Annotated in this window: 33 protein-coding genes, 5 tRNA genes and 8 pseudogenes; 26 read left to right on the plus strand and 20 right to left on the minus strand. The window is 44.7% G+C overall.

Translation table 11 applies throughout. The features are described 5' to 3' along the window. Nucleotides 1-76 precede the first annotated feature (76 nt). Nucleotides 77-2,520: pseudogene (fadE, locus tag UA76_RS20050) on the minus strand (acyl-CoA dehydrogenase FadE). 334 nt (nt 2,521-2,854) lie between these two features. Between fadE and lpcA the strand changes: the two are divergent. After that, complete coding sequence (gene lpcA, locus UA76_RS20055; RefSeq protein WP_047049670.1) at nt 2,855-3,430, plus strand: D-sedoheptulose 7-phosphate isomerase; 576 nt, start codon at nt 2,855-2,857, stop codon at nt 3,428-3,430. 51 nt (nt 3,431-3,481) lie between these two features. Further along, a complete protein-coding gene (locus UA76_RS20060; protein WP_047049671.1) occupies nt 3,482-4,327 on the plus strand; it encodes a class II glutamine amidotransferase in 846 nt (281 codons plus the stop codon). Nucleotides 4,328-4,400: 73 nt separating this feature from the next. Here the strand turns inward: UA76_RS20060 and purN are convergent, their stop codons facing one another. Beyond that, on the minus strand, nt 4,401-5,039 hold the full coding sequence (gene purN, locus UA76_RS20065) for a phosphoribosylglycinamide formyltransferase (protein WP_047049672.1): 639 nt from the start codon (nt 5,037-5,039) through the stop codon (nt 4,401-4,403). Between the two features lie 2 nt (nt 5,040-5,041). After that, nucleotides 5,042-6,082, minus strand: coding sequence for a phosphoribosylformylglycinamidine cyclo-ligase (purM, locus tag UA76_RS20070; protein ID WP_047049703.1), 1,041 nt, complete (start codon nt 6,080-6,082; stop codon nt 5,042-5,044). A 195-nt stretch (nt 6,083-6,277) separates the two neighbouring features. Between purM and upp the strand changes: the two genes are divergently transcribed. After that, on the plus strand, nt 6,278-6,904 hold the full coding sequence (gene upp / locus UA76_RS20075) for a uracil phosphoribosyltransferase (RefSeq protein ID WP_047049673.1): 627 nt from the start codon (nt 6,278-6,280) through the stop codon (nt 6,902-6,904). A 107-nt stretch (nt 6,905-7,011) separates the two neighbouring features. On the opposite strand, the gene rluF is transcribed toward upp, so the two are convergent. From rluF to UA76_RS23245, 3 genes are all read right to left on the minus strand, one after another. Beyond that, nucleotides 7,012-8,055: a 23S rRNA pseudouridine(2604) synthase RluF gene (gene rluF, locus UA76_RS20080; RefSeq protein ID WP_047049674.1), complete on the minus strand. Its 1,044-nt coding sequence runs from the start codon at nt 8,053-8,055 to the stop codon at nt 7,012-7,014. A 114-nt stretch (nt 8,056-8,169) separates the two neighbouring features. Next, complete coding sequence (gene smrA / locus UA76_RS20085) at nt 8,170-8,751, minus strand: DNA endonuclease SmrA (RefSeq protein WP_047049675.1); 582 nt, start codon at nt 8,749-8,751, stop codon at nt 8,170-8,172. A 161-nt stretch (nt 8,752-8,912) separates the two neighbouring features. Beyond that, nucleotides 8,913-9,053 carry a DUF3149 domain-containing protein gene (locus UA76_RS23245; protein ID WP_047049676.1) on the minus strand — a complete coding sequence of 47 codons (141 nt, stop codon included), beginning with the start codon at nt 9,051-9,053 and terminating at the stop codon, nt 8,913-8,915. A gap of 255 nt (nt 9,054-9,308) precedes the next feature. On the opposite strand from UA76_RS23245, the gene UA76_RS20095 reads away from it, so the two are divergent. After that, nucleotides 9,309-9,385 (plus strand) — tRNA-Pro (locus tag UA76_RS20095). Nucleotides 9,386-9,620: 235 nt separating this feature from the next. Here the strand turns inward: UA76_RS20095 and UA76_RS20100 are convergent. Beyond that, nucleotides 9,621-10,487, minus strand: coding sequence for a TraB/GumN family protein (locus UA76_RS20100; RefSeq protein ID WP_047049677.1), 867 nt, complete (start codon nt 10,485-10,487; stop codon nt 9,621-9,623). A 474-nt stretch (nt 10,488-10,961) separates the two neighbouring features. Between UA76_RS20100 and UA76_RS20105 the strand changes: the two are divergent. Both UA76_RS20105 and UA76_RS20110 read left to right on the plus strand, forming a co-directional pair. Continuing rightward, nucleotides 10,962-13,547 (plus strand): annotated as a pseudogene (locus UA76_RS20105) (beta-N-acetylhexosaminidase); the annotation flags it as partial. A 470-nt stretch (nt 13,548-14,017) separates the two neighbouring features. Next, nucleotides 14,018-14,731 carry an oligogalacturonate-specific porin KdgM family protein gene (locus tag UA76_RS20110; protein WP_047049679.1) on the plus strand — a complete coding sequence of 238 codons (714 nt, stop codon included), beginning with the start codon at nt 14,018-14,020 and terminating at the stop codon, nt 14,729-14,731. Nucleotides 14,732-14,811: 80 nt separating this feature from the next. Here UA76_RS20110 and UA76_RS20115 read toward each other — a convergent pair. Continuing rightward, nucleotides 14,812-15,251: pseudogene (locus UA76_RS20115) on the minus strand (DUF411 domain-containing protein). A 12-nt stretch (nt 15,252-15,263) separates the two neighbouring features. After that, a complete protein-coding gene (locus UA76_RS20120; RefSeq protein WP_047049680.1) occupies nt 15,264-17,948 on the minus strand; it encodes a heavy metal translocating P-type ATPase in 2,685 nt (894 codons plus the stop codon). 489 nt (nt 17,949-18,437) lie between these two features. On the opposite strand from UA76_RS20120, the gene UA76_RS20125 reads away from it, so the two are divergent. The 3 genes from UA76_RS20125 to gltX all read left to right on the plus strand — a co-directional run bounded on the left by UA76_RS20125 (nt 18,438) and on the right by gltX (nt 21,923). Continuing rightward, complete coding sequence (locus UA76_RS20125) at nt 18,438-19,550, plus strand: porin (protein ID WP_047049681.1); 1,113 nt, start codon at nt 18,438-18,440, stop codon at nt 19,548-19,550. A 134-nt stretch (nt 19,551-19,684) separates the two neighbouring features. Then, on the plus strand, nt 19,685-20,338 hold the full coding sequence (locus UA76_RS20130) for a DUF2057 family protein (RefSeq protein WP_047049682.1): 654 nt from the start codon (nt 19,685-19,687) through the stop codon (nt 20,336-20,338). Between the two features lie 157 nt (nt 20,339-20,495). Beyond that, nucleotides 20,496-21,923, plus strand: a complete 1,428-nt coding sequence (gene gltX, locus UA76_RS20135) for a glutamate--tRNA ligase (protein WP_047049683.1) — start codon at nt 20,496-20,498, stop codon at nt 21,921-21,923. 64 nt (nt 21,924-21,987) lie between these two features. Here gltX and UA76_RS20140 read toward each other — a convergent pair. From UA76_RS20140 to UA76_RS20155, 4 genes and pseudogenes are all read right to left on the minus strand, one after another. After that, a pseudogene (locus UA76_RS20140) lies at nt 21,988-22,493 on the minus strand (Fe3+-citrate ABC transporter substrate-binding protein). Nucleotides 22,494-22,613: 120 nt separating this feature from the next. Further along, a complete protein-coding gene (locus UA76_RS20145; protein ID WP_047049684.1) occupies nt 22,614-23,339 on the minus strand; it encodes a ParA family protein in 726 nt (241 codons plus the stop codon). A gap of 227 nt (nt 23,340-23,566) precedes the next feature. Continuing rightward, nucleotides 23,567-23,643: transfer RNA gene (locus UA76_RS20150), tRNA-Arg, on the minus strand. Nucleotides 23,644-23,710: 67 nt separating this feature from the next. Next, a complete protein-coding gene (locus UA76_RS20155) occupies nt 23,711-24,844 on the minus strand; it encodes a flagellar assembly protein FlgT (protein WP_047049685.1) in 1,134 nt (377 codons plus the stop codon). 165 nt (nt 24,845-25,009) lie between these two features. Between UA76_RS20155 and UA76_RS20160 the strand changes: the two genes are divergently transcribed. Continuing rightward, a complete protein-coding gene (locus tag UA76_RS20160; RefSeq protein ID WP_047049686.1) occupies nt 25,010-25,645 on the plus strand; it encodes a FlgO family outer membrane protein in 636 nt (211 codons plus the stop codon). 10 nt (nt 25,646-25,655) lie between these two features. Further along, nucleotides 25,656-26,084: a flagellar assembly lipoprotein FlgP gene (gene flgP / locus UA76_RS20165; protein WP_047049687.1), complete on the plus strand. Its 429-nt coding sequence runs from the start codon at nt 25,656-25,658 to the stop codon at nt 26,082-26,084. A 151-nt stretch (nt 26,085-26,235) separates the two neighbouring features. Here the strand turns inward: flgP and UA76_RS20170 are convergent. The 3 genes and pseudogenes from UA76_RS20170 to flgA all read right to left on the minus strand — a co-directional run bounded on the left by UA76_RS20170 (nt 26,236) and on the right by flgA (nt 27,886). After that, nucleotides 26,236-26,660 (minus strand): annotated as a pseudogene (locus UA76_RS20170) (flagella synthesis protein FlgN). A 46-nt stretch (nt 26,661-26,706) separates the two neighbouring features. Next, the gene (gene flgM, locus UA76_RS20175; RefSeq protein WP_047049688.1) at nt 26,707-27,021 is read right to left on the minus strand and encodes a flagellar biosynthesis anti-sigma factor FlgM; all 315 of its coding nucleotides are present in this window, start codon (nt 27,019-27,021) and stop codon (nt 26,707-26,709) included. A 118-nt stretch (nt 27,022-27,139) separates the two neighbouring features. Further along, nucleotides 27,140-27,886 carry a flagellar basal body P-ring formation chaperone FlgA gene (gene flgA / locus UA76_RS20180; protein ID WP_047049689.1) on the minus strand — a complete coding sequence of 249 codons (747 nt, stop codon included), beginning with the start codon at nt 27,884-27,886 and terminating at the stop codon, nt 27,140-27,142. 78 nt (nt 27,887-27,964) lie between these two features. Between flgA and UA76_RS20185 the strand changes: the two genes are divergently transcribed. The 15 genes and pseudogenes from UA76_RS20185 to UA76_RS20255 all read left to right on the plus strand — a co-directional run bounded on the left by UA76_RS20185 (nt 27,965) and on the right by UA76_RS20255 (nt 44,283). Then, entirely contained in the window at nt 27,965-28,894 is a 930-nt protein-coding gene (locus UA76_RS20185; RefSeq protein ID WP_047049690.1) for a chemotaxis protein, read from the plus strand. Between the two features lie 10 nt (nt 28,895-28,904). Then, entirely contained in the window at nt 28,905-29,732 is an 828-nt protein-coding gene (locus UA76_RS20190) for a protein-glutamate O-methyltransferase (protein ID WP_047049691.1), read from the plus strand. 295 nt (nt 29,733-30,027) lie between these two features. Beyond that, nucleotides 30,028-30,426: a flagellar basal body rod protein FlgB gene (flgB, locus tag UA76_RS20195; protein WP_047049692.1), complete on the plus strand. Its 399-nt coding sequence runs from the start codon at nt 30,028-30,030 to the stop codon at nt 30,424-30,426. Further along, complete coding sequence (flgC, locus tag UA76_RS20200) at nt 30,427-30,843, plus strand: flagellar basal body rod protein FlgC (protein WP_047049693.1); 417 nt, start codon at nt 30,427-30,429, stop codon at nt 30,841-30,843. Between the two features lie 17 nt (nt 30,844-30,860). Then, entirely contained in the window at nt 30,861-31,568 is a 708-nt protein-coding gene (flgD, locus tag UA76_RS20205) for a flagellar hook assembly protein FlgD (RefSeq protein ID WP_047049694.1), read from the plus strand. 43 nt (nt 31,569-31,611) lie between these two features. Further along, complete coding sequence (gene flgE, locus UA76_RS20210; RefSeq protein WP_047049695.1) at nt 31,612-32,916, plus strand: flagellar hook protein FlgE; 1,305 nt, start codon at nt 31,612-31,614, stop codon at nt 32,914-32,916. Between the two features lie 198 nt (nt 32,917-33,114). Next, nucleotides 33,115-33,863, plus strand: a pseudogene (locus UA76_RS20215) (flagellar basal body rod protein FlgF). Between the two features lie 21 nt (nt 33,864-33,884). Beyond that, nucleotides 33,885-34,673, plus strand: coding sequence for a flagellar basal-body rod protein FlgG (gene flgG, locus UA76_RS20220; protein ID WP_047049696.1), 789 nt, complete (start codon nt 33,885-33,887; stop codon nt 34,671-34,673). Between the two features lie 21 nt (nt 34,674-34,694). After that, nucleotides 34,695-35,474 (plus strand): flagellar basal body L-ring protein FlgH, encoded by a 780-nt coding sequence (gene flgH / locus UA76_RS20225; RefSeq protein ID WP_047049697.1) that lies wholly within the window; start codon nt 34,695-34,697, stop codon nt 35,472-35,474. A gap of 75 nt (nt 35,475-35,549) precedes the next feature. Further along, on the plus strand, nt 35,550-36,641 hold the full coding sequence (locus UA76_RS20230; protein ID WP_047049698.1) for a flagellar basal body P-ring protein FlgI: 1,092 nt from the start codon (nt 35,550-35,552) through the stop codon (nt 36,639-36,641). A gap of 48 nt (nt 36,642-36,689) precedes the next feature. Beyond that, nucleotides 36,690-37,576 (plus strand): annotated as a pseudogene (flgJ, locus tag UA76_RS20235) (flagellar assembly peptidoglycan hydrolase FlgJ). A 168-nt stretch (nt 37,577-37,744) separates the two neighbouring features. After that, nucleotides 37,745-39,618, plus strand: a pseudogene (flgK, locus tag UA76_RS20240) (flagellar hook-associated protein FlgK). Between the two features lie 10 nt (nt 39,619-39,628). Beyond that, entirely contained in the window at nt 39,629-40,822 is a 1,194-nt protein-coding gene (gene flgL, locus UA76_RS20245; protein WP_047049699.1) for a flagellar hook-associated protein FlgL, read from the plus strand. Between the two features lie 435 nt (nt 40,823-41,257). Beyond that, on the plus strand, nt 41,258-42,397 hold the full coding sequence (locus tag UA76_RS20250) for a flagellin (RefSeq protein WP_047049700.1): 1,140 nt from the start codon (nt 41,258-41,260) through the stop codon (nt 42,395-42,397). A gap of 749 nt (nt 42,398-43,146) precedes the next feature. Next, nucleotides 43,147-44,283, plus strand: coding sequence for a flagellin (locus UA76_RS20255; RefSeq protein ID WP_047049701.1), 1,137 nt, complete (start codon nt 43,147-43,149; stop codon nt 44,281-44,283). A 78-nt stretch (nt 44,284-44,361) separates the two neighbouring features. Here the strand turns inward: UA76_RS20255 and UA76_RS20260 are convergent, their stop codons facing one another. From UA76_RS20260 to UA76_RS20275, 4 genes are all read right to left on the minus strand, one after another. Continuing rightward, the gene (locus UA76_RS20260; protein ID WP_047049702.1) at nt 44,362-45,384 is read right to left on the minus strand and encodes a lactonase family protein; all 1,023 of its coding nucleotides are present in this window, start codon (nt 45,382-45,384) and stop codon (nt 44,362-44,364) included. Nucleotides 45,385-45,525: 141 nt separating this feature from the next. Next, nucleotides 45,526-45,610, minus strand: a tRNA-Leu gene (locus tag UA76_RS20265). Nucleotides 45,611-45,743: 133 nt separating this feature from the next. Then, a tRNA-Gln gene (locus UA76_RS20270) sits at nt 45,744-45,818 on the minus strand. Nucleotides 45,819-45,860: 42 nt separating this feature from the next. Beyond that, a tRNA-Leu gene (locus UA76_RS20275) sits at nt 45,861-45,945 on the minus strand. Between the last annotated feature and the right edge of the window lie 48 nt (nt 45,946-45,993).

Consider the following 45,993-nt stretch of genomic DNA (forward strand, 5'->3'; position numbering starts at 1 on the left):
GGCGTTATGCAGCCTTTTGAGTTTTTGTCATGTTATCTGAATTACTACATCTGATTAACTGCCTAGGATGACTCCGTTAAGCGACTTCTTCCATGCTAGGCATCACTGACTTTGCTGCCAACACCTCAGGTTCGAAATCATCGACGTTAATGGTGTAGAGTCTGTGTTCTTCTGCTTCTTTTAGCAACTGAGCCTCTTGATGGTCAATTAAGCCGTGCTCTAAACCTTGTTCAGCTACCAAATCGAGACGCAAGAACGGTTTGCGTTGGTTTAGGCCTTTGCAGACTTTATCGAAGATAGGCTCTGCACTCAGAATGACCTCCAGTGCTTTCTCGATTTTGCCTGCTGGGTTATGGCTGGTGGCCTCTAGATACTGGTTACGACCTAATCGAGAACGTGTCGCGCTCGGGGTCTGAAGAATCTGAGCTACTTTGCTGTCCAGTTTGTCACTTGGGCCTCGACGGATACGGCCAAATGGCATAATCAATAGCTTGAGAAGCTTACCCACCGCTTTGTTGGGAAAGTTAGCCAAGAACTCATCAATCGCGATTTCGGTTTGTTTCAGGCTGTCTTGTAGGCCCCAGTGAACCAAAGGTAAGTCTTCTTTTTGACGCCCTTCGCTCTCAAACCGTTGCAAAGTAGCTGAGCTCAAATACAGTTGGCTTAGAATATCCCCAAGACGAGCAGACAGGCGCTCTTTACGTTTGAGCGAGCCGCCAAGTACCGCCATTGAAATATCCGACAGCAAGGCTAAGTTGGCGCTGTATCGGTTCATTTGTTGGTAGTATCGCTGCGTCGCATCTTTGGTAGGCGTTGCGGAACCATAACCATCGGTCAAACCTAACCATAAGCTGCGAACCATGTTACTCATTGCAAAGCCCACGTGACCGAGTAGGGCACTATCGAATTTGCTGAGAGCATCGCTATTGCTGGAATGAGCGGCATTCATTTCTTCCAAAACGAATGGATGACAACGAATCGCCCCTTGACCATAAATAATCATTGAACGTGTAAGAATGTTTGCGCCTTCCACCGTAATAGCAATCGGAGCACCTTGATAACCGCGAGCGAGGAAGTTTGATGGGCCAAGGCAGATTCCCTTACCGCCAACGATATCCATCGCATCAATGATGCTCTTTTGGCCTCGGTGGGTACAGTGATACTTAACTATGGCCGAAATCACTGAAGCTTCTCGCCTAAATCGATACCTGCAACAGTTAGGTTGCTGGCTGCATCCATCACGTAAGCGTTACCTGCTAAACGCGCAAGCGGCTCTTCCACTCCTTCCATTTGGCCGATTGGTTGTTTGAACTGGCGACGAATACGAGCGTAAGCGCCTGTTGCGAGTGCGGCAGTTTTAATTCCACCAGTCGAGTTAGAAGGTAAGGTAATACCTCGGCCTACCGACAAGCATTCAACGAGCATACGCCATCCTTGGCCTGCCATTTTCTTGCCACCAATAATGAAATCAAGAGGCACGAAGAGATCATTCGCTCGAGTCGGACCGTTTTGGAACGGGACATTGAGTGGGAAGTGACGATTACCAATCTCCACACCTTGCAATGAAGTAGGGATCAGCGCGCAGGTGATACCAAGTTCTTTTTCACCACCCAATAAACCTTCAGGGTCACGCAGTTTGAATGCTAAGCCCAATACCGTCGCAACTGGAGCAAGCGTGATGTAGCGTTTGTTCCATGTTAGGCGCATTCCAAGTACTTGTTCGCCTTCCCATTCGCCTTTGCAAACAACACCAAAATCAGGAATCGAACCTGCGTCTGAACCCGCTTCAGGGCTGGTTAAAGCAAAACAAGGGATCTCTTTACCTTCAGCAAGGCGAGGTAAGTAATAGTCTTTTTGATCTTTGGTACCGTAATGTTGCAGTAACTCTCCAGGGCCTAGTGAGTTTGGCACACCCACCGTTGAAGAGAGCACACTGGAGACACCAGTTAGCTTCTGCAGAACCAGAGATTGAGCGTAAGCTGAAAATTCCAAACCACCGTATTTCTTTTTGATGATCATGGCGAAGAACTTGTTGTCTTTTAAGTATTGCCAGATCTCTGGAGGAAGGTCGGCCAACTCGTGGGTGGTTTGAAAGTCATCCATCATGGCGCAGACTTCATTGACTGGGCCATCCATAAAGGCTTGTTCTTCTTCGGACAGCTTAGGATCTTTGATGGCATGAAGTTTTTGCCAATCAGGCTTACCTTTGAAAAGATCCGCTTCCCACCAAACGGTACCTGCATCCAATGCTTCTTTCTCGGTTTGAGACATGGCTGGCAGAACTTTCTTGAAAGCAGCAAGCGCACGACGTGTGACCAATGACTGACGTAATGGCGGGAAGGCAACGATGGCACTTAAAGTGACAAAAACAAGCCAACTGATTGCCCCGATGCTGCCAATGAAGGAGAGCGCAATCATAGCTACAGTCAGTGCTGTGAGCGATAGGAGGAGTGAAGTTCGATGATAGAGACAGACGGCGACAACACCGGCTAATCCTAATGTAGAGAGCAAGATGTCCATATAGTATTCCTTTTGTAGGCTGCTCTTTGTCAGCCTTTCTTGTAAGAGGTCTAACCAGTTATAATTGTAATAACTTTATTAACGAAATGTAAAACCCCTTAGTGGTCAAAAAGTGATCTAAGTAGAGCTAAAGTTCTAAAGTTATGACTTCACTGGGTGCTCTTTACGCTAAACGGGTAATAAAAATGGATTTCTTGAAGCAAGACTATCGACAGGAAACTTTGTTTGAGTAAACTCAAATGTAATTCCATTGCTCATGGGTATAAGGACGGAAGTTATCTTTCTTTTTACTCATCACCGAGCGTAATAAATAGAAAAAGAAGGGATACTTCCTATGTATCAGGATCTAATCAAAAGTGAATTAACTGAAGCTGCTGACGTACTCAACAAATTTTTATCTGATGAGCACAACATTGCTCAAATCGAAGCAGCAGCGAAAACGATCGCTGATTCATTCAAGCAGGGCGGTAAAGTTTTGTCTTGTGGTAACGGTGGTTCACATTGTGATGCCATGCACTTTGCTGAAGAGCTGACTGGCCGTTACCGCGAAAATCGCCCTGGTTATCCAGGTATTGCGATTTCAGATCCAAGTCATCTTTCTTGTGTCAGTAACGACTTTGGTTATGACTACGTATTTTCTCGTTATGTTGAGGCGGTAGGTGCAAAAGGGGATGTGCTGTTTGGCCTGTCGACGTCAGGTAACTCCGGTAATATCTTGAAAGCTATTGAAGCTGCAAAAGCAAAAGGTATGAAAACCATTGCCTTAACGGGTAAAGATGGTGGCAAAATGGCCGGACTTGCTGATGTTGAAATTCGCGTTCCACATTTCGGTTACGCTGACCGCATTCAAGAAATCCACATTAAGATTATCCATATCGTTATTCAACTTATTGAGAAAGAGATGGAGTAAACCCTTAGCGAAAGCTTGAGGTATTGGTTTATAAAAGGAGTCGATTAAACCATGTGTGAATTGCTCGGAATGAGCGCAAATGTCCCAACAGATATCTGCTTTAGTTTTACCGGCCTGATACAGCGCGGAGGCAACACCGGCCCTCACAGAGATGGCTGGGGGATTACGTTTTATGAAGGCAAGGGCTTTCGTACGTTTAAAGATCCTAATCCAAGCTGTAAGTCTAAGATTGCTGAGTTAGTTCAAAACTACCCAATTAAAAGTAAAGCGGTGGTTAGTCATATTCGACAAGCAAATCGCGGAGGGGTGAACTTAGAAAATACTCACCCATTTACTCGGGAGCTGTGGGGACGTTATTGGACTTTTGCTCATAACGGTCAATTAAGTGATTACCAAGATTTAGTCACAGGTCGTTACCGCCCTGTCGGACAAACCGACAGTGAGCTCTCGTTTTGCTGGTTGCTGAACAAACTAGAACAGCGCTACCCTGAACCCCCTCAGGATATGGTAGGGGCATTTCGATACATCGCTGAGTGTTGTGATGAGCTGAGAGAGAAGGGCGTATTTAACATGCTTTTCTCAGACGGCGAGTACGTCATGACTTACTGTACCAATCATCTGTACTGGATCACTCGTCGAGCTCCATTCGGTAAGGCAAGTTTGATCGATGAAGATGTGACGATCAATTTCCAAGAAGAAACGACGCCAAATGATGTGGTGTCGGTCGTTGCTACACAGCCACTGACTGACAATGAAGTCTGGCATCGAATGAAGCCCGGTGAATTTGGCATCTTTCATTTTGGTGAGTTGATTGATGGTAATGCCGAGCAATTGGCAGATGTTGAATTTGCCGAAGCGAAGCCAAAAGATCAGTCTCCAACCGAGCCTTTAGAATAGCTAGAGTGTTTCACCGACAATAAAAAAAGGGTTGATACTATCAACCCTTTTTCAATTCTACCAAAACCTAAAATCAGTCTTGTGCGTAACCTGTTAGCCCAAGTTGTTCGCCGTCTAAGAAGGCCTTCCCTGCTTTCATTTCAAGACGACCATCGACAAACCATTTAGCTACAAGTGGATAGATTTTGTGCTCTTGCGTTTGAACACGCTTAGTGAGAATGTCGACATTATCTTCTTCAAAGATAGGCACCTTTGCTTGAAGAATAACTGGGCCACCATCAAGCTGCTCTGTCACAAAGTGAACGCTAGTTCCGTGCTCTTCATCTCCAGCGTGAATTGCACGTTGATACGTGTTCAACCCTGGGTACTTAGGAAGCAGTGATGGGTGAATATTGATCATGCGACCCATAAAGTGACGAACAAAAGCGCCACTTAGAATACGCATGTAACCCGCAAGAATAACTAAGTCAGGTTCATATTCGTCCATTTGACGCATCAGTTCATTGTCAAATGCGTCACGAGTATCAAACGCATCAGGGTCGACAAACTTAGCGGCCGCCCCTGCTGTTTTTGCTCGTTCTAAGGCATAAGCAGTTGCTTTGTTTGAAAAAACAGCGGTTACTTTGCCATTGTCGATGCTCGTTTCACAAGCATCGATAATCGCTTGTAAGTTAGAACCATTCCCTGAAACTAAAACAACAATACTTTTCATGCTTAGTTGATCTCTACTTGCTCTTCGCCAGCTTCAGCAATAGCAATCTCACCGATTACCCATGCGTTCTCGCCTTCTGCGTTTAATAGCTCAACCGCGTCTTGCGCTTGATCTTTAGGAAGAGCAACAACCAAGCCAACACCACAGTTAAATGTACGGTACATTTCGTGAGTTGTTACGTTGCCTTTCTCTTGTAGCCATTTGAAGATGACTGGCCATTCCCAGCTGTTGCCGTCTACAACTGCTTTCGTACCTTCTGGAAGTACGCGAGGGATGTTTTCCCAGAAACCACCGCCAGTGATGTGAGAAATTGCATGGATGTCATGCTTCTCGATCATCTTAAGTGCTGATTTAATGTAAATTTTCGTTGGTTCTAGAAGGTGCTCACCAATAGTGCGACCGTCTAGCTCTTCGTTCTTGTCTGCGCCAGATACTTCTAGAATCTTACGAATTAGAGAGTAACCGTTAGAGTGTGGGCCGCTAGAACCGACAGCAATCAGAGCATCACCAGCAGCGACTTTCGTGCCATCGATAACGTCTTCTTTCTCAACCACACCAACACAGAAGCCTGCTACGTCGTAGTCTTCACCTTCGTACATACCTGGCATTTCAGCCGTTTCACCACCAATAAGTGAACAGCCTGCTTGGATACAGCCGTCAGCAATACCTGTTACTACGTCTGCTGCAGTATCAACGTCTAGCTTACCTGTCGCGTAGTAATCAAGGAAGAATAGTGGCTCTGCACCTTGAACGATTAGGTCGTTCACACACATAGCAACAAGATCGATACCAATGGTGTCGTGCTTGTTCATATCCAATGCAAGACGAAGTTTCGTACCTACACCGTCAGTACCTGAAACAAGAACAGGTTGTTTGTATTTAGTCGGTAGTTCACATAGTGCGCCAAAACCGCCAATGCCACCCATTACTTCAGGGCGACGAGTACGTTTTACAGCACCTTTAATTCGGTCAACAAGCGCATTGCCTGCATCGATGTCTACACCAGCGTCTTTATAGCTTAGAGAAGAGTTGTTACCGCTCACAGGGAAGTCCTCGGTCATAAGTTGGATATGAAAACGGCGCTATTCTACCAGTGCTTAATTGGCAATAGCAAACGTTTGCGCAGGTTTTTTTCTTTCCCCCTTTTTTTGTTAGGGATAGGAGCAAGATATTTGCCACTAGATCGTTTATAATCGGAAAGTTTGATTAAATATTCCTAATTATTGCCGGAGCTGGAAATGAAAGTTGTTGAAGTAAAACACCCTCTTGTTAAACACAAAGTTGGCTTGCTAAGAGAAGGTGAGATCAGCACAAAGCGCTTCCGTGAGTTAGCAACGGAAGTTGGTAGCCTACTGACTTATGAAGCAACAGCAGACTTTGAAACGGAAAAAGTAACCATTGAAGGTTGGAACGGTCCTGTAGAAGTAGACCAAATTAAAGGTAAGAAAGTGACGGTTGTGCCTATCCTGCGTGCAGGTCTAGGTATGATGGATGGTGTTCTTGAGCATATCCCAAGCGCTCGTATCAGTGTGGTTGGTGTATACCGTGACGAAGAGACACTAGAGCCAGTTCCATACTTCAACAAGCTTGCGTCTAACATCGATGAGCGTATTGCGCTTGTTGTAGACCCAATGCTTGCAACAGGTGGCTCAATGATCGCAACGATCGATCTATTGAAAGAGCAAGGTTGTACGCAGTTTAAAGTATTGGTTCTTGTTGCGGCACCTGAAGGTATCGAAGCGCTGAAAAAAGCGCACCCAGATGTAGAGCTTTACACAGCCGCTATCGATGAGAAGCTAAATGACAAAGGCTACATCGTACCTGGCTTGGGCGATGCAGGTGATAAGATCTTCGGTACTAAATAAAAAGGTACTAAGTAATATTTATTGCTGAATAGAAAAGGGAGCGTGATGCTCCCTTTTTTGTGCTTTCAATCTAGTAGTCACAGCAACGCTTGACGTAATTTCGGAGCCTATTTCTTGAGGCTCAAAGTGCCTGACTTACGAGGGCGAGGTGTTTGGTTACTCTCATTAGACTGAGCTTTAGGCGCAGAGCGATAAGGTTTTGCTGGGGCTTTAGGTTTCCCACCGCTAGATTGGTTGTTCGATTTGCCATTGCGACCTTTCTTAGAGTTCGGCGCATGTCTAAACTCGTCCGCGTTTCGGCCTTGGAACGTACGTTGTTTTTGGTTACGTCTTGCTTTCGAACCTTGATTTTCGTCACGGCTATCAAACAATTTTGCGTCTGTCGCTTTGCGAATGCGTCGACCTTTTGCATCAAGCTTTGATGCGTCTTCGGTTCCGCTAGAACCTTCACACATCGCCAGTAGAGTTGTGATTTCATCGTCTGATAGGTAGCGCCATTTGCCATTTGGAATACCATCAAGAGAGATGTTCATGATGCGTACACGACGTAGCTTAAATACTTCATATCCTAATGCTTCGCACATACGACGAATTTGACGATTTAGGCCCTGAGTCAGCACGATACGGAATGAGAACTTAGTCTCTTTGGTCACTTTACATGGCAAAGTCACAGTATCAAGAATCGGTACGCCAGAAGACATTTTCTTAATGAAATCGTCAGTGATAGGTTTGTCGACACGAACCACGTACTCCTTTTCGTGATTGTTACCTGCACGCAGGATTTTATTCACGATATCACCGTCGTTGGTTAAGAAGATCAAACCATCGGAAGGTTTATCCAAACGCCCGATTGGGAAGATGCGTTTATTGTGGCCAATAAAATCGACAATGTTGCCCGGAACATCACGTTCAGTTGTACAAGTAATACCGGTCGGTTTGTTCAAAGCAATGTAAACGGGACGCTCTTTTGACTTGACGGGCTTGCCATCAATACAGACGTCATCGCCCACTTGGACTTTCGTTCCCATTTCAGGAACGGAACCATTGATGGTTACACGACCTTGTTCGATTAATTTGTCGGCTTCGCGACGTGAGCAGTAGCCAGTTTCACTGATGTATTTATTCAGTCTTTTTGCGGTATCTTGTGACATGATGTTCTCTCAACGTTTCACAACGGTCTAGGGTTGTTTTACTCGCCTAATTTTATAGGCAAACAAAAAGCAGCATTGCGCTGCTTTTGATCTATTTTAACACCAGTAGACAATTTATCCCATGCGTTTTTGATGACGCTCGCGGGTTTCAATTTTCTTGTCATTACTTTTACGCAGTAAGACGTAAACCGCGCCAGTGCCACCATGAAATCTTTGCGCTGAATGAGCACATTGCACTTCTCGAATTTGGGTCAACCAGTTTGCTACGTAGCTTTTCATCAGAGCTGGTGGATTTGAACGCTCACCGCGGCCATGAACAATCACCACAGTGCGAATGTCCATACCCATACACTGTTTGAGAAACTTCACCACTTCATCGCGCGCTTCTTTTAGCGTCTTTCTATGTAAGTCTAATCGAGCTTGAATAGGGTATTTGCCTAATCGAAGCTTCTTATAGACGCCGTCTTGAACACCGTCGCGTTTAAATTCAATGATGTCTTCCGGCTTAATCATTGGCGCATGGTCGACAGAAAGGTGTTCTGGATTGTCATCGGCAAGCCACATCGCGGCTTCGCGTTTTGCTAATTGCGATTCGGTGACTTCATGCTTTTTATTGAGTTCAACGAGGTCATTGTGGATAGGCTTAACATCACCCATCATCTGTTGGAACAGTTCTAAGTCATCGTCATGGGACATAGCTAGATACCTAAAACGATAGAAAGGATTTGGAAAGTATACCAATAGAAGGTGGGATGGGAAGCGTGGACAAAGTAAAAAGTAACTAAAAAACCGAAGTAGACAAACAATCTACTTCGGTGCGTAGGTTCACTTTACCAAATGGCAAAATGCTATGCGATTTAGTGAGGAGATTCGTCGTTGATCACTTTGTAGATGAAGAAACCGCCGAAAAATAGCATCAGACAGAAAGCGCCAAATATTACTATCATTGATGATAGTCCCACCGCATTACCAAATAGGAGATCGAGCCAAAAGTCCATATTTCCTCCGTCAAAGAATCGAAGACAAGAGTTACGTTATAGTTTGGTGACACGTTAAGGGATGATCTGGATCAAGTGTGCTTGAAGTGTTAATTGTTTGTAGTGATTGGTGTGTTTTTCATCACATTTTGGAATGGATTGTATGGTAATTGTTCGAACGAACTGGAAAATTGAAAAACCGTCATAAAATGACTTGCGTTGGTAACAGATATCAGTAATATACGCATCCGTTGACGGCAATAAGCCACAACGTCTCGGTGAATAGCGCAGCTTGGTAGCGCATCTGGTTTGGGACCAGAGGGTCGGGGGTTCGAATCCCTCTTCACCGACCATATTAAGAAAAGCCTGCTAGGAATAGCAGGCTTTTTGCGTTCTGATATCCAAACAAAGTCTGGGACCAGAAGGTCGGGGGTTCCCTGTGGTTTAAAGAAAGCCTCTCCACCGACCATATTAAGAAAAGCCTGCTAGAAATAGCAGGCTTTTTGCATCCTAACAGTTAGTAGCTTTGGGCATTTCGAATGCGACTGGGGTTCGCCTAATGTTAGAAAATGGTTTTTTTTCCCAGCACTAGCTTTCTTCAGAGAACGAGCAAGTTGCCTGTTTGGATGTCGATAATTGAGTGGTCGAGTAACCTTCATTTTCGAGTAGAGCTATTAAATTATCTTCACCTACTAGGTGGAGTGTGCCCACCACGACAATGTATTTGCCAGAATCTTCAGGAATAAGTTTGCCACTGGCTAATTTTTTCGCCCAATCTTTGTTTCTGTCTGTCATGAACGCTTGTTGAACGTCGGGGTAATAAGAAAACTCTTCTGCGACTTGTTCAAGTTTGTGTTTGTCACCCACTTTCCAGCTCTCAGAAAGGCACTCAATATAGGGAATGGTTTTGTCATAATCGGAGATGGTATCGATTAGCAGCTCCTCCCCGTATTTACTAAGCAGATCAATTTGGAACTGAACGGATTCGAACGCGAGCACTGGAACATCGTACTTAATCGCTAACGCCTGCATGTTGCTATCGACACCATAAACCGCACTTTGACCTGCAGTTTCATTCAGGGTTTTTTGTAGTGTCATTGCTGCTGCCCACGCCGGACTATTCGCTATTGCATAGGGCTCGATACCTAAATCAACGCTAATCTCTTTTAGTGTCCTTAACTGCTCATCTGACAATACTTCTTTAGCGGTGCGATTGTTTTGTGGTGGAGTGATGGGATCACTACTCTCGAGGTTCGCTTCGAGAATCAAACCATCGCTATTTTGTAGAAATTGAGTAATAGGCTGAGGTAGTGGGTACATATCCTCTGTACCTAAATGCATCGAGCCATAGATGAGCAGCTCTTGGCCGTCTTTCTCTGCACTCCAAAACAGCGGCTGAGCGATTAGCTGTTGGCTTACGAGTAATAATAAGGGGGCGATCCATTTGTATGTCATAACAGTCCTATAAAGTGATTAACGACAAAATTGTTAATTACAAAAATATTGACGGAGTTTTACGGAGTACTAAGTGAGAGAAAAATCACAGTTTGGTTTAAATCGTCAAGAATACCCAGGGTAGTACTCACTACTTTCGAATGAGTTTGCCCCTTTTTAAACTGGTTGCACACTAAAAAATTCGTGATCGTCATCTCATATAAATCGTCAAAAAAAATCTTTCGATTTTGACGTTGATTGTAACTGGCTGTTTTTAAATGATTTATGTTTTTTGATTTCATTGAAGTGTGAATTGAGTCACCGCTCGAATTTAATAATTTTACGCTGGGAAATAAATCTCGATATCTTGAATGCAACTTTTTTGAGTCGCTCGTTGGCAACTCGCTGTTAACTTTTAGGGTAAGTAAGATGTTTAGACAATCATTAATCGCAACTTCAATTATCGCCACACTTGCTGGTTGTAGTTCGCTTTCTACAGAGCAGCAAACAGTGAACGCTTTGGCAGAAAATCTTGATATTAAATACCAAGTACTCACTAACCATGGTGCGAATGAAGGACTGAGCTGCCAAGAGCTTGGTGCTGAGTGGGCATCTTGTAACAAAGTGAACATGACGCTTGTCAACAATGGTGCGGCTGTTGATTCGTCGGATTGGGAAATCTACTTCCACAGCATTCGCTTAATTCTGGATGTCGATAATGACCAATTCAAAGTGACACGCATTACTGGCGATTTGCACAAGCTAGAGCCAACGGAGAAGTTTGATGGTTTTGCTGCGGGTGAAGTGGTAACGATTCCTCTGATTGGTGAATACTGGCAGCTATTTGAAACTGACTTCATGCCAGGTGCGTTTGTTACCTCGAATGGCGCGAACCCTAAATTAATCGAGTCACTGAACACGGAAGATACCTCTTCATTTGTGACGGGTCTTGAAGGAAACAATTTAAAGCGAACGCCTGATGACAATAATGTAATGGCAACGGCAGAAACTCGTTTTGAGAAAAACGCTGATCTATCACAAATTGATGTCTCTGCTACTTTAATTCCAACACCAATGCAGGTTGAAACATCAACGGGTGTGACTTCAATTAAAGGTGGTATTGCACTGCCGAAAGAAGCATTTAGTGATGCTCAATTCGCTGCACTACAATCTCGCTCAGAAGTGGTTGGTGTGGATATCAGCGGTGACGTTAAGGTTGACGTTACTGTAGTTCCAGCTGAGTTCGCCCAAGAGATGGCAAAGTCTGGCGCGTACACATTAACTATTCGCGATGGTGAAATTGCAATTACAGCATACGACCAAGCGGGTGCGTTCTATGCGGTGCAGTCTATTTTTGGCCTAGTAGACATCCAGAATCCAACTTCTCTGCCACTTTTGACAATTAAAGATGCGCCTCGTTTTGATTACCGTGGTGTGATGGTAGACGTTGCACGTAACTTCCACTCTAAAGACGCGATTCTAGCTACCATTGATCAAATGGCAGCATACAAAATGAATAAGCTTCACCTTCACTTAACTGATGATGAAGGTTGGCGTCTAGAGATCCCAGGTTTACCAGAGCTCACTGAAGTTGGTTCAAATCGCTGTTTCGATTTAGATGAGACAAGCTGTCTGCTTCCTCAATTAGGTTCAGGACCAACTACGGATAACTTCGGGTCTGGCTACTTTAGCAAAGCTGATTATGTAGAGATTCTAAAGCACGCTAAAGCTCGCAACATTGAAGTGATTCCTGAAATTGATATGCCAGCGCATGCTCGTGCAGCTGTAGTATCGATGGAGGCTCGCTACAACCGTTTGATGGCTGAAGGCAAAGAGACGCAAGCAAACGAATACCGTTTGATGGATCCATTGGATAGTTCTAACGTGACGACGGTTCAGTTCTACGATAAGAAGAGCTTTATCAACCCATGTATGGATTCTTCTGCTCGCTTTGTAGATAAAGTTATCTCTGAAGTTGCAGCGATGCACAATGAAGCGGGTATGCCTTTGCAGACATGGCATTTTGGTGGCGATGAAGCGAAAAACATCAAGCAAGGTGCAGGTTTCCAAGATATCAATGCCGAAGACAAAGCGAGCTGGAAAGGCAGCATCGATATGTCTAAACAAGATAAGCCATTTGCACAGTCTCCACAGTGTCAGTCACTAGTTGCTGAAGGTAAAGTCAGTGACTTTGGTCAGTTGCCAGGTTACTTCGCTCAAGAAGTGTCTAAGATTGCCGTAGCGAATGGTATTCCGCACTTCCAAGCTTGGCAAGACGGTCTTAAGTACATCGAAGAAGGCGCAGAAACTTTTGCATCTGAAACCACTCGCGTTAACTTCTGGGATGTTCTGTACTGGGGCGGTACATCATCGGTGTATGAATGGTCTAAGAAAGGTTATGACGTAGTGGTATCAAACCCGGACTACGTGTACATGGATATGCCTTATGAGGTTGACCCGAAAGAGCGTGGCTACTACTGGGCAACTCGCGCAACAGATACACGTAAGATGTTTGGTTTTGCACCAGAGAACATGCCTCAAAATGCGGAAACGTCGGTAGACCGTGACGGCAATGGCTTTACTGGCAAAGGTGAAATTGAAGCGAAACCTTTCTACGGCCTATCTGCGCAACTTTGGTCAGAAACGGTTCGTACCGATGAGCAGTATGAATACATGGTATTCCCTCGTGTATTAGCAGCAGCAGAGCGAGCTTGGCACGCCGCGGAATGGGAAAATGACTACAAAGTGGGTGTGGAATACAGCCAAGAAACGAACCTAGTTAACAAAGAGCTTTTGAACCAAGACTACAACCGTTTTGCCAACGTATTGGGTCAACGTGAGTTAGCGAAGTTGGAGAATTCGGGCATTGATTACCGCCTACCAGTACCAGGTGCACGTGTTGAAAATGGTCAATTGGCGATGAATGTTCAATTCCCTGGTGCGCAACTGCAATACTCGTTTGATGGTCAGCAATGGTTGAACTACCAAGATAACCAACGTCCTGCAGTAGAAGGTTTGGTTTACATTCGCTCAATCTCAGCTTCTGGTGATCAAGTGAGCCGAGTAACAACTCTTCAATAAGTCTTTCTAAACGTTACTGATTATTTCAGCCCCCTTACGTAGGGGGCTTTCTTTTTTCTGTGATATTGGCTCAACCCATTAAAAACTCACTTATTCAGCAAGTGAAATTTCTGTGAATTCAGGTGCTCTCGATCACGTTTTTTGATCGTTCAGAGAAATTCGTCATAAAAACTCAAAATCTTTGCGTGATCTATATCTCGAAAATATCTCAATGTTAGACGTTTGCGTGTGATCATGATCACTAAAGGTTCTTTTTAGAACTTTTTAACGTTAACTTATCTTGTTGATTATTAGGCCTTATTTCATTTAGATTCGATCAAGATCACTAAAAATGACGATTTATTTTGCAGTAAAAATTAAATATTGCAGTATGACAGCCAAGCCAAGGGAGGCATCGCCAAGTGTGCAGCGTAGGTAAGTGATTTACCAATAAATGACCCACACATTCATATTTTTAAAGGCAGTAGATTATGAAAAAAGTTATCGCCCTAAGTGCTCTTTCTCTAGCATTCGCTTCTAGCGCATTCGCAGGTTCTTCTTACGTAACAGGTAACCTTCAGCTTCATACAGACGACCTACACGGTTCTGATATGACTTCTACTCTAGAAGCAGGCCACACTTTTGATTTCGATTTCGGCGGTCTAACAGTTTACACTGAGATTGACGGCATCCAGCTAGGTGAACTAGCGGTACCTGGCGAGCGCAACAGCGTTGGTTGGACTATCGGTGGTGAGCAAGCTTACAACATCAACGACAACCTATGGGTTGCAGCGGGTTACCAACACCTACTAGTTGAAGGCGAAGCATTCCAGTACCGTCCTCTTGTTAAGATCGGTTACAACTTCGACAACGGTGTTTCTATCAGCAACCGTACTCGTGCTCACATCTATGATGACAGCGAGCTAAGCACAGACGTACGTCTAGACACTCGTATCGGTTACGCAGTAAACGAAGAGCTAACTCTTAGCTACAACAACGTATACGTAATTGCTGGTAACGAGTCTTTCAACGGTACTACTGAGAAGAAACAAGACAGCATGGACCACGAGCTTCGTGCAACTTGGACTCGTAACGGCGTACAGCCTTACTTCGAGTACCGTAGCCAAGCTAACGGCGTGAAGAACGAAACAGGTTCAAGCATTGATAACCACGCGTTCGTATTCGGTGCATCTTACGGCTTCTAAGCTTAGCTAGTCCGAATTATGTCCTTGTAAAAAAGCCCAGCATCGCTGGGCTTTTTTCGTTTTAATGTCTGCTCGATAACTTAGTTGCCTTCATGGCGGGCAAATTCGAAGACTTGGCCTTTGTCATTAAAGGCGTAAACAGAGTAAGTATCCTTCTTATCCCCGTACTCCATTCCTGGAGAGCCCATTGGCATTCCTGGTACTGCTAAACCTTTCGCGTTTTTAGGTGGATTGGCTAGAAATGCTTGAATATCTTCTGCCGGAATATGGCCTTCAAAGATATAGCCATCGATCTCAGCAGTGTGGCAAGATGCAAGCTGCTGAGTAATGCCAAACTGAGCTTTTACTGCATTCATGTCATCATGTAGCACCTCTTTTACTTCATAGCCTGCGTCTTCCATATGGGTAGACCATTCACCACAACAGCCGCAGTACGGAGATTTGTGGTTAATTACATCGGCAGCGAGAACTTGCGCGAGAATGCTGTCATCAATCCAATTGTTATTGTTTTAAGTTTCATTGTGCTCTCTCATCAGTGTCGAGTTTTAAACAGGCGTAATCGATTAGCATTAGTTACGACTGTGATTGAAGATAGTGCCATTGCTGCCCCTGCCACCACTGGACTAAGTAGAAACCCAAACGCCGGATAGAGTACACCTGCCGCAATAGGAATACCTAGTGTGTTGTAGATGAAGGCACCAAATAAGTTCTGTTTCATATTACGTAGTGTGGCTCTTGAGAGTTCAATTGTTCTCACTACCGTGATGGGGGACGAGCTCAGTAAGGTAATTTGCGCACTCTCAATCGCGACATCACTGCCGCTTCCCATCGCTATTCCAACATCTGCTTGAGCAAGTGCAGGTGCATCGTTAACGCCATCACCGACCATGGCAACGCTGCGACCTTGAGATTGCAGTTGGCTAATGTGCGATGCTTTCTGGTCTGGAAGCACTTGAGCGATCACTTGATCTATTCCTAGCTCTTTTGCCAAGTTCTTGGCAACCGCTTGATGATCGCCAGTTAACATTACCGTCTGGATACCTTGTTGGTGGAGTTGTTCAATGGCTTCTTTACTGTCCGCTTTTACTTGGTCCGCAATGGCAATGACACCTATTGGTTGGTTATCTAATACGAAAACGATAGGTGTCCAAGCATTGCGAATGCTCTCGTTAATGGCTCCTTGAATTTCTTTTGTTTCAAAGTGCTCCTCGGCATAAACAGCAGAACAGGCGAGTAGTTTTTTGCCCTCAAAGTTGGCACTGACGCCGACGCCACGTTGATTGTTGAAATCTGACAACGTAAGAGGCTTGATCTGTTTCTCTGTGGCAAAATGACATACTGCTTTGGCAAGAGGGTGCTCTGAGTATTGCTCGACGCTCGCGGCGAGTTGGACGAGTTCGTTTTCACTGCGATTGATGGCGAAGATTTTTTGGACGCTCGGTTTGCCTTCCGTTAGCGTTCCCGTTTTATCAAATACCACAGTGTCGATTTTACTTGCAGTCTGTAGCGCTTGAGCATCCTTAATTAAAGCGCCCATTTCTGCTGCTTTACCTACACCTACCGTCACAGAAAGTGGAGTCGCTAAACCCAGAGCGCAAGGACAGGCAATAATGAGAACCGTGGTGGTCACGATTAACACATAACTGGCCGCTGGAGGTGGGCCAACTAACCACCAAACCACCCCCGAAACGATGGCTATCGCAACAACAATAGGAACGAAAACAGAGGAAATCTTATCGGCAAGTTTAGCGATGGGTGGTTTACTGCTTTGAGCCTGACGAACCAAAGAAATGATTCTGGAAAGCATGGTATTACGACCAATCCCCGTTGCATTAATCAGGATGGTCCCATCTTGGTTAATGGTGCCAGCCGCTACTTTATCTTGGGCCTGTTTTTCTACCGGAATTGGTTCGCCGGTAAACATGGACTCATCGACAAAGGAGTGGCCTGAGATAATCTTACCATCAACCGGAACTTTTTCTCCTGGTTTAATGCGGATATGCATACCTATGGTAACGTCTGCTATGGCGATCTTTTCCTCTTTACCTTCCATCACAACAGTAGCAAATTGAGGTTGAATGCTGATCAGCGCTTTGAGTGATTGAGTGGTTTTGGCTTTGGCTTTTGCCTCAATTGCATGACCCAGTGAGATCAAGCCAATAATCATGGCGCTGGCTTCAAAATAGACATGCCTTGCTTGGGTTGGGAACCATTCAGGAAAAAGGACGACAAGGCTTGAGTAAAACCAAGCTGCCCCCGTTCCGAGTGCAACCAAAGTGTCCATGGTCGCTCGTTTATGGCGAAGCGCCTTTACCGCATTAATGAAATAACTGCTGCCAGAGGTTGATAAAAGAAGAAGTGTCACGAGGCCAACGATACCCCAACCGATTTGATCGGATGAGCTGTGAATCATCATGGATCCACCCATCATTCCCCAAAGCATTTGAGGGGCTCCGACAATCAATCCCATAAACGCAGCACGTTTGTATCTCTTTTGTACGGCTAACTGCTCTTCTTCATTACTACTGGAAGTTGCGTCATCTTTAAGGATAGTACCGCTATAGCCTGCCTGTTTAATGGCTGAAAGTATGCCGCTTTCGGTCTCTTTTGAGTCGTCTTCTACGGAGACAATTGCTAACTGTTCTGCGAGGTTAATTTGTACCGAGCTAACTTTATCAACGCTTTCAATTGCTACTTCAACAGAGCGGACACAGCTTGCGCAGGTCATTCTCTGTATCGATAACTCGACAGAGTGCGTGGCGATCTTTGATGGTGTTGAAGTTGGTTCTACTACCGCATCGCGGTTGGCAGAGCTCTCTTCCTCATTAGTTGGCTTAGGCTCGTGTGCTTGATAGCCGCATTCACTAACGATGTTTTTTATCTCTTCTATAGATAGAAGCGTGCTTACGGTGAGTTCTGTCTTTGATATGTGCTTTAGAACTATTTGGTTATTGCTCTCTAACTTTGCAGAAAGTTTTAGAACACACTTCTGACAGCTAAGTCCTGTCAGTGAGAGGTGTATAAGATGGCCTGCCTCATAGCCCAATGAATGAATAGATTGATATATCTGGGCAAAACTTGCCGGAGTTTTGAGAGCAATGTGCTTAGGAGTCAACTGCTCAATTTCAACATCATGATTCTCATTAAGTAGAGTCTTAACTTTTCGCGCACAACCCATGCAATTAAGCCCGGTCAGCGGCATATCTATTAGTGGCATCGTGGTCCCATCTCATACTCATAGAAGTCAATATTCATAGAGGATAAACCTTCCTGCAAGGGCAAGGTCAAGCAAAACGCTTGTTGAATTAACGTCAAAACAAGCTCAATTACCAAAACTGATATATCTTACAGGTGAGAGAGTGATCAAACTATTTACTCATTTAAAATAAAGTTCCCTGAATTGATAAAAAATCATAGTGATTGAGATCTCAAAAATAATGAAATACAGGTATGAAAATTAAACTAAAGAACTATATTGACGAGTTTGTAGATACTGGGTTGGAATTTAACTTATTGTTTTTATTGTCTTTATTAAAATTTTGTTTTCTTTATTTTGAATCTCGTCGCAAAAAAAAATCCACCATTTTTTGATGCGAAAAAAGTTTGCCAAGATGCCCCTGTCCATAAATAGTCCACTCGTAAAACAGGGCTTTACAGCCTGAGTGACAAAAGAAAAAGCAAATAATAAATATAGGGGTTAATAACCATGTCTTTCAAGAAAACACTACTAGGTGCAGCAATTGCAACTGCAACTATGGCAGCGGGTACTGCTAACGCTTACATGATCGGTGATGCTAACGACGCAAACGTAGAAGTTTACGGTGTTGTATCTATCTCAGCTGTTGATTATGGTGCGTCTAACGACACTGGTCCAGAGGATGGTTGGGCATTAGAAAACGAAACACGCATCGGTTTCCGTGCAGCTAAAGTAATGACAGACAGCGTGACGGCATTTGCACAAGTTGAATCTGGCTGGGTTCTAGACGACGGTGCGAAATTGGGTAATCGTGACACATTCGTTGGTTTCCGCGGTGACGATTGGGGTCAAGTACGCTTTGGCCGTATGCTAACGCCACTTTACGAACTAGTTGATTGGCCATATTCTGCATCTAACCTAGGCCGCACGTTTGACCGAGCTTGGCGTAGCGGTGAGCGTTACCACTTTGACCGTAAGAGCCAAATGATGCGTTACGATTCACCAATGTTCGGTGATGTTGTGAAGTTCAGCCTAGCGGGTGGTAACGGTAGCGAAAACCACAAAGATTCCAACTTCTTCGGCGGTTCTGTATCGGTAACTCCGTTCGACATGTTAACTCTACACGCTGCTTATGAAGCGGCAAAAGAGACGACATTTGAAGGTGGTGAAGACGGCTACTTCGATACGAACAACCCTGTACCACCAGGTGATACTCCAGCTTGGGTTCCAGGTGTAGCTGCATCAATCGGTGATACAGATTCTGCATTCGTTGGCTTCGAGCTACGCCCAGTAGATAACTTCAATATCTTGGGTGCATACAAAACAGGCTCTTACGACTCGACTAACAACGGTGGTGGCTACGGTTACAAAGAGCGTGAAATCGAAGCTTACTCTATTCAAGCAAACTACTACCACGGTGCAATGAACTTCCGTCTTGGCTATGCAGACCAAAGTGGTAAGACAGATAACGTAACAGACAAAGATCTAGATGTGACTTCTATTTCTGGTGAAGCAGGTTACTCATTTAACTCTGTTTACACGTTTGTTCGCCTAACTCAACAAGATGACGTAGATTTTGACAAAGATCTAATGATCCGCATCGGTACTGAGTGGGTATTCTAATCTAGACTGTTCCTAGTATGAATGAGTTCTAGTATGATTTAGGCGGGCTATTAGTCCGCCTATGTTCGTTTTACTCAATAAGGAAATCTTTGCATTCCAATAACCATTATTTGAATACCACGATGGAGTAGGTAATGAAAAAACTCGCAATCTTATTATGTGCACTAATCAGCGTTCCTGCCTTTTCTAAAGTGACGGTTCAAACTGACAATCGTGTAGAGATTTTAGCGGTAAATCAGGCCATTAACGATGTACCAAATATAGGCCGAGGTGATTTACAGATCGAAAACGGTGAGAATCAGCTACTAATCCGTGTTACTGCGATGATTGATACCAATGGTGGTAAAGAGAAGTTTAGCTCACTACCAATGGTAGTGAAGTTTAATGCCAGTGATGAAACTCTAAAATTTGAAACGCCATATGCTATTCGTGATAACCGAGGTGTAACTCGCTTTAAAAGAGCGCCAGAAGTCAAAGTTACCAGTAGTAAAGGCGCTATTGATGTTGTGACTGATAATATTACTAATCAAACATTTGACTTGATTAAAGATTATAACGCGATGTTGGCAAACTATAATCGAGAAGGTGGTGTGGCTGCCATTACAGCGGCCCCTGTGCAGTTGCCAGAAGTCGCCCCAGTGCCAGTTCATCCAATCGAAACAGCTGTATCAAGCAAGCAAACCAAACCTATGGTCAAACCAAGCCAGTTGCAAAAAGATTTTATGGCGATGACGCCAGAACAGCGCCAAGAGTTCGTTTCTTGGGCAGTTAAGAACATGAGTAATTAATCCTACTGACAGGATTAAATCCAAGAAATTACTGCAAGCTTTTATTGTAGTAGGCAAGAACGGTGCTAAAATAACGCGCAAATTTTAGCGCCGTTTTTGTATTTACCATTCTGGTCGATGAGAAAGCGCGCAGATCAAAATCATTAAGGTACTTTTCATGACGGTTAAAACTCGTTTTGCTCCTAGCCCAACTGGCTATCTTCACGTAGGTGGTGCTCGTACTGCTCTGTATTCTTGGTTGTTCGCAAAGAGCCAAGGTGGTGAGTTTGTGCTACGTATTGAAGACACGGATTTAGAGCGCAACTCGCAAGAAGCGGTAGATGCAATCCTTGAAGGCATGCAGTGGATGGGTATGGAATGGGACGAAGGTCCTTACTTCCAATCTAAGCGTTTTGACCGTTATAACGAGATGGTAGACAAGCTACTAGCGGAAGACAAAGCCTACAAGTGCTACGCATCTAAAGAGCTACTAGACGAAATCCGCGCTGAGCAAGAAGCAGCAAAAGAGATGCCTCGCTACGATGCAAACCATCCGAAAATTGTTGCGGCTAATGCCGAAGCGAAAGAAGGTGATGCTTTTGTTATCCGCTTCCGTAACCCAAAAGAAGGCAGCGTTGTATTTGACGACCAAATTCGTGGTCGCATCGAAATTGCTAATAGCCAGCTAGATGATTTGATCATTCGCCGTACTGACGGCGCGCCAACGTACAATTTCGTGGTTGTCGTGGATGATTGGGATATGGGTATCACACACGTTGTTCGTGGTGAAGACCACATCAACAACACGCCTCGTCAGATCAACATCTATGAAGCGCTAGGTGCACCAGTGCCGACTTTTGCTCACTGTGCAATGATTCTAGGCGATGATGGTGCGAAACTGTCTAAGCGCCACGGCGCGGTGTCGGTAATGCAGTACCGCGACGAAGGTTACTTGCCAAATGCATTAAATAACTACTTAGTGCGTCTTGGTTGGTCTCATGGTGACCAAGAGATCTTCTCAGAAGAGGAGATGATTAAGTTATTCTCATTGAATGCCATCAGCAAATCTGCATCGGCTTTCAATACTGAAAAGCTACTTTGGTTGAACAACCACTACATCAAGACATCTGCACCTGAGTACGTGGCTGAGTACCTTCAATGGCACTTAGACAACCAAAACCTAAACATTGAAAACGGTCCAGCGATCACGGAAGTGATCAAGCTAGTGGGTGAGCGTTGCAATACTTTGGTTGAGTTAGCAGAGCAAATTCGCTACTTCTACGAAGATTTCTCTGAGTTTGAAGCTCGTGCAGCTAAGAAACACTTACGCGGCGTTGCTAAAGGCCCGCTGGCGCTTGCACTAGCAAAAGCAGAAGCACTAGAAGATTGGACAATGGCTAACATCAAAGATGGCATAATCGCGGCTGTTTGCGAAGAACTTGAAATCGGCATGGGTAAAATCGGTATGCCACTTCGCGTAGCTGTAACAGGTGGCGGCCAGTCTCCTTCTGTTGATGCTGTGATGGAGCTAGTGGGTAAAGAGCGCGTGATCGCTCGTATCAAGATGGCTATCGCGTTTATTGAAGAGCGTGAAGCAAACGCTTAATTTTACGGTCTTAAATGACAAAGCCGCAGTGTATCACTGCGGCTTTTTTGATCCTGTTTAAGTGCTATTTTAAGGCGATGCTGTTCAAGCGTCCCATAAACTCTAAGATCTCTAAATTCTCTTTGTTGGCTTCAAGCAGTGCTTTCTTAGTCTTGGTGTACGCACCTAATCGGCCATGTTTTTTAATTGAGCACACTACACTTTTATAGATGAGCTTGCCATCTTCATCGTAATTGCGCCAAGCGGCAATGTAACACTCGTCTTTCCTGTCCGGTTCATTCTTAGTCGGGCGAGGCTTAAATATAATTCTCGGCTCGAGCGAATGAGGCAGTCGCGTCATCAGATAGGGATCTTTGAGTAGTCGACGCCAAAATTTTCCCCACATTTCTTTACCAAGCTCGTTGCGTAGCTTTATCGCTTTTTTCAGAGCCTTTTTGTCCCCAATCCGAACAAACCCTACTGAACGATGAAGCACAGTATCATCAGGGGTGTGGATGTGGACCTTATAGCAGTCTTACCCTTTGAAACAAAGCGGTGGCCAGTGTTCGTGGTTAGATTACTCTTGCTCATTACTCAGTTATCGATAATTTTGTTATTAACATTGTAGGGGATAAATAGAGCTTGTTGCAATAATCACCATCAATAGTCGGTTCTATTACGGGGCCAATGTTTTAAGGTGTTGATCTTTAATTAAGTGTTTGAACTCATATCAACGGATGACAGTTGTTTAGGTGTTTTCAGCTCGCTCAGCCAACTAATGGTGTTCTGCCACAATGCTTTATCAATTGAAGTGTCGATGGGTCTTTTGTAGTAGAAAGCATCTTGATAAAGGTGACTGTCTGACATACTTCCTAAAGTAGGAAACTGCCGAAAGTGATTGAGCAAGTTTGTTACTCGTTCAACATTTTTGTTTTGCTCGGCGCAGCGATTGATGATGAAAGATAAAGCGATGTTCCGCCGAGTCAGCACTCCAGAGTCAATCACATCCTTGATAAACGGCAAGCTGGCATGAAGATCAACAGGAGAAGGTGACATAGGTAGGATAATAGCATCAACAAAGTGTGTGTATCGCGCCATTTCTTCTCGGGAAAAGTTGGAGGGCGAGTCGAGTATGACAAATTCTGCGTCCCGAGAAACCTTTAGCGATAATGCCATTTCCGATAGACTTCGAAACGATGGACTATAGGTTTGGGAGCAGCCACTATTGATACAATCAGCCCAATCGTGGCTAGAACGCTGCTTGTCAAAGTCGATGACATTCACCTTATAGTCGCGCTCAATTAGGTGGCTGACTAATGCCGCAGTTACAGTCGACTTGCCGACGCCGCCTTTTTGATTCATCACTAATATTTTGGTGGCTTTGGCGTGGTGGATACTGACGGTATTTTTGTTTCGGGTGCTAAGTTTATACTGCATTAGCCTGAATCTGCTGAAGAGAGGGGGAACAAACAGAGCGCTAGATTGGCATACTTTGCTTGTCAAATAGAGTAAATCAAGATGAATTATGAAGCTAAATCACAGACTCTTTGGCAGCGCAGATTAATAGGGTTCGGTCATATTGGAAAAGGTTATTCCCCAACTAGTGGTGATAACTTCTGTTAAGCAAAAGAAGGCCTAGTCATTAGACTAGGCCTTCTTCAATATGGCGCTCCCGATAGGATTCGAACCTATGACCTGCCCCTTAGGAGGGGGCTGCGCTATCCAGCTGTGCCACGGGAGCTTTGATGTGACTATGATACTGATTTAAATAAACTTTGTTAAGATGTGATCTGTACTTAGTCGATTTGCTACAGAAGTTTATGCATCACATCGCCGATCTGAATACTGCCTGACAGATCCGACTGATCAACGGTGAGCTCGGCTTCGTGTTCATAAACTCTTGATACAGTCACGGTAATATCCGACTGTGTCACCTTATTGCGCGGCAAACCGTTTTGATCGATGAATGAACCCGTGTGCCAAAGTTGAAGTTTATCGCCTTCTTCCACGCCGTGCATACGGCCAAGATCCATAACAATGGTGTTGCCAAATTTTGCGACGACTTCCGGCAAAGTGACTTTACATGACACTTCCGACTCAAGATCCAGCATGATGTTGCGGCTGACACGAAGCATCATTTCACCATAAGTCGATGCCCAGAAGCGTGCGCTTTTGGTATCAATTTTACTCGTCTTAGGAAATGGCCAACGCGCGACTTCACGATAGTTTCGGGTATAGACTTCGTGGCCTGTTTTGCCGTCGAACACTTGCATCTCCAGCGCGAACTGACGATTGATCTCGTCGTCTCGAAGGATTTTTTGATCGACTGTCGCCGTGAGGTCTGTGATGACTCCACCAATGATGTATTGAGCGCCAGTATCTTGAGCGATCATTTTTAGTCTTTCTGGGTAACGTTTACTGATCTCGTAATCGGTGGTTCCAACAGAAACGAAGCTTGCTGATTCCTGTTTAAGCTGACGATTAATGACGTGTGCAAAGTCATCACCTAAGCGGTAAACCTGGCCCATTACCGCTTGTTGTGGGGAGGCAATGTCAATGTTACCCACTAAGAAAGTCTTCTTGTATTGACTAACGTGGCAACCCGTTGCCGATGGATAGATATCAATTCGAATGCGAACGGACATTACGCCTCTGCGAGAGCGTTGCTGCTCTACCATTATGTATCGAACTTCGTGATTCGCAAATTGATACTCTTTACGGTTTTCTTCAAGAAGTGGACGAAGGTTACTGATGCCGCCAATATCCGCGCCGGCAAAGCTTACCGCCTTATAGATAGCGTCTTCTAGCGCATGAACCCTTGCCACCTCTTCAGATGAAACAACGGTTGCCGTACCGGTCACTTGATACCAAGCGGCACTGACACTCGATGAAAAGAGTGCTGAGTAAAAGACTGATATAGCGAGGAAAAAAAACTTTTTCATAATTATTTGCCAGTTGGGTATAAATTTTGCTTTTTAAATCTTAGCTGATTTAGGCATTGCCTTTCTAAACAGTAGCAAATTTAGAAAAGCAAAGAGTGTTCCACAATTGGCAGTGACGTCAACTTATTGGAATACAGTGCCTTAGTATATCTGGAGATGAAGAGAATGAAAAAATGGCTGAGTCTTGCACCTGTTCTTTTTTTGACAGCTTGTGCATACGCCCCAATTTATAACGGCAAGGAGCCGTACTCTGGGTCGCAATTTATGTTAATGGAGAGTCCTCGCCATACACTAGACTTTTTTGTAGAGAGTATGACAGAAGACCTAATGGTTTCGAATACGAGTGTGTCTGCACGTACGCCGATTGCGGTAACATCTTTCGTCGATTTACAGAATATGGACGTGACGAACTGGCTAGGTAATTCGGTATCAGAAGGTTTTATCCATCAGTTCCAACGTCGTGGCTTCAAGGTCGTTGACTTCAAGACTACTGGCTCAATTCAAGTTACCCAACAAGGTGACTTCGCCTTTAGCCGAGATTGGAAAGATCTGGCGCAAGAGCAAGAGATTCAGTATATCCTAACCGGCACCATGCTTCGTCAAGAAGGCGGTGTGTTAGTGAATGCCCGTGTTGTGGGAATGCAGTCACGTGTTGTGGTTGCGACCGCACAAGGTTTCTTACCAGCCGATCGTATTGGACGTGATTTAGATACGTTGAACTCAATGCGTACTGAAGATGGTGTTCTGATCCGTTCAGACCCAACTATGACGCAACCTTATACCGTTATTTTGCGTCCATAGGAGTATTAAGATGAAAAAGTATCTATTAATCCTAGTTGCCTTTGTTATGGTGGGTTGCCAACCACTGCACATGAATATGAATGATTGGTTAACGGCAGTAGGCTATGCAAGTATTAGCGAGCAGCAGGGCCGCAATGAAGAAGAGAAGCAAGTGCGAGCAATGCGCGCTTCAAAGATCGACGCCTATCGAGAGTTAGCAGAGCAAGTGTACGGTATGCGCGTAAGTGGTCGTGCAGATCTGAAAGATCAGCGTTTAGGCACTGAACGTACCTCAGGCGCAGTTGATGGTGTGATCCGTGGTGCTGAAGTAGTAAGAAGCTACAAAGTGGGTGACAGCTATGTCACAGAGCTTCGCCTCGATATAAAGAAAATGGATATGTTGAGAAGCTACGGTGAAGTTCAACAAGTTCCAGAGAAGCGACAACAAACGATCTTCTAGTTCGTCAATTTGATACAGAACAACTTCATTCTCTTCAGCACAAATGAAAAAGCGGCAATTGGAATTGCCGCTTTTTTGTGTCTGAATGTTTTTTAGGTTATCAAAAAGTTCTTAGGCTTATCTAAGCCAAGTTTCGGAGTGAATCCTAATATTACGCTTTAAGGTTTGTGCCTAAGGTTGAAATGTTTTGTGTTTGACCCCAGAGTCATAGGTCATGCCTATCTTGCCTTGGCTTTGCTGCATCAAATTATTGAGCTTGTTAAAGCTAAGCTGAGCACGTGCCAATGCTTCCCCATTGATTAGGTTGGCTTGCTGGCAGTCGTGAACGATAGATCGGATTTGATCAACGAGAGTGCTGAGTTCAGGGTCGTCCGTGAGAGTGGAAACATCTGGGTGAGAGCCAATACGTTGATCAGTCTGTTGTAATTGTGAGATTAAGGTGACTTTTTCTTTGGCAAGTGACTCAATATCTTTTGAAATTCTTGCAGCAATAGCCGTCTTCTCTTTCTCCAATAGTTGGGAAAGATCAGTTGCATTTTTAAGTTGAAAATCAACTAAGCTTTTCAGGGCAGCCATTACAACACACTACTTCTTGATTACTTATTCTGAATTACTCAGAGACTTAAAAACCACCAAGCTCTTTTTCAAACTTGATCATGTTATCTGCTAACTTTTCTGGGTTCACGGTGTAAGAACCGTTAGCGATCGCTTCTTTAATCGCAGCCACTTTCGCGCTGTCAAAGCTTGGTTGCGAGGCCATTTGAGAATGCATTTCACCAATGTCCTTACCTTGTTGGCTTAAAGACACTGCGTCTTGCTTCGCCGAAGAACGTTTCGTTGAGTCAGTGCTGTTGGTTGCACTTGACTCGGTACGGGCAGAACTTCTCGTTGAGGTCGTCAACGATTGTCCTGAACGTATGTTATCTATACCTGCCATATATAAAGCCTTACTCTCACAAAAATAGAACCTGTACAGTCATATCGACACTAATGGTTATTACTTTAGCGTTTTACCTAAAATAAATTGTATGAGCTATATTCCACTCACACACTGCCTAAAACTGCACAGTTACTTCGGCAATTCCACTCACCCTTGCGTCAATTATACGGTTAGATCGGCTATTTTTCACTCTTATCTGTTCACCATGTGAGCCATCCGATAGGGCGACGCCACGCGTGGTGATTTGCATGCCGTCGTTAACGGCGCGGATCATCACGGTTTCATTTCGGCAAACCACACAAATATCTCTGGTTTCAATTACTTCACCTACACGGATATTTTTCTTTAGTTTTGCTCCTAAGACCAGATTTGTTGAGGAAAAACCTTGCCGACGAAAGCGATGCAAGTCTACCATACTCATAGTGACATCATTCTCACTAATGATTTGCCCTCTATCTAAATTGGTGGCTGCAGTAACCTGTGGCGCAGAAACGGATAAGCGGACCGGAACATAAACTCGCCAGTTGTCGCTTTCACAGGCAACCAAAACGGTTATGTTACTGGCGGAAGGATTAGTTGAAGAGGATGAAGTTGCGAGTTCTTCTGGGCAGTCGGTAGCGAACAAGCGACGATCTAAGTTAGCCGCTTTGACTTCTAATTGGCCACCTGCAGGAGCGGGTACCGTGCTGAGTACATGATTTTCCGCAGCATTTTGCATCTGAAGAATTTGCTCTGGTGTAGCGGAATAAGTAAAAACACTAAAGAAAATCAAGAAAAAGCCGATACACGGGTAAAAAATATTATAGAAAGCTCTACACTTAGTTATGGAAAACGAATCTAATTTTAATTTAAAATATGGCATTCTGTTTCTCTGGTTTTAACTATAGCCTGTAGTAGATTATCACTTTTTAGCGCAAAAGTTTGAGATGGAGATGAGCTTATGACGGGTATTCTTGATTCTGTGAATCAGCGTACGCAACTCGTCGGTCAAAACCGATTGGAACTCCTGACGTTTCGCCTTATGGGACGTCAACGTTACGGTATAAATGTATTTAAAGTCAAAGAGGTACTTCAGTGCCCTAAGCTTACTTCAATGCCTAATTTACACCCTTTGGTTAAAGGTGTTGCTCACATCCGCGGCCACACAGTTTCTGTCATTGATTTAAGTCTAGCTATCGGTGGTCGACCAACGACAGACGTCGAAAAATGTTTTGTTGTAATCGCAGAATTTAACCGAACCATTCAAGCTTTTTTGGTTACTTCTGTCGAGCGCATCATCAACATGCATTGGGAAGCGATTCTTCCGCCGCCAGATGGTGCTGGTAAGGCTAACTATTTAACTGCCGTAACCAATATCGACAATGAACTGGTGGAAATTCTCGATGTTGAGAAAATCCTTGCAGAAATTGCGCCAATTGATGAAACGATGGATTCGTCAATCGGTGAAGAAATTGCCCAAGCAGAAACTGAGAAAGAGATTGTACGCCGTATATTGATCGCCGACGACTCAACCGTTGCCCGTAAGCAGGTAGAGCGTGCGATTACATCGATTGGTTTTGAAGTGGTTTCAGTAAAAGACGGCAAAGAAGCCTACGATAAGTTGGTTGAAATGGCGGCAGAAGGCAGTATTTACGAGCAAATCTCCTTGGTTATTTCAGATATCGAGATGCCAGAAATGGATGGTTACACCCTGACGGCAGAGATCCGCCGCCATGCTGATTTAAAAGATCTGTATGTGATTTTGCACTCGTCTCTGAGTGGAGTATTCAACCAAGCAATGGTTGAAAGGGTCGGAGCCAACTCATTCATCGCTAAGTTCAACCCCGATGAGCTTGGTAATGCGGTGAAGACTGCGCTAACACAAGAATAAAGAGACATTAATGACAGCGATAACTATAAGCGATCAAGAGTATCGTGATTTCAGCCGCTTCTTAGAATCTCAATGTGGGATTGTATTGGGTGATAGTAAGCAGTATTTAGTAAGAAGTCGCCTTAGCCCATTAGTGACGAAGTTTAAACTGGGTTCGTTATCGGATTTACTTCGTGATGTGGTTACTGGGCGTAACAGAGAGCTTCGCGTTGCCGCTGTTGATGCCATGACAACAAACGAGACTCTGTGGTTCCGTGATACCTATCCGTTCACCGTACTTTCAGACAAGTTGTTGCCAGAGGTTGCCGCTTCAAAGCGCCCGATAAAAATTTGGTCTGCTGCCAGCTCTTCAGGTCAAGAACCGTATTCGATGGCGATGACTATTTTGGAGACTCAGCAAAAGAAGCCAGGCATGTTGCCGAGTGTGTCCATAACGGCAACCGATATTTCTGCAAGTATGCTCGATATGTGTCGTGCTGGCGTGTATGACAACTTGGCACTTGGTCGTGGTCTCTCCCCTGAGCGTCGTCGCACCTTCTTTGAAGATGCGGGTGATGGTCGAATGAAAGTGAAAGATAACGTTAAGCGCTTAGTGAACTTCCGTCCGCAGAACCTGATGGAGAGTTATGCGCTGTTGGGTAAGTTCGACATTATCTTCTGTCGAAATGTACTCATCTACTTTTCACCAGATATGAAGTCACAAGTACTCAACCAAATGGCGAACAGCTTGAACCCTGGCGGGTATTTGCTGCTCGGCGCTTCAGAATCGTTAACTGGGTTGACGGATCGATTCGAAATGGTGCGTTGTAACCCAGGTATTATTTACAAGCTGAAGTAGATAAAAACTTGCTTTTGAACAGCCCAGTCTAATGACTGGGCTTTTTTGTACCTTTCATCGGCCGCCTAACGTCGAATCAAGCTCTAAAGAAACCCCGTAAGACGAGTTAGATGGTTTATCGCTATACTGTTAGATGAGACATTCCAAAAATCTCTATCGTTGAAGCGCTTTTTTAGGCGTGAGTTTTGCAAGATGTAAAAAAGATAGTCAGTAATTGAGAGCGGCAAACTAAAGTTGGTACGCAAATTGCTTTTTATCTAATTAGTACCAGTCAGTTCTTACAGTTGAGGCAACTATGGCTATTTCTTTTAACAACGCATTAGGTATTCACCAGCATACAGTTGGTGTACGTGAGCGCAATGCTGAGGTGATTTCCACCAATATCGCACAAGCAAACACACCTGGCTTTAAAGCAAAAGGAATGGACTTTCAACGCGCTCTGCAGGCGGCAACGTCTGGGGCAAGTTTTGGTCTTAGTCGTACTGATGCACGGCACATTTCTGCCTCGACCAGAGTGACAGGGGAGACGAAGTACCGTTTACCTACTCAACCTGATACCGGAGACGGCAATACGGTGGATGTGGATTTGGAGCGTAACTTGTTTATGCAAAACCAGATTCGTCACCAAGCGTCTTTGGACTTCTTAGGAAGTAAATTTAAGAACTTAACGAAAGCACTCAAGGGGAGTAACTAGATGAGCTTATTCAATGTATTCAACGTAACTGGTTCTGCCATGAGTGCTGAATCTGTTCGTCTAAATACCACCTCTAGTAACTTGGCGAACGCGGACAGTATCTCTAGCTCTGCAAAAGATACTTACAAAGCTCGCCACGCTGTATTTGGCGCTGAGTTAAGTAAGGCACGTTATAACCGCGACCATAACGTACCGGTAAAAGTATTGGGTATTGTAGAGAGTGATAAACCACTCAATGCGGAGTACAACCCTGATCACCCATTGGCAAATGACGAAGGTTATATCTACAAACCTAACGTTAATGTCATGGAAGAGATGGCTAACATGATTTCTGCTTCTCGCTCGTACCAAACGAACGTGCAATTAGCAGATGCTAGTAAACAGATGCTGCTGCGTACGCTGCAGATGGGTCAATAAGGATAAGGAGGTAGCGTATGGCCGAATTTAATAACGTTGGTCAAAGCGGCTTGTCCTATGTTGATCAGCTTAAGAGCCTTCAAGATAGCAAAAAGCCAGATGAAGTAACGGGTAAACAAGATCTCAAACAAGAGGACTTCTTATCCCTACTCACCAAGCAGCTTGCCCAGCAAGACCCTTTTAAGCCGGTCAGTAACGACCAGATGATTGCGCAAATGGCCTCATTTGCCACCGTTGATGGTATCGGCAAGATGAACACTCAATTTGAGAGTTTGAACTCGTCGATGACATCTAACCAAGCGCTTCAAGCTTCGTCTCTGGTAGGTCGCGATGTACTCGTACCAGGAGCGGCAGGCATGAAGGCGGATGGGCAAGCCATGTCCGCCATGGTTAAGCTTCCTCAATCCGTTGACAATTTGTTTGTCAGAATTGAGAACGAAGCTGGACAGCTCTTACGTACTTTTGATGCTGGTGCGAAATCCACCGGCGATAATAAAGTCACTTGGGACGGTTTAGATGATAACGGTAATCCATTGCCGGAAGGTAGATACAAAGTGAGAGCTTCGGGTCTACTGGATGGAGAGAATCGCGAGTTTGAGGTTTCGACCTATGCAAACGTCAACAGCGTTCTTCTTGGTAAAGGCGATGGTAACGTACTGCTCAATCTGGCTGGTTTTGAATCACCAGTTCGACTTGCTGAAGTACTAGAAGTTGGCAAAGCGTAACTCTGACATGAGTCAATATGCTAGCTAGATAGGAGATTTTGGAATGTCATATGTATCTTTAAGCGGCTTGTCCGCTGCTCAATTGGACTTGAATACGACCAGTAATAACATCGCAAACGCAAATACGTTTGGCTTTAAAGAGTCACGTGCAGAGTTTGGAGATGTTTATTCTACGTCGTTATTTACGAATGCGAAAACCACACCAGGGCAAGGTGTGCAAGCTAACAAGGTTGCGCAGCAGTTCCACGAAGGTTCGAGCATTTATACCAACAACCCGATGGACTTACGTGTATCTGGTACAGGTTTCTTTGCGGTGTCGAAAGACCGAATGGTGCCTCAGCAAAATGAGCTGACCCGTAATGGTGCTTTTCATCTTAACAAAGAAAACTACATGGTAACGTCTAATGAAGAGTATTTACTTGGTTACCAAGTTAATCCGGAGACTGGTGAAGTGCTCTCTTACGAGCCTGCACCACTGAACATTCCTGCAGAGTTTGGTAAGCCAAAACAGACGGCGAACCTAGATGTTGGTGTGAACGTACCAGCCAACGGTGACCTGAAAGATCCTGCGCTGTTTGATATCTCAGATCCTGAGACTTACAACCGCTCTACGTCTTCTACCATTTATGACTCAATGGGTCAGTCTTACAAGTTGACGACTTATTACTTGAAAGATCAGACTCAACCAAATACGTGGCAGAAGTACTATACGATGACGGACTCGGCGGGTGAGAAGCCACTCAACATTGCGGGTGGTGATGCCGCTTCACCAACGGGTCATATTGGCCATACCATGAGATTTAATAATGACGGTACATTAGCTTCTATTAATAGTGGTAATGATGTTGTTACTGATGCTCTAGGTGTTGGTCCGAACGCGATTGATCTTAATGGTGCCGATCCAAATCAAACACTTTCGTTTAACTTGGATTCGACAACCCAATTTGCCGCTCCGTTTGAATTAACGAAGATGGAGCAAGATGGGGCAACCACTGGCTTCTTAACCAAAGTCGATTTTGATGAGAATGGTAGTATCTTAGGTACTTACTCTAACGGTCAAAATGTAACCTTAGGTCGCGTAGCATTAGTTCGCGTGCCGAATGAACAAGGCTTGGATAAGAAAGGTGGTACTCAATGGGATTCGACTCAGTTCTCTGGGGCGAAAATCTGGGGCGAATCCAATAAGGGCTCTTTCGGTACCATTAGTAATGGTGCACTTGAGCAATCGAATATCGATATGACTCAAGAGCTGGTGGATTTGATTTCTGCTCAGCGTAACTTCCAAGCGAACTCTCGTTCACTAGAAGTGCACAACCAACTGCAACAAAATATCCTACAGATCCGTTAATTGCTTTTCTTGGCAATCATCTGTCTATCAACCAGCGGCAAAAGCTGGCTTGATAAATTTGCCTCTCTAGAGGCAATGATCGGCAATACCCCTCTAATAGTCCCTTAATTCGAATCTAAGATTCTGATAAATAAAGATAAAATTTATTGGCACGCCAATTGCTTTTAATGATCTGTATTTCGATTATTGGAGCATATTATGGATCGCGCACTGTTCCTCGCCATGAGTGGCGCTAAGCAGAACATGCAAGCTATGCAGCTTAGAGCAAACAACTTAGCAAACGTTAGTACCACGGGTTTCCGTGCTGATTTGGCGCAAGCTCGTTCAATGCAAGCGTATGGCGACGGGTTACCAACCGCGTGTTCAGCATGACTGAACGACCAGGGCAGAACTTTGCTCAAGGTAGCGTGATCACAACTGGTCGAGACTTAGATGTCACTATCCAAGGACAAGGCTGGATCTCTGTAATGGACAAAACAGGGCAAGAGGGACTCACGCGTAACGGTAACCTTAACATCGATCCAAATGGTTTGCTGACGAACTCAGCGGGTCACTTGGTGTTAGGTGAAACAGGCGCCCCAATCACTCTTCCTATTCCAATCAGTAAAGTTGAAATCGGTAACGACGGTACGATCTCTGTGGTTCCACAAGGCGCACCAGCAGATGCGATCGAAATCGTTGACCGAATTAAACTGACTCGCACCGATAATCAATCTCTATTTAAAGATACCAACGGTCTTTTTCGTTCGAAGACCCCAAATGCGGCATACGAAGCGGATGCCGGCGTTAAATTGCTCACAGGCTCAGTTGAAGGCAGCAACGTGAATGCTGTCGGCGAGATGACTAGCCTAATTGATCTGCAACGTCAGTTTGAAATGCAAGTCAAGATGATGAGCACAGCAGAAGAGATGGATAAAGCATCCGACTCTTTGCTTCGTATGAGCTAATAAGGATTTAAGGAGACGATTATGCATCCTGCATTATGGGTAAGTAAGACTGGCTTAGATGCTCAGCAAACCAATATCTCAACCATTTCGAATAACTTGGCTAACGCCTCGACCGTTGGTTATAAAAAAAGCCGCGCGGTGTTTGAAGATCTTTTCTACCAGAACATCAACCAACCGGGTGGCCAATCGTCTCAGAACACTGAACTGCCAAGTGGCTTAATGTTAGGTGCGGGTTCTAAAGTAGTGGCGACCCAAAAAGTCCATACTCAGGGTAATACGCAAACCACCACTAACAGTCTTGATATGATGATTGAAGGCGATGGCTTTTTCCAAATCCTAATGCCAGACGGCAATATTGGTTACACACGAAATGGTCAGTTCACAGTGAATGATGAAGGTGCGATTGTGACCTCTGGTGCTGGTTACACGCTTGAGCCTGAAATCATCGTTCCTGAAGATGCAATCAGTATTACCGTGGGTACAGATGGTGAAGTCTCGGTTCGTGTTCGGGGTCAACAAGATAACCAAGTATTGGGTCAGATCAATACGGTAGATTTCATTAACCCTGGTGGCTTAGAGCCAATTGGTCAGAACCTTTACCTTCCAACGGGTGCAAGTGGTGATCCTCAAGAAGGTGTTCCTGGCTTAGATGGCTTTGGTGCGGTGAGACAGTCCATGCTTGAAACATCAAACGTGAATGTGACCGAAGAGTTGGTCAATATGATTGAAGCGCAACGTGTTTACGAAATGAACTCAAAAGTTATCTCTGCGGTAGATAAGATGATGAGCTTCGTTAACCAACAGCTGTAATGAGAGTGAGAGGGTAGCCCTATGTTTCGTTTATTACCTGTTTTACTTATCGCTTTTGCTTCTGGCTGTGCGATGTTTGAACCACCGATTGAAACTCCAGATGTGGTTCAAGGTACCACTACGGTTGATGCCGTAGAAGGCGACAGAGCTGAAGAAGAAAGCTCTGGCCTGATCGATACACTACGTGGTCGTAATGACCCAATTGCCGGTGATCCAGCGTGGGCTCCGATCCATCCGAAACATGCACCAGAGCATTATGCAGCAGAGACGGGCTCTCTATTTAATCTGCAAAAGGCAAGTAGCCTTTACGATGACTCTAAGCCGCGCGGTATTGGCGATATCATCACCGTAATGCTTGATGAAAATACTAAAGCGGCAAAAAGCTCCGATGCTGATCTGTCAAAAAATAATGATGCTTCAATGGATCCGCTCGAAGTGGGTGGTGAGCAACTCACTATTGGTAAATACGATTTCTCATACAACTTGAGTAACGATAACAGCTTTAGTGGTAGTGCAGCGGCAAACCAAAGTAATAGTATTTCTGGCTTTATTACTGTGGAAGTGATCGAAGTATTGGCCAACGGTAACTTAGTGATTCGCGGTGAAAAATGGCTGACATTGAACACGGGTGACGAGTACATTCGCCTGAGTGGAACCATCCGTCCGGATGATATCGACTTTGAAAACACGATTGCTTCTAACCGTATTTCTAACGCTCGAATTCAATATTCGGGTACGGGAACCAACCAAGATATGCAAGAACCTGGATTCTTGGCACGATTCTTTAATGTAACTCTGTAGCGAGTCGAATAAGACAAATATTTGGCAAGATCGCTCCGGCACATAGTTACAAGATTGGAAGTTAAGGTAAGTCACATGAAACGATTCACACTGCTATTGATGGGACTGGCGTTATTTGCGCTAGAGGCACACGCTGCCCGAATTAAGGATGTTGCTCAAGTAGCGGGTGTTCGTAGTAACCAATTGGTGGGTTACGGCCTTGTAACGGGCTTACCGGGAACGGGTGAATCCACGCCGTTTACCGATCAGAGCTTCAATGCCATGCTGCAAAATTTCGGCATTCAATTGCCGCCGGGTACGAAGCCAAAAACCAAGAACGTTGCAGCGGTGATTGTGACGGCTGAATTGCCTCCGTTTTCTAAGCAAGGCCAAACGATTGATGTGACGGTTTCGTCTGTCGGTTCGGCAAAGAGTTTACGTGGTGGTACCCTAATGCAAACCTTCCTACAAGGCTTGGATGGGCAAACCTATGCCATAGCTCAGGGTAACTTGGTCGTCAGCGGCTTTAGTGCTTCTGGTGCTGACGGTTCTAAAATTGTCGGCAACAACCCGACTGCGGGTATGATTTCTAACGGTGCGATTGTTGAACGTGAGATCCCATCTCCGTTTGGTCGCGGCGACTTCATTACATTCAACCTACTTGAGTCTGACTTTACAACCGCACAGCGCATGGCGGATGCAGTGAATGATTTCTTAGGTCCACAAATGGCATCAGCAGTCGATGCAACGTCAGTTCGAGTTCGCGCACCACGTGATGTGAGCCAACGTGTTGCCTTCCTATCTGCGATTGAGAACTTAGAGTTCAACCCAGCGGACGGTTCCGCCAAAATCATCGTTAACTCTCGTACCGGTACGATTGTTGTCGGTAAACACGTTCGTTTGAAACCAGCTGCGGTGACCCATGGTGGTATGACGGTTTCTATTAAAGAAAACCTCAATGTGAGCCAGCCTAATGCATTTGGTGGTGGTCAAACTGTGGTTGTGCCAGACACAGATATTGAAGTGGAAGAAGAGCAGGGCAAAATGTTCAAATTTGACCCAGGCTTAACTCTTGATGATTTGGTGCGAGCGGTTAACGAAGTTGGCGCAGCGCCTTCAGACTTGATGGCAATTTTGCAAGCACTTAAGCAAGCAGGTGCCATTGAAGGTCAACTGATCATTATCTAAGGGGCTTAGTATGATTAACAATGGTAACGACATTGCTTCATTCATGATATCGCCAACTTAGATAAACTTCGTCAGCAAGCCAATAGCGATGACGGTACTGGTGAAGGTGAGAAAGCGGCATTGACGGCGGCGGCAAAACAGTTCGAAGCAATTTTTACGACCATGTTGTTTAAGTCGATGCGTGATGCCAACGCCAACTTCGAAACTGACCTGATGAAAAGTCAGAATCAGGACTTCTACCGCACCATGCTTGATGAGCAAATGGCCAGCGAGATGAGTGCTTCGGGTTCATTAGGGCTAGCGGATATGATAGTTGCGCAGCTCAGCACTGGTACGGTCGAGAACCAAAACGCAGCCGCACGTAATGAGAATTTCGAAGAGATCATGGATCGTGTTAATCGTACACGTGAAGCGCGTACTAATGCGCCTGAGGCCGTTGCTGCAGTGAGCCCAACTCGCCAAGCTGAACCCACATCGTTTGAATCACCAGAGCAGTTTGTATCGTCGCTTCAGCCGTATGCTGAGCGAGCTGCCAAAGCGCTAGGTGTCGATTCTTCGTTACTGCTAGCCCAAGCAGCACTTGAAACAGGGTGGGGACAGAAAGTTATTCAAAACTCGAAAGGCAGCAGTAATAACCTGTTTAACATCAAAGCAGACAGAAGTTGGCAAGGCGATAAAATGTCGACTCAAACGCTAGAATATCATAGCGGTGTCCCTGTCCAAGAGCGAGCGGCATTCCGTTCCTATCGTAGCTTTGAAGACAGCTTTAATGATTACGTTCGCTTTCTTAATGAGAACCAAGGTACAACTCGGCATTAAGTACCAGCCGTAACTCAGAAGAGTTCATTCAAGGTATTCACAAAGCGGGCTACGCAACAGATCCACTTTATACTGATAAAGTCCTGCGCGTTAAGCAGCGCATCGACAGTATGTAGTGGTCTACTACCAACTTGATAATTCACATCTTCATCAAAGAGCTTGTTACGACAAGCTCTTTTCCTTTCCTCGCAATACCCCTCTAAATTCTATTTTTTGGCACACATATTGCAAAATAACTTGTAGGTTTCAGTAATTACTGATTTTTATAGGTTTTCGGGGGCATTATGGCGTCGGATCTTCTGAATCTGGGTTCACAAAGTGTACTTACGGCTCAGAGACAACTTAATACTACTGGTCATAACATTTCTAATGTTAATACAGAGGGTTACAGCCGTCAGTCTGTGATCCAAGGTGCCAGTACCCCTCGCCAATATGGGGGCGAAACCTATGGGATGGGCGTTCATGTGGAAAAAGTTCGCCGCTCTTGGGATCAGTTTGCCGTTAATGAACTCAACCTGTCTACCACCAATTATGCGTTCAAACGCGATGTTGAAGAGAACCTAGAGATGCTATCTAGCATGTTGTCTTCTGTCGCTTCAAAGAAAATCCCAGAAAATTTAAACGAATGGTTTGATGCCGTTAAGTCTCTTGCCGATACTCCGAACGATGTTGGTGCGCGTAAGGTAGTGCTTGAAAAAGCGGGTCTAATCACGCAAAACCTTAATGAGTTTCACGAAACCATTCGCCGTCAATCGGATGTGACCAATAAGAAGCTCGATTTGGGTATCGAGCGCATGAACCAACTAGCGTTGGAAATTCGTGACGTTCACCGCTTAATGATGCGCACACCAGGTCCGCATAACGACCTTATGGACCAACATGAGAAGTTAATTGCTGAGCTGTCTGAATACACCAAAGTAACGGTAACACCGCGCAAAAATGCGGAAGGTTTCAACGTACATATTGGTAACGGACACACTCTGGTTTCCGGTGCATCCGCCAGTAAGCTGCAGATGATCGATGGCTACCCAGATGTGCATCAACGTCGATTAGCCATGATTGAAGGTAAAGGCATCAAACCGATCACGACCAAAGATATCGACGGCAAAATTGGCGCTATGTTAGACATGCGCGACGAACAAATTCCGTATCTGATGGACGAACTTGGCCGCATGGCGGCAAGCTTTTCCTTCGAGGTAAATAAGCTGCAATCTCAAGGCCTCGACTTAAGAGGTAATGTGGGTGGTTTGATGTTCACCGATGTGAATGCTGAGCTGGTGGCAAAATCTCGTGTGGTAACACCCTCTGACTCTAATGCTGACGTTGCCGCTTTTATCGAAGATACGTCGCAACTGACCTCTGGTGAGTACTCACTTCAATACAATGGTAGTGACTACATAGTTACTAGACCTAGCGGTGAGCAGGTTGCCATGCAGCTTTCTGGTAATGCATTATTTATTGATGCCTTCGCATTGAAGTGCGTGGCGGCGTTGTTGCCGGAGAGCGTATCTTGATTCGCCCAACTCGCGACTCTGCCGCCCAAATGAAGATGATGACTAACGATCCGGCAACCATTGCTGCTCAAAGTTATGAGGCATCGACGACATTTGCCCAAGGTTCGGCAAAGTTCAAAATCAAAGATGTGGGTGATGTAAAAGAATTTGAAGTGGTGGTTTCACCAACAGGTGACCAATTTGCCGTGACCGATACCAAAGGCAATATCTTACTCAACCCTCAGCCATATCCGCCAACAGGGCCTGTGGATGTGCAAGGTACGATTTTTACATTGACCGATGGCGCCTTGCCGAACGATAAGTTTACGGCAAACCTTGTCCCGTCTGAGGGTGACAACGGCAATCTGCGCAAACTTCTGAATATTCAAACGCAGAAAAAGCTCAACGACAATGAGTCCACCGTACTCGACCTATACCACAACCTAAATACCGATGTGGGTCTTAAAATGTCGACAGCCTCAAGGCTAACAGATGTCTCTCGTTTGGAAAAAGAGGCGGCGCAAGAGCGAGTAGCTTCAATATCGGGAGTGAACCTCGATGAAGAAGCAGCCAACATGATGAAGTTTCAGCAGGCCTACATGGCGTCTTCTCGAATTATGCAGGCGGCGAATGACACCTTTAACACCATATTGGCACTGAGATAGGAGGTAGAAAATTATGAATCGTATTTCTAGCTTCCATAACTATCAGTCGGTGCAAAACGACTTAAGAAGACAAGAGCATAAGGTGCATCACAACCAAGCGCAATTGGCGTCTGGTAAGAAGCTCATGAAAGCCAGTGATGATCCATTGGCAACGCACTATATCCAAAATATAGGTCAGCAGTCGGAACAGCTCAGGCAGTATACCGACGCGATTACTCTGGTGCGAAATCGTTTGGAACATCATGAAGTGATTATCTCCAATGCCGAGAGTTTTACTGATGAAGCAAAGCGTTCGGTGATGGAAATGATTAACGGTGCCTTATCACCGGAAGACCGAGAAGCGAAAGCCCGAGAGCTGCAAGAACTCGCAAATAACTTCTTAAATCTTTCCAATGTGCAAGATGAATCAGGTAACTACATTTTCGCTGGCACTAAGCCGAAGAACCAGCCGTTTTTCCGAGATAATGCCGGTGTGGTGACGTATTCTGGTGACGATTACCAAAGAAAGATGCGCATCTCGAATAGCCTTGAGATGCCGGTAAACGATCCAGGCAGTAAGCTGTTCATGGAGATCGATAACCCATATGGTGATTATGAGCCACAGTATCAACTGCAACCAGCTTCCGAACTGCTTCTTGAGCGTGCTATTAACCTAAACCCAGATGATACTTCGGTTTACAGCTTGACGTTCGTAGATATGCCTGATGGCAAATACGGTTATCAGTTAGAGAAAGATGGCTCGGTTGTGAAAGCTGACGAATTTGATCCTCTAAAAGGCATTGAGCACGAAGGATTAAGAATTCAGGTGAAAGGGCAAATCACCAAAGGTGATGTCATCTCGTTGGAACCAAGACAAACCTACAGCGTGTTTGAAAGTTTGCAAAGTGCCATCGAGCTTTCTGAAGGTTCGGTGTCTGATGCATCGGTGACCGCCAAACTGCATCAAATTACCCAAGAACTTCACTCAGCGTTTATTCATTTGACGAAGGCGCGGACTGATGTGGGTGCTCGCTTGAATACGTTAGATATTCAAGAAGAGCAGCATGCTGATTTCAAAATGACTCTAGCTAAGTCAAAAAGCAATTTTGAAGATCTTGATTACGCAGCAGCAGTAATTGAGTTCAATGAAAACACTCGAGCGCTTCAAGCTTCTCAGCAGGCGTTCGGCAAAGCGAAAGATTTAACCTTGTTTAACTACATCTAATAGAAAGAGCGATAGCCACATTATTAGATAGCGTGACTGGTTTTGATTGCCTTACGTGCCATGCCGTAAGTGCCCAAAGTTAGAAGCGAAGTTTGGCAAGTGCCACACAGTTCATGGCCAGTTCTTCATGGCAAATTACTCGTGGCAATAGGGCGGCAAGTATGCGGCAAGATTATTTTAAGACTTCTTTATATAGATGTACTGATAAGAGAAGTAAAAATGGTTTAATTGTAACTTGCTGTAAATTAAAGAATAAAATTTAAATTGAGTGAACTTAAAAATTGGCACGCTATTTGGATATATAAATTCAGAGATAAACGAAAAGTTTTTCAGCCTGTGTAATCAGGCTTAGCAAGTCATTTACGGTCAGTGCTTCCAAATGAGATTAAGCTGGCCGCTTCGCAAGCACTTGCGAACTCACTAGGAGAGCAAAGTATGACCATTACAGTAAATACTAACGTGTCGGCTATGACTGCCCAGCGTTACCTAAATAAGGCGACTGGTGAACTTAATACCTCAATGGAAAGACTTTCCTCTGGTAATAAGATCAACAGTGCAAAAGATGATGCAGCGGGCCTGCAAATCTCGAATCGATTGACAGCACAGTCTCGCGGTCTGGATGTGGCAATGCGTAACGCAAACGACGGTATCTCGATCGCTCAAACCGCTGAAGGTGCGATGAACGAGTCAACCGCGATTCTGCAACGTATTCGTGATCTATCGCTTCAATCAGCGAACGGTACAAACTCTGCGTCAGAGCGTCAAGCTTTGCATGAAGAAGTTGCGGCACTTCAAGATGAATTGAACCGTATTGCGGAAACCACATCATTCGGTGGACGTAAGCTACTTAACGGCTCATTTGGTGAGGCATCTTTCCAGATCGGTGCGAGTTCTGGTGAAGCGATCATTATGGGCCTAACCAGCGTTCGTGCGGATGATTTCCGTATGGGTGGTCAATCTTTCATTGCTGAACAAGGCAAAAACAAAGATTGGGGCGTAGCGCCAACAGCGGCAGACTTAAAGTTTGAATTTACCACCAAGAGCGGTGAAGCAGTAACGGTTGATATCATTGCGAAAGAAGGCGATGACATCGAGCAGTTGGCTACCTACATCAACGGTCAAACAGACAAGTTCAAAGCGTCGGTAGACCAAGATGGCAAACTACAGGTTTTCGTAGCTGAGCCAAACATTGAAGGTAACTTCAATATTTCTGGTGGCTTAGCATCAGAATTGGGCTTGAATGGTGGCCCAGGTGTGGCAACAACAGTAAAAGATATTGATGTTCGATCTGTTGGTGGTGCACAAAATGCGGTGGGTATTATTGATGCTGCACTTAAGTACGTAGATTCACAACGTGCGGATCTCGGTGCGAAACAAAACCGTCTAAGCCACAGCATTAACAACTTGGCGAATATCCAAGAAAACGTGGAAGCGTCAAACAGCCGAATTAAAGATACCGATTTTGCGAAGGAAACAACGCAAATGACGAAAGCACAGATTCTGCAACAAGCGGGTACATCGATACTTGCTCAAGCAAAACAGTTGCCAAACTCTGCAATGTCACTATTGCAGTAGTCTTGGAGCCCTTCATTAGCTGTATCCAGACGTGGAATAATGAAGTAATCCTTGGCAAAACGTAACGTAAGTTAGGATTTAAGCTCTCTCACTCTCACTGCTTATTTCTGAGCCCCTGTTACGTTAACGGACGGTCAGCGTGTGTTCATTTCTCTTGATCTCCACACGGCACTGACTAACCAACTAGCCCCGGTTCTCTCAAAGGAAAAGGGGCTTTTTCTTTTTCATATGCCCAAGTAACCTCAAGATGCGTGGTTCAGCGAGAATTACCTAGTTCGCAAACGCGACAACGATTCGACAATCTAGTGGTTCTAAATTGAGAATCGTTAACAAAGTGTGCGAGCTAGGCAAACTCGCCCTTCGGGAGCGTGTCACTGAGTCAATTTCTACGTTAAATGACTTGGAAAGAACGTGTTATTCCGCTGCGTCATTTGCCTTGAACTAGACTCAGTGGCCATGCTCTGAATCCTGCATATTGAAGTCACTTGGGTATAATATAACCCGCAATAATCGTTCAAAATACCCCTCGGCAAGTCCCTCATTTTCTTTAGTTTTTTTCTAAGAATTTAACTCACCATCATATTTTTCAGTCATTTAGAGAAAAAATGTCAATCTATAAAATTTTTTTCTAAAGGTATTTTTCCTAAGGTCGCTATTAAAGATAACTTTGAGAGAACTCATTGGTTGTCCGAGACGTCGGTAACCTTTCGGAACTCCGGGATAATCGGAAATCAATAGGAGAAACCACTATGGCGGTTAATGTTAATACCAATGTTTCGGCTATGACGGCACAGCGCTATTTAAACAGTGCAACAAGTGCTCAACAGTCATCAATGGAAAGACTATCTTCTGGCTTTAAAATCAATAGTGCAAAAGATGATGCGGCAGGTCTGCAAATCTCTAACCGATTGAATGTTCAAAGTCGTGGTCTTGATGTTGCAGTACGTAACGCGAATGACGGTATTTCAATTGCACAGACAGCTGAAGGTGCAATGAATGAAACAACTAACATTCTACAGCGTATGCGTGACCTATCACTTCAATCTGCTAACGGCTCAAACTCAAAATCAGAGCGTGTTGCGATTCAAGAAGAAATTGGTGCACTGAATAACGAGCTAAATCGTATTGCTGAAACGACTTCATTCGGTGGTAACAAACTACTCAATGGCACATTTGCAACCAAATCATTCCAGATCGGTGCAGATAACGGTGAAGCAGTGATGCTAAGCCTAAACAACATGCGCAGCGATGTTTCGGGCATGGGTGGTAGCAGTTACCAGGCGGCAAATGGTAAAGATGCAAACTGGGCAGTTCAAGCGGGTTCAAATGATCTTACGATCAACCTGACTGACAAGCTAACAGGAACGGCTGAAACCATTACTATCAACGCTAAAGAAGGCGATGATATTGAGCAGCTAGCAACGTACATCAACGGTCAAACTGACATGGTTAAAGCGTCAGTTAACGAAGATGGTCAGCTGCAAGTGTTTACTGACAACAACAAAGTTGATGGTGCGGCAACCTTTGGTGGCAGCCTTGCCAGTGAGCTTAGCTTTGGTGCTCAAACGGCAGTAACAGTTAACGACATTGATGTAACGTCAGTGGGCGGTGCTCAAGAGTCGGTAGCAATTGTTGATGCGGCACTGAAATTTGTTGATAGTCACCGCGCTGAACTGGGTGCATTCCAGAACCGATTCAGCCATGCAATTAACAACTTAGATAACATCAACGAGAACGTGAATGCGTCTAAGAGCCGAATCAAAGATACAGACTTTGCAAAAGAAACCACTGCATTGACTAAGTCTCAGATTCTGTCTCAAGCATCTAGCTCTGTTCTTGCACAAGCGAAGCAAGCGCCTAACTCAGCACTTGGTCTACTAGGCTAATCTGATAACAGCATGAAACAAAAAATCCAGCTTCGGCTGGATTTTTTTATGGGTGTCATTTTGTGATGGATAGACACTCTAGTAAGTAATACAGACTGGAGCATCAATACTTAGTACCTGCCCACTGAATGTTAGCTCTCCCGTTTCCGTATCTCTTTTAAAGCTCGTTAGAGAGTTAGAGTGCTGGTTTGCAGCAACTAACCATGTGCCATCGCTTGTAATTGCGAAATCTCTTGGAAAGTCTCCGTGAGTCGCAGTAGAAGACACTAAGTTAAGGTCTAAGCCATCATTTGATACTCTATAGCAAGCAATCAATGATTGAGCTCTTAGGGACGCATAGACAAATTTACCATCAGCAGAAAGGCGTATTGCTGCCGCCGCTTCTTTGTTCTCTTCACCCGCTAATGCTGGCAGCTCTTTTATCATCTTCCATTCATTGCCTTGCTTAGCAATGATCACGATCGTTTCTGAAAGTTCGCAAAGTACGTATGCAATAGTGTCGTCTTGGTTGAAGACTAAGTGACGAGGGCCGCTACCTGCCGGCATGGCTACTTCAGTTGCCTCTTTACTGTATTGGCCTTCTTCAAAGTTGTAGAAGTGAACAGAGTCTGATCCTAAGTCAACGCATACGAGCTGATTGGTTGTTTTCAGAAACTGAACTTGATGGGCATGCGCTTGTGTTTGGCGATCTTGATTTGGGCCAGATCCAGTTTGCTGAATATGTTGGACATGCTCATTCAAATGACCATCAGTATTGAGGGAGAAAACATCGATACAGCCCGAGCCGTACTGTGCAGTAGCAAGTAAAGTCTCATCTTTATTGATAGCTAGGTGGCAAGGATATGAACCCGAAATATTCAATGAGCTAGCCGTGCGTTCATTGGAGATGAAAGTCGCCTCAGGTGGACATTCTTGTTCGACCTCAGAAGCGGTGTAGACGCCGTTGGTGCCTGTAATCACATAAGAAGGGTTGGTTGCCCTTACCACAACCTCATCTAGGGTCATTTGGCCAGTGGTCGGGTCGAGGATCACAGATTGTAAACCAGGGTTAAGGCTTGGAGCTTCTGTATAAGCGCCAATATAGAGACGAACTGAAGTCATAACATTGCTTATTTACATTAGAATTAGATAGATAAGCAATTGTCTAACAAAGTGTTAGAAACTAAAAATGAAGAAGTGAGTAGGCGTGATTTAAGTTGCAAACAAAAAAGAAAACCCAGCAAAAGCTGGGTCTCTAAATAATGGTGCGGAAGGAGAGACTTGAACTCTCACACCTTGCGGCGCCAGAACCTAAATCTGGTGCGTCTACCAATTCCGCCACTTCCGCATCAATTTTGTAGTTAAAGAGATGATTGGTGAGTCTCAATAACGTTGTAATAGTGGCTTGGTTAACTAGAACCGAACCAGGGAGAATTGATGGGGCATCAACAGATGCTGTACAACTCAACCTTTTAAAATAGTGGCTGGGCTACCTGGATTCGAACCAGGGAATGGCGGCATCAAAAGCCGCTGCCTTACCGCTTGGCGATAGCCCAACAGTGAACAATTCGTTTACAAAACAAATCAGTTCTAAATAATGGTGCGGAAGGAGAGACTTGAACTCTCACACCTTGCGGCGCCAGAACCTAAATCTGGTGCGTCTACCAATTCCGCCACTTCCGCATCAATTTTGTAGTTAGAGAGATGATTGGTAAATCTCAGTAACGTTGT

The sequence above is a fragment of the Vibrio mexicanus genome, from assembly GCF_001012815.1.
GTDB classification, from domain to species: Bacteria; Pseudomonadota; Gammaproteobacteria; order Enterobacterales; family Vibrionaceae; genus Vibrio; species Vibrio mexicanus.

Excerpts from the sequence above, each read along its gene's own strand:
- flgB (WP_047049692.1), top strand. The coding sequence starts at position 30,028 with ATGGCTATTTCTTTTAACAACGCATTAGGTATTCACCAGCATACAGTT.
- flgD (WP_047049694.1), top strand. The coding sequence starts at position 30,861 with ATGGCCGAATTTAATAACGTTGGTCAAAGCGGCTTGTCCTATGTTGAT.
- UA76_RS20060 (WP_047049671.1), top strand. The coding sequence starts at position 3,482 with ATGTGTGAATTGCTCGGAATGAGCGCAAATGTCCCAACAGATATCTGC.
- UA76_RS20130 (WP_047049682.1), top strand. The coding sequence starts at position 19,685 with ATGAAAAAACTCGCAATCTTATTATGTGCACTAATCAGCGTTCCTGCC.
- UA76_RS20255 (WP_047049701.1), top strand. The coding sequence starts at position 43,147 with ATGGCGGTTAATGTTAATACCAATGTTTCGGCTATGACGGCACAGCGC.
- upp (WP_047049673.1), top strand. The coding sequence starts at position 6,278 with ATGAAAGTTGTTGAAGTAAAACACCCTCTTGTTAAACACAAAGTTGGC.
- UA76_RS20110 (WP_047049679.1), top strand. The coding sequence starts at position 14,018 with ATGAAAAAAGTTATCGCCCTAAGTGCTCTTTCTCTAGCATTCGCTTCT.
- UA76_RS23245 (WP_047049676.1), bottom strand. The coding sequence starts at position 9,053 with ATGGACTTTTGGCTCGATCTCCTATTTGGTAATGCGGTGGGACTATCA.
- rluF (WP_047049674.1), bottom strand. The coding sequence starts at position 8,055 with ATGTCACAAGATACCGCAAAAAGACTGAATAAATACATCAGTGAAACT.
- flgE (WP_047049695.1), top strand. The coding sequence starts at position 31,612 with ATGTCATATGTATCTTTAAGCGGCTTGTCCGCTGCTCAATTGGACTTG.
- UA76_RS20100 (WP_047049677.1), bottom strand. The coding sequence starts at position 10,487 with ATGACATACAAATGGATCGCCCCCTTATTATTACTCGTAAGCCAACAG.
- gltX (WP_047049683.1), top strand. The coding sequence starts at position 20,496 with ATGACGGTTAAAACTCGTTTTGCTCCTAGCCCAACTGGCTATCTTCAC.
- UA76_RS20120 (WP_047049680.1), bottom strand. The coding sequence starts at position 17,948 with ATGCCACTAATAGATATGCCGCTGACCGGGCTTAATTGCATGGGTTGT.
- UA76_RS20190 (WP_047049691.1), top strand. The coding sequence starts at position 28,905 with ATGACAGCGATAACTATAAGCGATCAAGAGTATCGTGATTTCAGCCGC.
- UA76_RS20145 (WP_047049684.1), bottom strand. The coding sequence starts at position 23,339 with ATGCAGTATAAACTTAGCACCCGAAACAAAAATACCGTCAGTATCCAC.
- UA76_RS20185 (WP_047049690.1), top strand. The coding sequence starts at position 27,965 with ATGACGGGTATTCTTGATTCTGTGAATCAGCGTACGCAACTCGTCGGT.
- UA76_RS20230 (WP_047049698.1), top strand. The coding sequence starts at position 35,550 with ATGAAACGATTCACACTGCTATTGATGGGACTGGCGTTATTTGCGCTA.
- flgG (WP_047049696.1), top strand. The coding sequence starts at position 33,885 with ATGCATCCTGCATTATGGGTAAGTAAGACTGGCTTAGATGCTCAGCAA.
- flgM (WP_047049688.1), bottom strand. The coding sequence starts at position 27,021 with ATGGCAGGTATAGATAACATACGTTCAGGACAATCGTTGACGACCTCA.
- UA76_RS20155 (WP_047049685.1), bottom strand. The coding sequence starts at position 24,844 with ATGAAAAAGTTTTTTTTCCTCGCTATATCAGTCTTTTACTCAGCACTC.
- flgC (WP_047049693.1), top strand. The coding sequence starts at position 30,427 with ATGAGCTTATTCAATGTATTCAACGTAACTGGTTCTGCCATGAGTGCT.
- UA76_RS20260 (WP_047049702.1), bottom strand. The coding sequence starts at position 45,384 with ATGACTTCAGTTCGTCTCTATATTGGCGCTTATACAGAAGCTCCAAGC.
- flgP (WP_047049687.1), top strand. The coding sequence starts at position 25,656 with ATGAAAAAGTATCTATTAATCCTAGTTGCCTTTGTTATGGTGGGTTGC.
- purN (WP_047049672.1), bottom strand. The coding sequence starts at position 5,039 with ATGAAAAGTATTGTTGTTTTAGTTTCAGGGAATGGTTCTAACTTACAA.
- UA76_RS20250 (WP_047049700.1), top strand. The coding sequence starts at position 41,258 with ATGACCATTACAGTAAATACTAACGTGTCGGCTATGACTGCCCAGCGT.
- flgH (WP_047049697.1), top strand. The coding sequence starts at position 34,695 with ATGTTTCGTTTATTACCTGTTTTACTTATCGCTTTTGCTTCTGGCTGT.
- lpcA (WP_047049670.1), top strand. The coding sequence starts at position 2,855 with ATGTATCAGGATCTAATCAAAAGTGAATTAACTGAAGCTGCTGACGTA.
- smrA (WP_047049675.1), bottom strand. The coding sequence starts at position 8,751 with ATGTCCCATGACGATGACTTAGAACTGTTCCAACAGATGATGGGTGAT.
- flgA (WP_047049689.1), bottom strand. The coding sequence starts at position 27,886 with ATGCCATATTTTAAATTAAAATTAGATTCGTTTTCCATAACTAAGTGT.
- UA76_RS20160 (WP_047049686.1), top strand. The coding sequence starts at position 25,010 with ATGAAAAAATGGCTGAGTCTTGCACCTGTTCTTTTTTTGACAGCTTGT.
- UA76_RS20125 (WP_047049681.1), top strand. The coding sequence starts at position 18,438 with ATGTCTTTCAAGAAAACACTACTAGGTGCAGCAATTGCAACTGCAACT.